The sequence below is a fragment of the Rufibacter sp. JT20002 genome (assembly GCF_056491185.1).
Genome location: NZ_JBSZJY010000001.1, coordinates 1,038,086 through 1,095,756 on the forward strand (window position 1 = coordinate 1,038,086; position 57,671 = coordinate 1,095,756).

Here is a 57,671-nt window from a genome sequence, read left to right on the forward strand (position 1 = left end):
CTACTCAAGGCTGGTGGTCTGGGCCGACTGGGCTCCCTCATTAAGGTAACCCGCACCCTCTTTCCCCAGAAAGAAGAAGTTTTCCCCGCCTGGCAGGGCATGCAATACATGCAGAACATGTTCAGCGGGACTCCAAAACTGGAGCCTCTTGACAATAACCGCTACCCGGAAATTAAGTGGACGAAAGTAGCCGATGTCCTTCGCCAACATTTGCACCAGGGCAATGGGGCACAAAAATAAGCCTGTGCTACTTTTGAGTGTAGGTCCAGTTCCAGGCCCCCTTTTGCTTCTCTACTCTCCCTAATCCCGGGAAATCGAAATGGAAGGCATTCACCAGCATGTTATCCTGATAGGCCAGATCTAGCAGTTTGGCTCTGGTTTGCTTTGCCTTTTGGTGATCCAGGTCATAATTGGTCTGCCAGTCTAGCCGCTCTATATGCAACGGGTGCAAAAAGGCATCTGAGATGTAAAGCAGATGTTGCTTCTGGAACCGGAGCACCAAAGCAATCTGCCCCGGCGTATGCCCCTCGGCTATTACGGCGGTTACCCCTGGCAACAGGTCTACAAAATCGCCTTTAATCAAGTTTAAGTTAAGGTCCTTCAGTTTGGTGATGTTGTTTTCAATAAAATACTTAAACAGGGCAGGTTGGGAATCTGAGGAAGAAGAATGCCAGTACTTCCATTCATCTTCATGCAGGTGAAACCGGGCATTAGGAAAGTTCAGCCTGCCCTCTACAGAATAGATGCCTCCTATATGGTCTGGGTGGAGATGCGTGATGATCACGTCGGTGATGGCTTCTCTGGCAATATTCTCCTGTTGCAGCAGGTGGTGTAATCTGCCTTTGAATTCTAGCGTGCTGCCCCTGAACACCACTGGCTCTTTTGAAAACCCGATGCCGGTGTCAATGAGGATTTTTCTATCACCTTGTTGCAGCAGCAAGGCAATAAATGGTGACGGAATGTTGTCTGGCGTGATGTTGAATTTACGCAGTGATTGGGTTAACTCCTCTTGCCCGGCGTTTATGAAGAAGTCTTTGGCTAAGTACTTAAAGGTCAAATCCCTAAATACGGTGCACTTGATTTTTCCTACGGTAAACGTCACAACTTCCGCATCAGCTATAGTTCCTGTAGCAAGGTGTTGGAAGTAGTTTGCCTGAAGAAGAGGGAAGATACCTAGCAGGGCCGAGCTGCTTTTAAGAAACTGTCGTCTTTCCATACCCAGAGGAGGTTAAGGTTCTTCTATGGCACTTTGTTAATCCATTTGAAGGACGGGCGAGACCGTCAGCCGGGGCGTGGCTTGGGCACAGTCAGATTGCTCCTGTTTACGAGGGCAGGGCGTCCCGTAAATCAGTTTTTGAATATACTCTAATTCTTCTACTTAACCACTTATTTACCAGCAGTTTTACTAAAAACACCTTAAAATCATAGCGCCTCCGTTTCTTGCCTAGACTTGGCAATTGGGGCAGAAGTAGGTAGCCCGGCCGCCCACATATTTCTTCTGGATCAGGGTTTGGCAGCGGGGACAATGGAGGTGGGCGTCGGTGTTGGCGGAAGTTGGGGCCTCATCCCACTCACGGGCATGGATAAGGTAATGAGAGGGAAAATCACGGTAAATGGCCTCGGCGGCGATGGCGGTTTCCAGCACCTCTCGGATGGAGGACGCTAGACGGTCAACCTCGGCGGGCAGCAACGAATCGGCGGGACGTTCTGGTTCCAGTTGGGCCTGGAAAAGTACTTCATCGGCAATCCAGTTGCCTACACCTGGGGCAATGCGCTGATCCAACAACAGGGGTTTAATGGCCGATTTCTTTTTGCCCAGCCCCTGGATGAGTTCCTCGGTGGAAAGGGTAAGGGCATCGGGGCCCAGTTTCTTTTGTGCCCGGAACGCATCCACATTTTGGGTAAGCCCGATTCTGCCAAACTTACGTGAATCTATAAACGCGAACCTAAACCCGCTCTCAAAATGAAACACGGCCCGGGCAAAGCGGGGCGTATCTGCCTCATCGCGGTAAAAGCCCACATCGCCCGTCATCCCGAAGTGCATGGTCACAATGGGTCCCTGCGCCGTCAGCAGGAAGAGCTGTTTGCCAATGCGCTGGGTGCCGGTAAACTGATTTCCCAGCAACGCTTTCCTGAAGTCATCCAGATCCAGGAGAAGCTGCCGCTTGGGGTCTTGCACTTCCACCTCGGTGATGGGCTGGTACAAACTGGTTTCGTCAATAAAGCGGCGGTAGGTTTCTACCTCGGGTAACTCGGGCATACTCTGTATTTTGCGCTTAAAGCCTGTTTTCAGGAAAATGAGCCCTAAACTGTTTCTTCTTGTCAACCGCCGGGGCCTGTACATTGTTGCGCAAAAAGTGTATTTTCGTTCTGCACCATCCTTGCCAGCTGTATGTCTACGTTCTTAAAGGCACCCGCTTCCCGCATTGCCATTCCGTCCTATTTCTCGCAGTTGCCTGAGCGGGTGGCATGGCCTGCCCAAGAGGCCACTTACGTGGAGTACCGCCGGTTCGAAGACTCGGTCCAGACGCAGGTACGCTTAGACAACCACCTGTTCATGCTGGTGCTGCACGGCCAGAAAGAGGTACACACCCCGCAGGAAGATTTGGTGATGCCCGCCGGAACGGGCGGCGTGATCAAAAAAGGGTCTTACCTGATGTCTTCCCGCCGGTGCCAGGAAGACCGGTATGAAAGCGTCCTCTTCTTTCTGCCTACTTCTGTTTTGCAGGCATTTGCCCAAGAACAGGCTCAAAACCTTCCCAAGGAAGTCACCACCTCCCCGGTGCAGGCTGGTTTTACTTTCCAGGTGACACCGGCGTTGGAGGTGTACGCGCAGTCATTGGTGCCTTTGTTCAAAAACCCATCGGCTACCCCAGCACCCCTGCTGCAGATAAAGTTGCAGGAATTGCTGTGGCAGCTTTGGTTACACGAAACAGCAGGGCCTTCATTTAGAACCTTTCTGGCGCAGTTGCAAGCCGTTAACAAACCTTCACTTACCGAGTTGCTGGAAAAGAATTTCCTCCGGCAGGTCACCTTGGAAGAGTTGGCGTTTATGGGTGGTTTTAGCTTATCGGCCTTCAAAAGGGCCTGTACGCAAACGTACGGCGTGGCTCCTGGCCATTGGTTGCGGAAACGCCGGTTAGAGCATGCGCATTTCCTACTGCGACATACGCCCGCCAACGTAAGCGAAGTCGCGGATGCCGTGGGCTACGAAAGCCTTTCCCATTTTGTGCAGGCCTTTAAAAACCAATACGGCTACACCCCCGGGAAACTCTCTGCTGAACCGTTGGCAACATAATCTGGCCTTCGACCGATACCTGCCTGCCGCTCACCGGCCATAGCTTTGCAGAAACTAATCTCTGCTGTGTATGAAGCCGTTTGTAGCCTGTCTCGTTTTCCTGTTCTTCGCCCTTTCAGTGGCAAAGGCCCAACCCAAAGCCACTCCTCGCCCCCTTTTGCTGGCCACTTACACCTATGACCAGAACACCCGCGTAGCAAATCTCCAGCCGCTGGCGCACCATCTCGAGCAAACCTTGGGGCAACCGGTACAGGTGAAAAGCTATGCAAGCGTAACCACTCTCTTAACCGCCATCAGGGCCCGGGAGGTAGACATAGCCTTGCTGAATACGTATGGGTTCCTGCTCCTTTCCGCAGATTCGGTTCCGGTGGCCAAGCCTTTAGTGACACTGGCGGGTGAGGTTGGGAAAAGCAGTGGGTACGGCGCCTGCCTGTTTGCGAGCAGGTTGTCAAGCATCCAGAGCCTGGCGGATCTGAAAGCCCGCAGGGGCGAGGTGAAACTTCTGCTGGCAGGGGAAAGCTCTACCTCGGGCAATTTTGTTCAGCGGCAGTATTTGCAACAGGCCGGATTGGGTACTCCAGAAAAAACCTTCCAACAGGTACGGTACGCGCAAAGCCATGCGCAGGTGATACAGGAGGTAAAAGCCGGCCTGGCCGATGTGGGCGCCTGTGGCTTGGATGAACTGCAGAAGCAACTCCAGAACTGGCAGGTCACCCCTGAAGATATCACAGTCATCTGGACGGCAGACCAGATTCCGTTGGGACCCGTGGTGGTAAACAACTCCCTGTCCCAAGAAACCCAACAAAGGCTAGAGGCCGCTTTCCTGCAGTTGCATGCGCAGAACCCAAGCGCCTTCCTGGCCCTGCAACAAGGCTGGACCGAGGCAAAATCAGCTTCTTATTTCCAGGCCACTAACGCATTGTCTTATACACAGGTCCTGAAAAAGCTCTTCAAGTAAATTTGTTTAGGGTCAGGTTCAAAATTAGAGGCCGAAAACGCAGCTAAGAAAAGTCTATTTCGTTAGATTTGTTTGAGACTAGTTCTTTATCTGCATGGAAACATCAACTCTACCCCTTGAACTGCTGCGCTATCCTGTAGGAAGGTATGAAGCCCCACCTTTGTACCGCTCTGCTTTTGTAAAACAGTCGCTGGCGTCTATTGAGGCGTTGCCGGCTAACCTGCGTGCCGCCATCCGTGATTTGTCTGATGAGCAACTGGACACGCCCTACCGCCCCGGCGGCTGGAGCCTGCGCCAGGTAGTACACCATCTGGCCGATAGTCATATCAACAGCTATACCCGTTTTAGGCTAGCATTGACTGAGGATTGCCCGGTCATCAAACCTTACGAGGAGTCCTCCTGGGCGTACCTGCACGATGCCCACTGGGCGAATCCTGAGCTTTCTTTGAAGATGCTGGAAGCCCTGCACCAACGCTGGGTGATTCTGCTACGCTCCCTTTGCATGGAAGAATGGCACCGGTCTTACTTTCACCCGCAGAGCGGCGAGACCTATCTATTTCAAGTGGCGGGCTTATACGCCTGGCACGGCGAGCACCACGTGGGGCATATTTTATCTCTTAAGGAAAGAATGGGGTGGTAATTTCGTTTTCTGCTTCTTTTTTGACAAATAGCTAAAAACAAGGGCGGCAGGAAAACTAAAATGTGAGAAATTTTAGTTTAATTTAGTCAGAAGTTATGATTTCTGACCATGTTCCTGCCTGTTCCCCTTTATATTTTTTCGGCTTTCTGGACACTGCTGCAAGTCTTCCTGGAGGCACCCGCACCCGTGGCCGCACCGGCCCCCGCAAAACCAGGCATTTCCCTCAATAGAAATATTAATGACTCCCGCTCTCTGGAGTTTGTGGAGAACAAAGGCCAATGGCCAAAACAGGTTTCCTACGCCGCCGACATCCCAGGTGGTAAGATGTTCCTGCAGCCCACCGGGTTTGTGTACGTCCTGCATGATCCGGCGGCACCCCGGAGCCACGGACACTCTCCGCAGGAGAGCACCGCAAACCAACGCAGTGTTTCTCCCTCAGAAACTTCTAAAAGCCACGCCTACTCGGTCACTTTTGAAAACGCCAACACTGCCCCGGCACTGCAACCCCAAGAAGCTACTGAAGGCGTCAAAAATTACTATTTAGGAAAGGACCCCAAGAAGTGGGGAACCGGGGCCAAAGGCTTCAGGCAGGTCAATTACAAAAATCTGTATAACGGGGTAGACATGGTCTTGTACGAGCAGGGCGGCCACCTGAAATACGACCTACAGGTAGCGGCAGGTACTTCCCCAGACCAAATCAAGCTTGCCTACAAGGGGGTAACCCGTTTGTCTTTACAGGAGGGGAACCTGCGCGTAGAGACCTCGGTAGGGCACGTAACGGAGCACAAACCCGTGGCTTACCAGTTAGTACAAGACAGACGCGTACAGGTAACCTGCGTTTACCAACTCCAAGGCCAGACGCTCTCCTTTCAGTTCCCTCAAGGGTATGACCAGCAATATCCGCTGGTGATTGACCCCGTGGTGGAATTCTCTTCGTTTACAGGGTCCAATGCTGATAACTGGGGCTTTACGGCCACTTATGACAGCCAAGGCAATATGTATTCCGGGGGTATTGCCTCCAGCACCGGATACCCGGTGACCGTGGGCGCTTTTACCACGGCGTTCAGTGGAGCCTGGGACATGGCCATCATCAAGTACAATACCCAAGCTACCGGCCCCGCTGCCCGTTTGTACGCCACGTACATTGGCGGCGTCAACACAGATATTCCGCACAGCTTAGTAGTAAATGGCGCTGATGAACTCTTGGTGTTGGGCACCACCAGTTCTCCAGACTACCCTACCTCTTCCTCGGCACTGAACCGCAGATTCCAGGGAGGTCCTCCTACTGCTCCTCTGGGCGGCGGCGGAAACCCTATCTATGTTCTTGGATCGGATTTGGTCATTACTCGCCTCAGCACTGATGGGACCAACTTACTGGCTTCCACCTTTTTGGGTGGTAGCAATAACGATGGCCTCTTACCGCGCACTGGAGGCACCCCCGCGTTGGTTCAGAACTACGGCGACCAGTTCCGGGGGGATATTGGCACGGATGCCGATGGCAATGTGTACATCGCTTCCAACACGTCTTCCAGTGATTTCCCGGCGCAGAAGGGGTTCCGCTCTGAGCTGCATGGAGGTTCTAATGATGCCGTCATCTGTAAGCTTTCCCCAAACCTGAGCCAGGTACTTTGGGGCAACTATTATGGCGGCGCGGGCATTGACGCCGCTTACTCCATCCAACTAGACCAGAACCGGCAGGTATACGTCTGCGGCGGAACCACCAGCACCTCCTTACCCGGTACTGCCAATGGAGTAAATTCTTCCTCGGGCGGCAACACAGATGGTTTCGTGTTGAAAATAAACGCGGCGGGAGACTCTCTCAAGGCGGCAACTTTCCTGGGCACCTCTGCTTATGACCAAACCTATTTTCTGCAGTTAGATGCCGCCAACAATGTGTACCTGTTTGGCCAGACTTTGGGCAATTACCCGGTTACCGGCGGCACCTACCGGAACAGCAACGGACGGCAGTTCCTGCATAAGCTCAGCAACGACCTGCGCACCACCGCCTGGTCAACAGTGTTTGGGTCGGGCAGGGCAACCATTGACATCTCGCCTACTGCTTTTCTGGTAGATGAGTGCGAGCGGATCTATGTTTCTGGGTGGGGCGGTAATTCCAATAGCGGGGTATATGGGAACGGAACCACTACTGGGTTGCCCACCACGCGGGGAGCGGCCCAAACTACAACCGACGGCGGCGACTTCTACCTCATGCAATTGGGCACCGATGCCAGCGAACTCCTCTATGCTACCTTTTACGGCGGCGACCAGACGGTTTCGGGCGGCAGCTACGAGCACGTAGACGGAGGCACCAGCCGGTTTGATAAAAAAGGATATGTGTACCAGGCCGTGTGTGGCGGATGCCAAGGACGGTCTAACTTCCCTATTCCGCCGGGCGCCAATTTCTATTCCAGAACTAACAGCAGCGTCAACTGTAACAACGCTTCTTTCAAATTTGATTTTGCCGAGGAACTCCGGGCCGATGCCGGGCCTGATCAAGAAATCTGCGTGGAAGCGAATTCGCTGGTGCTGAAGGGCTCGCCAGCCGGTGGCGTTTGGACGGGCGAAGGAGTTGCCTCCACCAATGGCATTTACCGGTTCACTCCCACCCCAGACCTGGTTGGGCAGCGTACGCTTACCTACACCGTAACAGGCACCGGTTCCTGCGCCATTGCCAATACCATGGTCATCAACGTAATTCCGCCAGCCCCACATACCATTACCATGCCTACAGAGTTTTGCGCTAACCTCAACGCTCCCGTGCAGATGGTGGGGTCACCCGCCGGTGGGGTTTTCTCGGGGCCCGGGGTTTCCGGCTCTAACTTCAACCCGGCCACCGCCGGCGTGGGCAAACACACCATCACCTACAAAAACGATGGCACTAATGGGTTCTGTGGCTCTGTCACGCAGGTGGTTAATGTGATTCTCCCTAATGTAGAAATTGGGCCAGACACAACCCTATGCCCCGGCAGTGTCACGCCTTTTCAGATACGGGCAAACGTGGCGGGCGGTACCTGGAGCGGCACCAACGTTTCTCCCAACGGAGTTTTCACGCCGCCGGCCGACTTTACCGGCACCATCCAGGTGAGCTATTCTATCAACGAGCCGTGCCCTGTAACGGTCACCAAAAAGATAAACATGCCGCCCCGGCCTACTATGACGGCTCAACTGGCCAATGCCTGTCCAGATAATCCGGACATCGCAGGGTATGCTCCTTTTAACGCCGCTTTCACAAACGGCACTCTAAACGCAGATAGCTACACCTGGTCCTTTGGCGACGGCTATCAATCCACGGACAAAGAACCCCGGCACAAGTACCAAACTCCTGGCCGGTACAAAGTCACCTTGACTGCCCGGTACGGTAATGGCTGCGTAGAAATCCTGGAAGTGGGCGATGTAGTGGTGGCGCCGCCGTTTATCCCCAACATTTTCACGCCAAACAAAGACGGCAAAAACGACACCTTTGTGCAGCATTTCAGTTGTTTCCCTACCGAGATCACCGTCTACAACTTGTGGGGAAAACAGGTGTACCAACAGAAAATCTACAACCAGCAATGGGATGGCGGCGACCTCTCTGAGGGTTCTTATTTTTATATCCTCAAAGACACGGAAGGCAACAGCGCCAAGGGATGGGTGGAAATCCTGAAGTAACCTTCACCGGAAATGTACAATGGCAAGCCTTTCTGCAAAGGAATCTACCCTCCGCGGGGTGATTGCTGACCTCCTTTCACGTACTGCCCTCCCTACAATTGAGCTGGAATCAACTCGTTGCCTCATGGCCCCACTTGAGGCAACGAGTTGGCTACTTACCTCTGGGATTACCCCTAAAGAAGCGCGCCTGAAACGAACTCTTCTATTCCCGCCATAGTTTTAATACTTTTAGGACTTTATCTTATTTCTGACCATACCATTATGTCAAAACGCGGTAGACGCACCTTAGGCGTTCCTACTTTCCCTTTGCCCATTTCGGGGCAGTTTATGCCAGCCATTCTCTTGATTATTCTAGGATTAGGACTCTTGATTTTCAAAAGCCTTACCCAGGAGGTAAAGCGGGAGCAGGATCTGGTGGTGAAAGAAGGAACCTTCATCAATTATTCATTCAAGAAAACCCCCGAAGGGGAAAGAGATTACGGCATCTGGCTTAAAGAATTTGCCGAACGCTTTGAACTCTCTACCCAGGAAGAAGCCAATTTTGATACTACTTCTTTCAAATCAGCTATAAAACCCGGCGATCGCCTGCGGGTGGAGTACAGTGACCGGGAAGACGTTCTGGAAAATGGCGGCGTTCGGCGGCTTTATGGGTTAACTGCTCCGGCCAAGAAGATCACCTTTTTCAGAGGAAAAGACATTGTGGAGAAGGAAAACAGCGGTCCGCTCACGTATGCCATCTATGCCTCCCTGGCCTTAGGAATTATGCTGTACATCTGGCAGATTTTTAAAGCGCAACGCCAGCGGAATGCGTACGAAGAGTAGCATCTAGAACAATCCTGCATCTGCTTTGGAGCCGGTTTTCAGAAAAAGGCTTTAAAGGGGATGCAGGAGATTCAAGGGTTGAGATTGCAGGTTTCGCAGCAGCAAGGCAGCCATTATGGCCACAGCCCGTACAACAGACCAGAAGCACGTTAGCAGTTATGAGTAAATACCCAACTACCCCACGCCAGGTCATCTATGCCTGCGGCAGCGGGAAATGCCAGAAACGCGGCGGCAAGGAGATCCGCAAGAACATGCGCGACCAAATAAAGATGGCGGGCCTGAAAGAAGAAGTGGAAATCATTAAAACCGACTGCACCGACCGCTGCAAGCACGGCCCTATCTTTAGCATACAGCCGCAGAACATCTGGCTGCATGACATGACCGAGCCTCAGATTATGCAGGTGTTCAGGGAACAGATTCTAGGCACTTAAAAGCAAAGGCAAACAAAAAACCCCTCAGGCTTACGGGCTTGAGGGGTTTTTCTTTTACACGGAAAGCCCGTGAAGAAGGCTATTCGCCGTCGTTGTCATATTTGATTTTACGCACGTTTTTGTCAATCTCCCAACGGCCGGTACCTTCCTCGCCAATCACGTCAAATAGCTCCAGGGCGCGACGGGCCACATATTCCTCTTCTACCTGCTCTTTCAGGAACCACTGCAGAAACTGGAACGTCATGTAGTCCCTTGATTTCATACACTGGTCGGCCAGGCGGTTGAACTGCTGGGTCACGAAGATCTCCTGCTGCAGCGCCTTCTCAAATACATCACGGAACGAGTCAAACTCCTGCGGAACATTAACCACCTCCGGTGAAATGGAATGCCCACCTAAATCGCTCACGAAGTTGAACAGCTTGAGCATGTGCTCGCGCTCCTCGTGTGATTGTTTCATGAAGTAATCTGCGCTGTAGTCAAAGCCCTGACGGTTGCACCAGGAGGACATAGCCAAATACGTCGCCGATGAATGGGCCTCTACTTTTATCTGTTCGTTCAAGAGCGTTTCTATTTCTTCTGAAAGAGAGGTACGCAGTCTCAATAAATCTTTCATGGTAAGTGTCTCTGTTAACAGGCTTGCTTAGGACAAGCGCTTAAACTCAAATATACCGGCAAAAGCGATTATTGGTTCTTCAGAAACACCCATTTCAGGTAATACAGATTCAGTCTAAATTCAGGAAACCAGACTTTAAACGGGATAGGAGAAAACGGAAGGCTTTTGAAAAAGGAAAGCCGAAAACGCGAAGGAAGATTAGTACACCGCCGGTGCGTACAGGCACTCGTATAGGATGCTGTTCAACGCCATCATAGCCCGGGCACCTTGCAGCAACTCCTGGAAATGCAGCACATCGGTGAGGGTCAGTACAAAGCAGCGCTCAGAGCGGTAAGGCATGAGCACATGCACATCAGAAGCGCGGGAAGGGTCTTTCACCATTTCCTCCACGTTGATGGCGTCTACGTGCTGCTTCAGGTCCAGAAAGTCTTTCACCTTGAACGCCGACATGCCACCGGCAAACTCCACAAAAAAACAGTTGTAGCGGTTACACTGGTAAACAGCGCCGTAAATGGTCCGGAATAGCTCTTGTAGGTTCTGGGGGGTTGGCATAAAGCAATGCTAGTGATCTGCTCAAAAGGAACATTACAAATTTAGCTTCAGTTTAGAATTAGTCCAAATAAATAAGGATGATATTTCTCACTTTTTATTCACCGCAAAAGAAAACCCCGTTTCTGGGCTGTTTTCAAACAAACAGCCCAGAAACGGGGCGGCAAAGGTTAAACCTAAATGGTTTATTTCTCCCGATTGATAAGCTTTGAGAAGCGGCTGTCTTTCTCATCCTGGTACAGGAAGGCAAGTTTCTTCTCCTCAAATTTCTCAAAGAACTCCTCCCAACTGATATCTTCCAGGTTATCTTCGGCGTAGCCCGGGAAGTTAATGCGCAGCAAGCCTGCTTCCTCTCCCTTGCCGGTTCCTTTCACGGTGGCCGGTTTTCCTTTGTGGCTTTCTACCCATTTCCGGATGGTATCGTGGTCGGTGGTGGTTTTCGCTGATTCTGACATAGTTTTAGAAATGGTTGGTTTACCTCTCTTTGTACCGGGCATGCCCTAAAAAGTTACCTTCGCCTCGCCTCCCTCCTCTCCCGAAACTTATGCCCTACCTTTACGGTTTTACATTCATGCATCTACCCGTTCGTTTGACTTCTATGAGACTTTCTCTCTTTGCCCTCCTCTTTTTACTGGGGTTTACTTCCTGCGCCCAAAGCCGGAAAGAGAAACCAGCCGCTACCTCTGCTAAAGCCACCTCGCAGCAGGTTGAAGCCACCCCAGACAGCCTTGCCCTGGCCACGTTTGCGGGCGGATGTTTCTGGTGCACCGAGGAGGCCGCCGAAAAACTGAAGGGCGTATACGCCGTGGTGTCTGGCTATACCGGGGGCGCGACCAAGAACCCTACGTATGAACAGGTAAGCACCGGACTTACCGGCCACGCCGAGGCGGTTCAAATCTCCTATGACCCTACCGTAATCTCGTACCAGACTCTGTTGGAAGCTTTCTTTGCCGCCCATGACCCTACCACCCTCAACCGTCAAGGCCCTGATGTGGGAACCCAGTACCGTTCCGCTATCTTCTACCGTACCCCTGAGGAAAAGGCGCAGATAGACGCGTACATCAAGAAACTGAATGGCGCCCGCGCGTTCCAGGCTCCTATTGTGACCGAAGTAGCCCCTCTGAAAGAATTCTACCCCGCTGAGGCAGAGCACCAGGACTTCTACCGCAACAACCCCAACAACCCGTACATGCGCGCGGTCTCTACGCCAAAGGTGGAGAAATTCAAAAAGAAGATGGAAGGGAAGCTGAAGGAGGAAGAATAACCCTTGTCAAACCAAACAATTTCAGGACGCCTATTTCTATAAAAGCAAAGAGCGCTGTACCACCCGGTACAGCGCTCTTTGCTTTTATATCTAATGGTATCGTCTACGCCGCTAGTTTACCCTCTAATCTGGAAAGTAGTTCCAGGAATTGGCCAGACAATTTCTCAATCTTGACAAGCCCGTTCTGTGCCTCGTCTATTTTTCCGCGCTCATAGAGGCTAAACAAAGAATCGGCGGCGGAGCTTAGGTCTTGTTGCACTTGTTTCAGTTCCAGCATTTCTGAAACGTTTCTGTATCTGGAGAACCCCACAGAGTTAAACCAGATGTTGATGGGTCCATTACGCGAAAAAAAGTCAGCATCATGCGTGCCGCCGTAAAGCACAGAACGCACTTTTGACTTAAACAGAATATGCTTAATCCGTAATTGTTGGAAATCTACCTGCGCTTGATTCATTTGCAGCAAAACTACTTTTATAGATAGTTCTAAACCTCAATTAAGGGATTACCCTTTTCTGAGTGTTTCCAACTCTTGTCTTAACTTTACTTTATCAGTGACATTATACCCGAATACAATGATACCGGTTACCTGGTCTGCTTCAATAAGGGGCTGGTAGGTAGTGGTAAAGAAGCGTTTCTCAGTTTGCCCGTTGCTGTCCCAGTCCAGTTCCACCCCAATCTCTTCGGCCACAAAAGGAGTACCCGTATTAAAGACATTGTCCAGGATCTGAAGGAATCCTTGCTCTACTACCTCAGGCACTGCCTCCTTCACCGTTTTTCCGGTAAGTTCTCTGCCAGGCATCAGTTGCTGATATTGCGGGTTCACCAGTTCAAACCGGTGCTCTTCTCCTTTCAGGATGGCGAAAATGGCGGGGGCCTGCATAATGAGGCGCTCCAAGGTCAAACGCTGGTCCTCGGCTTTCTGGAACGCTTGCTGCACCTGGTCAGACAAGGCCGACATTTGCTCATTGGATTCCAGGATCTCCTGCACCATCAGTTTAGTGCTGTGGATGTCATTGGCGCTACCCACGCGCATGATCACGTTGCCTTGCTCATCTTTCATGGGCAGGCTTCTTACCAGATACCAGCGGTAGCTTCCGTCTTTGCCCCTGATGCGCAACTCGGCCTGGAACTCGGTTTCAGCGTAGATGGCTTCTTTCTGGCGGTTGGTAACCCGGTAAATATCCTCTGGATGGATCACCTTCTGCCAGCTGTTGCCCATGAACTCCTCAAACGGTTGGCCGGTATAGTCCAGCCAACGCTGGTTCACGTACGTGCAGGCGCCGTTCGGTTCAGCGGTATGGATCAACTGCGGCACAGCATCGGTCAGGAACTTAAACTTCTCCTCGCTGGCTTTGCGGGCTTGCTTGGCCAGTTCGCGCTCCGTAACGTCAGAAGTGTTCTGGATCACGAACCGTACGTCGCCAGCCTCATCCAGCACCGGGGTGTGCGAGGCCTCCCAGTAGCGGGTATCGTAGCCACCGCCTTCCTCTACCGGCTTTTCCAGATCGTATCTGAGCACATCCAGGTAATCCACTTTCTTGGTTTCCAAGGCTTTCCGGATGGAGATGATTACCGGGTTTTCTTCAAAAGAGACTGCAGGGTCTTGGTACACCTCCTTCAAAAAGACTTTCCCTATTATTTCTTCCCTTCTGCGCATAGTGGTTTTCAGGTACCGGTCTGTGGCAGCCAGAATCTTGAATTCAGGAGAAACAATCACAATGTTCTCAGGGATGTTGACGAAATAATCAAAGAATTCCATATACAGAGGTTAGGCTTCGGGTGGAATGCGGTGCCAAAAGTAAGGCATTTAGAGTATATATTTTGCAGCGAACACAAATTACCTTCGGTTTAAACGAGGCCACTTTTATCTCCTTTTTTGCCCGTTTTGGAGAAAATACGCCTAAAATGTTGTTGATAGATAGGCCTGTACCTTCAGGCTGGGAGGCAACTAAGCACTCTTGCTCTTCGTTTCCTTAACCGGCAAGAATAGCTAGCTTTGCCCCTGATTTTCTAGAAAAGATTTACCCTTGAAAGCAACTCAATTTTTGGAGCTGTACCGGCAGGACCCCGTGGTGCAAACTGTGGCCCAACGTCTGCAGACTCCTGAACCTCAACATATACAATTGAAAGGGCTGGTGGGCAGCCTGGATGCCGTAGTGGCGTCTGCTTTGCAAACCATGCAGCCCAACACGCACCTGTTCATCCTGCATGACCGCGAGGAGGCCGCGTACTTTTACAGCGACCTTTCTAACCTGCTGGAAGAAGGTCAGGAAGTGCTGCTCTTCCCCAGCTCGTACAAGCGCGCCTACCAGTTTGACGCCACCGAGAACGCCAACATCCTGCTGCGCGCCGAGGTGCTCAACCGCCTGAACAACCGGGCGGGTGCGGGAGCTTTGATCGTGACTTACCCCGAGGCCCTCACCGAGAAGGTGATCAACAAGAAGTCATTGGTGGCGAACACGCTGGGCGCGAAGGTGGGTGAGAAACTGGACGTAAATTTCCTGACGGAGATGCTGGCCAGTTATGACTTTGAGCGCACCGATTTCGTATACGAGGCCGGTCAATTTGCCGTGCGCGGGGGCATCGTGGACGTGTTCTCGTACGCCAATGAATTACCGTTCCGTCTGGAGCTGTTCGGTGACGAGATCGAGAGTATCCGGACGTTTGACCCTAACACCCAGCTTTCGGTAGAGCAGAAAAAGCAGATCTCCATCATTCCTAACGTGCAGACCAAACTCCTGCAGGAAACCCGCGAGTCGTTTCTGGACTTTATTCCCGAAAACAGCATCATTTGGGTCAAAGACTACCGCCATTCCGTGGAGGTGGTCACCGAGTCTTATGAGAAAGCCGAGCAGGCGTTCAAAGAAATGCTGGAGCACAGCGCGGGGGTCCAGATCGTTTCCAACCCCGAGGATTTGTTTGAATCAGGCAAGTCTTTCAAAAAGACCCTGGAAACGTTCACCCTGGTGGAGTTTGGCAAACGGTTCAATTTCCGGAACGCCGAGGTGGTGCAGTTCCAGGCGCATCCGCAGCCGTCGTTCAACAAAGACTTCCAACGGCTGGTGGCCAATCTGCACGAGAACCAAAGCAACGGGTACGTGAACGTTATCGCTGCCGAGTCGCCGCGCCAGGCTGACCGCCTCACCACCATCTTTGATGAACTGGACCATGACGTGCGCTTCCATCACCTAATGCTGGCCTTGCGCGAGGGCTTTGTGGACGATTTAGTCAAACTGGTGTGCTACACAGACCACCAGCTGTTTGAACGTTTCTACAAGCACAAAACCCGCGAAGGCTATTCCAAATCCAAGGCGCTTACCCTCAAAGAACTCCGCACGCTCAAGCCCGGCGATTACGTGACCCACATGGACTACGGTATCGGGCGGTTTGCGGGGCTGGAGAAAGTAGAGGTGGGCGGCCGCATGCAGGAAGCCATCCGGTTGGTGTACCGCGACGATGATTTGCTGTACGTGAGCATTCACTCGCTGCATAAAATCTCTAAGTACACCGGCAAGGAAGGCACGCCGCCTACCATGAGCAAACTGGGCTCGCAGGAGTGGGAAAACAAGAAGAAGCGGGTCAAAAGCAAAGTCAAAGACATTGCCGCCGAGCTCATCTCTTTGTACGCCAAACGCAAAAAAGCCCCGGGTTACGCCTTCTCCCGCGACGGTTTCCTGCAGGCCGAGCTGGAATCTTCGTTTATTTACGAAGACACCCCAGACCAGGGCAAGGCCACCGAAGATGTAAAAAATGATATGGAACTGCCCCACCCCATGGACCGGCTAGTCTGCGGCGACGTGGGCTTCGGGAAGACGGAGGTGGCTATTCGGGCGGCGTTCAAAGCCGCCTGTGACGGGAAGCAAGTGGCGGTGTTGGTGCCTACCACCATCCTGGCCATGCAGCACTACAAAACCTTTAGAGACCGTCTGGAAGCCTTTCCGGTGAACGTGGAGTACATTAACCGGTTTAAGACCACGAAACAGATAAAAGAAACCCTGGCCCGCGTGGCAGACGGCAAAACTGATATTTTGATTGGCACGCACCGCCTCGCCAGCAAAGACGTTAAGTTCAAGAACCTGGGCCTCCTGATTATTGACGAGGAACAGAAATTCGGTGTTAAAACAAAGGACCGGCTCAAGGAAATCAAGGTGAATGTGGATACGCTCACGCTTACGGCCACGCCAATCCCGCGCACGCTGCACTTCTCGTTGATGGGCGCCCGTGACCTCTCCGTGATTGCCACGCCGCCGCCTAACCGGCAACCGGTGCAAACGGAACTGCACGTCTTTGACGATGCCCTTATCAGAGACGCGGTGTCTTATGAGCTGAAACGCAAAGGCCAGGTATTCTTTGTGCACAACCGTATCTCAGACATCGAGGAAATGGCCAATCTCATTTTGCGCCAGGTACCGGATGCCAAGGTAACGTACGCCCACGGCCAGATGGACCCCGAGGAACTGGAGAAACGCATGATGCGCTTCGTGGAAGGCCACTATGATGTGCTGGTGAGTACCAACATCATTGAAAGCGGGCTGGACATTCCTAACGCCAACACCATCATCATCAACCGGGCACATATGTTTGGCTTGAGTGACCTGCACCAGATGCGCGGCCGCGTGGGCCGGTCTAATAAGAAAGCGTATTGCTACCTGTTGACCCCGCCGGTATCCGGACTACCGTCTGATGCCCGCAAGCGCCTCAGCACCCTGGAGGAATTCTCTGATCTGGGCGAAGGCTTCAAGATTGCCATGCGCGACCTGGACATCCGCGGTGCGGGGAACATGCTGGGCGGCGAGCAGAGCGGCTTCATTAATGACCTGGGATTTGAGGCCTACCACCAGATCCTAGATGAGGCGGTGCAGGAACTAAAGGAAACCGAGTTCCGTGACCTGTTCTTCAAAGACCTGGAACTGGAAAACCTGGTAGAACCGGTGCGCGAATGCTCCGTGGAAACCGACCTGGAAATCCTCATCCCAGACACCTATATCAGCAATATCTCTGAGCGTCTGCAGATGTACAGCAAGCTGGACAGCGTGAAAGACCTGGAGAGCCTGGAGAAATTGGTAGAGGGCATGGTAGACCGTTTTGGGCCTATGCCGCCCGAAGTACAGCAGTTGGTGTCCATTGTAAAAATGCGCTGGGAAGCCTGCCACTTAGGTTTTGAGAAACTTACGCTCAAGAAAGACACCCTCAAAGGCTACATCCCCAGCCAGAACAATGAGACCTTTTTTCACTCTGAAACATTTAGCCGTATTTTGCAGTACGTGCAGCAACACTCCCGCCGGTCCAGACTGAAAGAAGCCAAAGACAAGCTGATTGTGATTGTAGAGGATGTGTCTACGCTGGACGAAGCCAAGGGCATTTTTGAGCAACTGCAGGCATAAGGCTGCTTGGGGGCTGTTTTAAGGAAAACAGCCCCCAAGCAGCTTAAAAAGGCAGAACAATTTTGTTTTGCCGCTGTTTGGTATCTATTTAGTTTTCGGCTACCCGCCATAGTAGCACACCGTATGATGTCTTCTCCTGATTCTGTGGCTCCCCTGGAGCTATTGCCTATATTGCGTGCCTTACCAGGGTTATACCTTATTCTGTCACCTGATCTCACCATCTTAGAAGCCAGCGACGCTTACCTCACCTCCACCTTCAAAGACCGATCTATCATTGGCCGGCACGTCTTTGAGGTATTCCCAGACAACCCCAATGCCCCCGAGGTTAACGGAGTCTTGAACCTTCGTCAGTCTCTGGAGTACGCCCGCGACCATAAGCAGCTGCACAAAATGGACGTGCAACGGTACGATGTCACGGTGTCTGCTGACGGGGTCGACGGGTTTGAGGAAAAGTACTGGCAACCTCTCAATACACCCGTGCTGGATTCCTCTGGCGAGGTCCTCTACCTCATCCACAACGTAGTGGATGTTACCCACGAGCAGCGAGAGAAAAACACCTCTGAGAGCGCCCACAACAGTTTATTGGCCCTTGCCGAAGTCTCGGGCGGAGTTTCCTGGGACTATGATGTGGAGAGCAAGAAATTCTACTGGAGCAAAAACTTTGAACAGGCTTTCGGCTACCCTACCTCAGAAGAAGGTGAAACCCCTAATTCCTGGGACCTGAAAGTCCACCCCGAGGATTACGAGATCATTAAGCTGAGTCTAAAAAAAATCATCCAGCGGAAGGAAAAGGTCTGGACGGGCACCTACCGGTTCAGGAAAGCAGACGGCACGTACACCCGCGTCATTGACCATGGTTTCATCCTGTATGACCAAGCCGGCGAGCCGTACCGCATGATGGGCACCATGGTAGACGCCGATTTCCAGGAAAGCCGCACCCGCCTGGCCAAAGAGAACCTTGAGCGGTTTGAGCTCATCGCCAAAGCCACCAACGACGTGATCTGGGACTGGGATTTGACCAATGACCATATCTGGTGGAATGACGGGTTCAAAATCACCTTTGGGTACAAACAGGAAGACATTGAGCATGACATCAACTCCTGGTACGGGCGTATCCATCCGGAAGACGCCCAACGCGTGGTAGACGGCATCCATGACGTTATTGACAACGGCGGCACCACCTGGCAGGACGAATACCGGTTCAGGAAAGCTGATGGCACCTATGCCGAGATCCTAGACCGCGGCCTCATTTCCCGGGATACCGATGGCAAGCCCTTGCGCATGATTGGGGCCATGCTGGACCTGACCGAGAAAAACAAATACGCCTCCCAACTGAAGGCGAGCGAACAGCACGTGCGTGCGCTATTGGAGGGCATCCCGGAGATCGCCTGGGTGGCTCGTGCTGATGGGTACATCTACTATTTCAACAAAGCTTGGTACCAGTACACCGGCAACACCGGCCCTGACGAGGGTTGGGACAACATTGTGCATCCAGAAGACCTGGCCTCCACCTTTTACAAATGGAGCCAGGCTTTAAGCACAGGTCAAGAGTACGTGAACGAGGCCAGACTGAAGAGAGCCTCAGACGGAAAGTACCATTGGTTTACCATGCGGGCCACGCCCCTAAAACATGAAGACGGCACCATAAGCGCCTGGATTGGGGTAGACACCAACATTCAGGACCAGAAAGATATCCAGTCTAAGCTGAAAGAGCGCGATGAGTACGTGCAGCGCATGTTGTCTCAGTCACCGGTTCAGTTCGCCGTCCTGAAAGGCCCAGAATGGATCGTGGACTTCGTCACTCCGCAGTTTAAGCAACTGATAGGAGGCCGTGATACGGTGGGTAAGCCGTTCCGGCAAGCTCTTCCCGAACTGGAGGAACAGGGCTTCTTTGATATTGTGGAGAGAGTGTACGTCACCAAAGAACCCCATCTAGGCACTGAAACCCCTGCTTACCTGGACCGCAAAGGAAACGGGGAGTTGGAGTTGGGCTACTTCAACTTCATGTACCAGCCTCTTTTAGATGAGCATGAAGCCGTAGAAGGCATCATTATCTTGATAGTGGAGGTAACTGAGCAGGTGCGTATTCAGGAAAAAGCCCTTAAACTGGCCCAGGAACTGAAAGTCTCGCATGAGCGCACCCTCAAGATTTTAGACGCCCTGCCTCACATGACCTTCACGGCCAGGCCAGACGGGTATGTGGAATATTACAGCCAGCAGTGGTACGATTACCTGGGCACCACGCAGGAAGAACTGAATGAGCTGGGTTGGGAATACTTTATCCACCCAGATGACCTTTCCATGACCCATACCCAGTGGAACCAATCCCTTAGAACCGGCGAAACGTTCATGGTGGAAAACCGCTGGCGCACCAAAGAGACCAAAGAGTACCGCTGGTTTCTGGTACGCGGCGTACCCATGCGCGATGAGGAAGGCACCATCACCATGTGGGTAGGTTCTCACACCGACATCCAGGACCAGAAACAAATGCTGCTGGACCTGCAGGAAAGCACACAGAACTTCCAGTTCCTGGCCGACAGCATGCCCCAATTGGTCTGGACTACTGATCCCGAAGGTTTCCACGACTATTTCAACAAACAATGGATTGAATACACCGGCTATGATCTGGAGGCCAGCAAAGGCACCCACATGTGGAATAACCTGCTGCACCCAGATGACCAGGAACGGTCCTTCGCCCGTTGGCGTCATTCTTTGCGCACCGGTGAACCCTACGAGGTAGAGTACCGGTTCAAGCGAGCCTCCGACGGCGAGTGGCGCTGGTTTTTGGGCCGCGCTCTTCCGCTCCGCGACCAGGAAGGCACCATTGTGAAATGGTTTGGCACCTGTACCGAGATAGAAGACCAAAAACGCAATGAAGAACTGATGGAGCAAACCAACCGCGAGCTCCGCAGCATCAACGAGGACCTGGACAGCTTTGTCTACACCGCCTCCCATGACCTGAAGCTGCCCATCATCAACATGGCCAGCATCTTCCAAGAGTTGATCAAGACCGCCACCTTCCAGGACCCCGATGCCCAATTGCTCATCAACATGTTCAACCGGTCTCTGAAGCAAATCAACGCCACCATTTCAGACTTGTCTGAGATTGTGAAGGTGCAGAAGGAGATTGATGCCCACCAGGAGGAAATAAAGCTGACAGAACTGGTAGACGAGGTAAAACTCAGCATTCAAGACTTGATCCAGAGCACGGGGGCGCGTATCACCTGTGACTTTGAGCAGGCTCCCTCGCTCCTGTACTCCCGCGTGAACCTGAAAAGCATCTTCTACAACCTTATCAGCAACGCCGCGAAATACCGTGCGCCAGACCGTGTACCTCAAGTGCACCTGCAAACGTACAAGCAGCAAGACTTCACCGTGCTTACCATTCAGGACAACGGCCTGGGCATGGACCTGGAGAAATATGGCACCAAGATGTTCCAGATGTTTAAGCGGTTCCATAACCACGTAGAAGGCTCAGGATTGGGCCTTTACATTCTTAACCGTATCGTGCAGAAAAACGGGGGTCGCATTGAGGTAGAAAGCCATCTAAACCAGGGCACCACCTTTACAATTTATTTTAAAAACCACGCTTAACTAAAAGAAGCGCTTCTATATTTGTCCTATGAAAAGGTTAAACCTGATTTTGTTAGTAGACGATGACGAAACCACCAATTTCCTGAACAAACGGCTGCTCACCCGCATGCAGATTGCAGAGCGCATTGAAGTGGCCACCAACGGGGAAGAGGCGCTTAGATTTCTGAAGGGAGCTATTGCCAATAATCAGGCTCTGCCAGACCTCATGTTCCTGGACATTAAGATGCCCGTGATGGATGGTTTTGAGTTCCTGGACCAGTACCACCAACTGCCTGAGGCCACCCAGAAATGCATTCTGGTGATGATGCTAACCTCTTCCGCCAGTTTCTATGATTTAGAGAAATTAAAGAAATACAGCGCAGTGGAGCAGCATATCTCCAAACCGTTGGAAGAAGCGCATGTGCGCGAGATCCTAAGCCAGCATTTCCAATAAGAAACAGCATCCGTGCAAAGCATAAAAGGGCGGCCTTGTCATGAACAAGGCCGCCCTTTACATATAGCTTGGTGCTTCAGGAGTATTTTACCAAAAGTAGGATGAAAGCCGAAGAAGCCCTTTTATCGCATGTTCACGCCGGTATTGGTAGTGAGCGTGACAGCTGCCGGTTGCCCCGCAGAATCAGCCTTCATTTGCTTAGGCTGGCCATACGCAAACCCAGAGATCACCAGGAAGAACAACAAGAAAACACCCAAAAGAGGTAAGTATTGTTTCATAGAAAGTACGCTAAAAATTGATCATCCCCACTTACTCGTTTCCTCTGCAAAGGTTATCCACAGGGTTGCTTTCCCGTAGAGGCCACCGTAAAAATACGGCTCAAGCAATCCCTTTGACTTAACCCTCTGCTAACGCTATCGTACACATACCTACAAACTCCTCGCTGCAAGAGGGGCATTACTTGTGACATTTAACCGATAGCATCATGAACGATAATCAAAGGAACCGTTTCAATCCGGCAGGTCAGGAAGGAGACGCAGAAAACCACAGAATTGGTCGTGAATTGTATAACCGCGATCAACAGCGTAACCAACCTACTCACCGCTCACATGACAACCACTGGGACAACGGAAACAACTTCCACACTGGCCCAAGCAACCAGCAGAGAAGTCACTTCCCCGAAGACTCTCACCAGCGCAACTCCAACGCTGACCGCGGTGCCAGCATAAGCAAGCACTACGGCGACCGCGAGTACAGCGCGTACCGCAACCCCAACAGCCTAAACTACGGCGATGGCCGCGGCAACAGCACGCACCATGAAGAAAGACGCCAGGATGGCCCTGCCTTCCGGAACGACCGTTCTCAGCAGAATCAGCAGAATTCCCAGTACTCAAACCACGGAGATGGCCGGGGTAACTACTCTGCCCGCCAGGACTCCTATGGACATGCCCAGAACCGGGTGCACTCAGATGACAGAATCTCTGCCCAGCGCCGCATGGATGACTCCAACGAGAACTACTACCGCGGTGGCTACATGGACTCACGGGGCGTGCGCGAAGAACTGCCTCGCCCAGACAGCAATCCGTACCATGAATACCCAGGTTCCCGCAGCCGCTACAAAGACGATGACTACCGCTATGGCAGTGGAAACCACGCCTGGTACGAGGAGCAGCGCTACACAGACAACAGCGGCCGCCGCGTAGACCGTGACAAAGGTGATATCACCGGCGAGATGGGCGAAGGCGTACGTGATGCCTGGAACACCATGAAACATGGCGTGCAGAACCTGTTTAACCGCAACTCTGACCGCCATGACGACGACCACAACCGTCACGACCATGACAGCAACCGCCATGACTATGAGTACCGCTCCCGCCACGACCGCGGCACCGAGAGAGGACCGCGTTGGTCAGATGAAACCGACTCTGGGGACGATGACAACTCACGTTACAACCGGGGCAACAATCCGCGGCATTACTAATCAAGGGTTCCTTTAAAAGCTGAACCCATGAGAGCCCTCTTGATTGCCATTGCCGTTACCAGCGTAGTGGCCTCCTATTTACTTCTCCAGGCATTTCCGGAGGATGAGGTCTCTGCCGATGGTTACCCAGAAGCGTAGAAACATTTCTATTTAGATTTATGAAGCCGGTGCCCAAAAGGAACCGGCTTCTTTTTTACCGCCACTTTTGCGCTGTTTTTCAGAAATTTGCCGCTAAACAGATTGGCTTACTTATGTTAGAAGAATTACTGCCCCAGATCAGAGCTTGCCAGCTATGCGCCGCCCACCTGCCGCATGGCCCCAGACCCGTGCTGCGGGCAGCTACTTCGGCACGGCTCATGATTGTGGGGCAGGCACCCGGCACCAAAGTTCACGCCTCCGGCATTCCCTGGGATGACCAGAGCGGCAAACGGCTGCGCAGTTGGTTGGGGCTCACGCCCGATGAGTTCTACAACGAGGCGAATGTGGCCATTGTGCCCACCGCCTTCTGCTATCCGGGCACCGGCCCTTCCGGCGACCTTCCGCCCCGCCCCGAGTGCTTCCAACACTGGCATCCGCAGTTGTTGCCTTTGCTACCCAACATCCAACTCACCCTGCTCATTGGCACCTACGCTCAACGCGCGTTCCTGGGCAACGCCGCCAAAGCCACTCTCACCCAGACCGTGGAAGCCTGGCAGGACTACTTGCCTACGTACCTGCCGCTGCCCCACCCCTCGCCCCGAAACATTGCCTGGTTTAAACGCCACCCGTGGTTTGAGCGAGAGGTAATTCCTACGCTACAGGAAATTGTGCAGGCAACATTGCATGTGTAAAAGGACGAATGTGTTTTTTGCCTATTTTCACCAAAACAGGTTTAGAACGCATGCACATTCAGATACAAAGCAAACTGCCCAGCGTAGGTACCACCATTTTCTCTACCATGAGTCAACTGGCGCTGCAACACGGGGCCATCAACCTATCCCAAGGGTTTCCTGATTTTGACTGCCCCCCGGAGTTGGTGGATCTTGTTTCTGAGGCCATGCGTTCCGGATTAAACCAATACGCACCAAGCCCCGGCCTGCCTTTGCTGCGGCAAAAGATCAGCCAGAAGACGCAGCAGCTTTACGGCCATTTTCCCAATCCAGACACCGAAGTAACCGTCACCTCAGGCGCCACCGAAGCCTTGTTTGCCGCCATCGCCGCCGTGGTACAACCCGGCGATGAAGTGATCGTGCTGGAGCCCTGCTATGATTCCTACGTGCCCGCCATTGAGCTCAGTGGCGGCGTGCCGGTGTTCGTGCCCCTGCGCTTCCCGGACTTCAGCGTGGATTGGCAGCAGGTGGAAGATCACCTGACGGAGAAAACACGGTTGCTCATCATCAACTCGCCGCACAACCCCAGCGGTGCCGTTTGGAGGCAGACAGACCTGGAGGAACTAACCCGTCTCACCCAGAAACACCCGTTCCTCATCCTCAGCGATGAGGTCTACGAGCACATGGTGTTTGACAATCAGCCCCACCACAGCGTACTCACTGTTCCGGCCTTGGCCGAGAGAGCCTTTGTGGTCTCCTCCTTCGGGAAAACATACCACACCACTGGCTGGAAAGTAGGCTACTGCATCGCGCCCGCCGCGTTGACCACCGAGTTCCGGAAAGTACACCAGTACCTCACCTTTAGCACGGCCACCCCGCTGCAGCACGCCATTGCCGCCTACTTAGACAACCAGGAGCATTACCTCACACTGCCTACTTTCTATCAGCAGAAACGAGACCTGTTCTCATCTTTGCTGCAGCCCTCCAAGTTTGAGCTACTGCCTTGCGCCGGCACCTACTTCCAATTAGCGCGCTACAGCCAAATCTCTGACCTACCAGACGTGGAGTTCTCCCAATGGCTCACCAAAGAAGCCGGCGTAGCGGTCATTCCCATCTCCGTATTCTACCATAAGGCCGTAGACAATGGCGTCATCCGGTTCTGCTTCGCGAAGAAAGAAGAAACCCTACGTGCAGCGGCAGAAAGGCTGTGCAAACTATAGTCCTGAGTTCTGGGTCTAGAGTCCTGAGTTGTAGGGGCAATCCCTTGTGGTTGCCCTTGCGCATTCCACCTAAATCTTGATTGCTATAAATAAAACAGGTGCAGACATAGCGAGTGTCTGCACCTGTTTTATTTATAGTATCTAAAGCCTTCTTTAAGAAAACGAGCTTGAAACAAAACGCTTTTACAACAGCTTTTCCGCCACTTCTTTCCAGGTGCTCACGCGCTCAAACTCGTGGATGTTCACGTTGTGGGGCGAAGTAAAGAGCAGTTTTCGGTCACCAGTGAAGGTACGCAGGTTTCGGGGACGGTCGTCAATCATGATGTCGGCGCCAATAATGCTTTTGTCTCCGCAGAGCACATAATTGCGCCAGCTGATAAACGGGAAATGGTCCTGCAGCCAGTCAAATTTATCAATAAGTGAGTTTCGGAACTCCATGCCCGCGCTCACAATAAACACCTCGTATTTTTCGCACAGCGCCTTGATGACTTCCTGGCTGTCCGGAATCACGTTTAGGTCACGAAAGAAGCCCTCGGCGTTGATGTATTCCCAGGTCTTGCTGGAGTGCTCGGGCGGCACCACCTCATGGATGTCTTTTCCGTGCAGGGCTTCCAACGACAGCTCTAAGGCACAGTCGCGGTTGTACAGTCTGATGAATTTCTCAATGGGGTCGGCCATGACCTCGTCCATGTCAATGGCAATCTTTTTCTTTTGAATCTCCATGGGGGATTGTTTGGTGTAAACAGAAGTGAGTACTTTTATCGTGTTAGGCGCTGAGAAGTTCTCCTGCACGCTAAAAAGCAGGGCCTCCTGCCTCAATTTCTACTTTCTAACTCGTAATTTCTACTTTTACAGATGTCTGATCTGCGCGTTTCCCTTCTTCAGTTAGATCTTGTCTGGCACGATGCCGCCGCCAACCGGGCGAAGTTCCAGGAGAAAATTCAACAGCTTCCCGAGACTGATCTGATTGTTTTGCCCGAGATGTTCACCACCGGTTTCAGCATGGACGCTCCCACCTTGGCCGAGGAAATGGCCGGCGAATCTGTGGCCTGGATGCGGCAAATGGCCCAGGAGCGGAACGCCGTGGTGATGGGCAGTTTGATCATCCACGAGAACGGCCACTATTACAACCGTATCATCTGGATGCGCCCCGATGGCACCTACGCGCACTATGACAAACGACACCTTTTCCGGATGGCCGGCGAGTGCGAAGCTTATACACCAGGCAACCAGAAACTGATTGTAGACCTGAACGGCTGGAACATCTGCCCGCTGGTGTGCTATGATTTAAGGTTCCCAGTGTGGTCCCGTAACACGCCCATTTCCTATGACGTGCTCATCTACATCGCCAGTTGGCCTGATCGCCGCCGCCTGGCTTGGAGAACGTTGCTCAGAGCCCGTGCCATTGAGAACCTAGCCTACTGTATTGGAGTGAACCGCGTAGGCACTGATGCCAAAGGCCACGCCTATTCCGGCGACTCAGCGGCTTACAACCTTCTGGGCGAGGAACTGGTGCACCATGAACACGAAGAAGCGGTTTCCACCATTACCCTATCACGCCAGCACCTGGAAGAAACCCGCCACAAGCTGCCTTGGGATATTGATGCTGATGCGTTTACAATTGAAGTTTGATTGAATGATTGAGAGCATGAGTTGCAAACGGCAGATCATGCTCTCATGCATGGAGATAGAAAAGCGGAGGTTTATAGGCTGGTTTTGAGAAAACAGCCTATAAACCTCCGCTGCTTTTAATGCCGTACCACCAGCTTGTGGGTCACAAAATTTCCCTCTGCAGTTTGTACCTTGAGCAGATACATCCCGGAAGGAAGAGCGGCGGTGGAGATGGTTTTCTTTTCCCCTGCCACTGTTTTTCCTTGGCTTAGTAACTTACCGGCCACATTGTGCAACTGGTAAGTAGCCGCTTTCTTGGTCAACAACTGAACTACTTTATCAGCAGGGTTAGGGAAAAGTTTGACTTCAGAAAGTTCTTCTGCAGGATTCTCCACACCAAGCGGCTCAGAGATGGTTTTCAGGAAGCGTACTCCCCCGGCATGCGTTCCCACTAAAATCTCAGGCATCGCATTCCCGTTCAGGTTGGCAATGGAGAGCACCATTCCTGCCCCAAAGTTTGCGGGGCCATATTGCTGGGTGAAAGGTTGCCACAGGAGGTTTTCTTCCTCTACCGGGAACGTGCCGGAAAGATGGGCCTGAAAACCAGAAAACACCCGTAGCTTGCCGCTGTCATCTGTCGCCAGTAAGTCAGGTTGCTGGTCTTGGTTTACATCAGCGACGGTGACCTGCAGCCGGCGGCGCTCTACGTTCGCGGCCAGTCCGCCAAAAGCCTCCGACACCAGGTTCCAGGTGGGGTTGGTACTGGTGCCAGTGTTGCGGTAATACGTTAGCCCACCCGAGGAACGGCCAATCAGCACATCTATGCTGCCGTCTTTGTCTACATCGTAGAGGTACGGCGTGTCTCCCCTGAACAGCAGAATACCCGGCACCGTGACGGCATTGGCCAAGGTAAAGGAGGCTGGCTGCCCCGCTGCGGCTTCATTCAACACATACTTGAACTCAACGGTATTGCCCGTGGCCCGGTAGGCACTCCAGGCAAGGTCTGTTTTGCCATCGGCGTTGACATCCAAAAGCTGCGGTTTTAAGGAAAGCAGGCCTGAAGCGGCAAGCCCAAGATAGTCTGTATCTACGGCTTCAAAACGTGCCTCAGCGGAGGTGCCGATGTTTTGGAACAACGCGAGGGAGGCGGTATAGCGGCCGTTTTCCAGCACGGCGGCGTTTCCCACCAGCAGATCCAGCGCTTCGTTTCCGGTGAGATTTCCCAAAGCCGGAGCGGCCCCTTCACCCACGTCCAGCATCAGATTTTGCAGGAAAGGCTGCTTCTGACCCGCAAAAACGGGTTGGGCCGCAGTACCGGTATTGGCATACACCCACACCGAGTTCTTTAAATTCACGTTCTGGTGCGAGTTGGAGGTCATATTAGGGGCCACCACTAAATCGGGGACTCCGTCAAAAGTGACATCCAGGTAGTAGGCGGCTGGGAAAACACTGAACTGCGGGCCCGAGATGTTGGGCGGCCAGTTATACTCAGCGCGGGTGATTTTGGGCTGCAGGTTAGTACCGGTGTTGTACAAGCTGGCCAAATCAGGGCAATCGTCGTGGCCGGCAAGCAGATCAAGCACTCCATCGGCATTCAAATCTAAGGGCAGCACACTAGACCCGCCAATGTGGTGGGTAGAGGGGCAGTTTTCATTGAACTTGTAGCTGTTACAAGTGCCTACGCAGCGGGTTACCTGGCCCCAGAAGGTAGAGGCGCGGGTAAACGTAAGCGTGTTGCAGGCGAGGCCCCGTTCTACCCGCTCGTTCCGGAAATATTCCAGCGTGGTGCCGTTAGACCATTCCCAGGAGAGGATGTCCAGGTCGCCGTCGTTGTCCATGTCTACAATGGCAGGCATGTCTTCTGAGCCCACCAGCAAATTGGCATCGGTGTTGAAATATAGGGTTGGGTGTGTGAGATTGAACCGGATGCCGCTGCTCGCCGAGGAAGTATTGGTGTACACCACCATTCCCTGGTTAGAGGCGGTGAACAAATCGGGGGCGCCGTCACAGTTGAAATCTCGCAACAAGGCGAAGAACCGTATCTCTTTGGGGAAGGAGTTCTCATACTGCGGCGCATGCTGGTAGCCCCAGACGCCGTTGGTTTGCACCGCCAGAAACGTGGCAATGCGCTGTGAGCTTCGATCAAAGACAAACAAATCCTGCTGCCCGTCCTGGTTCAGGTCAATGGCCGAGAACTGCGGACTGTTGAACCCTCCGGCCCAGGCCAGTCCCAGCGATTGGCCAGTTGCGTTCTGCACCGGTGGACCGGTAACCTCCTGCATCCGGACGGGGTTCTGCGCCCCGGCAGTTTGCGCCCCGCCAATGAGCCAACTTAAGAAAAAGGCTAGTACCTTTAATGCTCTGTTCATTTATTCGTATCCTAGACGTAAAAACAACTCTTTTCTATGGCGGAGCTAGTGGAGCACCTGTATCAGAAATACCTGGAATGCCGGAAAGTAAGCACCGATTCCCGGGCAGAACAAGATAATACCCTCTTTTTTGCGTTAGACGGCCCCAATTTCAAAGGAAGCCAGTTTGCCCAAACTGCCCTGGAAAAAGGCGCCCGCTATGCCGTGGTGCAAGACCCCAGCGTCACCGGCCCCAACATCATCCAGGTAGAAGACACCTTGAAGGCCCTGCAGACATTGGCGCTTCACCACCGCTTGCAGCTGAACATTCCGTTCATCGGCATTACGGGCAGTAACGGCAAAACCACTACCAAAGAGCTTATCAACGCGGTGCTCAGCCAGAAATTCAACGTGCTCTGCACCAAAGGCAACCTGAACAACCACATTGGAGTGCCGCTCACCTTGCTCAGCATCCAGCCGGAACACGAACTAGCCATCATTGAGATGGGTGCCAACCACCCCGGCGACATCGCCGAGCTTTGCTCTTACGCGCTGCCTACCCACGGCATCATCACCAACATTGGCAAAGCGCACTTAGAAGGCTTTGGCAGCCTGGAAGGCGTGGCCCGCACCAAGAGCGAACTGTACCTGCACCTGGACAAAGCCAACGGCACCGTCTTCGTGAATACTTCTAACGAACACCTCATGCGCATGGTACGCAGAATTGGAAACAAAGTCACCTACTACGGACCACAAGACGATTATACCGCCGAGCTGCTGCAAGCCGCCCCGCAGGTCATCTACCGCGCCGCCAACGGCGAGGAAGTGCACACGCACCTGATGGGCTCTTACAACTTTGAGAACATGGCCGCCGCCGCGTGCATTGGGCAGTTTTTTGGGGTGCAACACGAAAACATTAACGCCGCCATTGCCGGGTACGTGCCTACCAACAACCGGTCGCAGATAGTGCAGAAAGACACCAACACCATTCTGCTGGATGCCTACAACGCCAACCCCAGTTCTATGGGCTTATCGGTTTCCAATTTCGGGCAAATGGCCGGTGGGTCCAAAGTGGTGATTTTAGGCGACATGCTGGAATTGGGGCAGGAATCAGAGTCCGAGCACCGTGCCTTGGGTGAGCAACTGAACCAACAGAACTTTGAGCAGGTGTTTCTCTGCGGAAAGGAAATGCGCTACGCCGCCGAAGTAAACCCTGACTTCCGCTATTTCGCCGAGAAGAGCGCCCTGGTGCAGTGGCTCACCGATCACCCCATCCGCAACAGCCATGTATTAATCAAAGGATCCCGTGGCATCGGCTTGGAGACGGTGGTAGATTTACTGTAACTGCGTTCCGGGGCTGTTTTCCTAAAATCCCGCTTAAAACAAGAGTCCGCATTCACTAGCCATCAGGTAATAAAAAGGGAGACCATTTTCATGGTCTCCCTTTTTATTTGCAATCACCTCAGGTTAGTTATTGCCTGATCACCTTGTTATAGAAGATCTGGTCTTTGTCAATCAAGCGCATGAAGTAGGCCCCGTGAGAGAGGTGACTCAGATCAAGTTCGGTCCTGAACACCCCGCCCTGCACCTTCACTTCTTTCTCCAGAATAGGTGTTCCTAAGGCATTGTACAGAATGATAGTGATCTTCTGCGATCCTTTCTCAGAAACGTACTCCACCTGCGCCTTGTCACGGGTTGGGTTAGGGTACAGCTTCACGTAGGAGTTGTTCAGGCCGTACGGAGAGTCGGTGATGTCATTTTTGGTGGTGGCGCTGGCCACGGCACTGTAGTCTGACTGCGCGTTGGTGGCGTTGATGGCCTTCACGCGGTAGTAGTAGGTGGTCTTGGAGGCAAGCCCCTGGTCTGTGTAGGCGATGGTGTTCGCCGGCAGAGTGGCCACCACCAAAAACGGACCAGTTGCGGTCGCCGCTCTTTCAACCAGTACCGCCGTTTCAGATGTGGTATTATCGGCCCAAGTCAACCCAATTTTACTACCCGAAATAGCCTCTGCCGCCAGCGTGGTAGGTGCCAGGATAACCGGATTCACCGCGATGACCTTGGAAACCGATGCGCCACAATCCCCGCCTACGCTATAGGTGATGGTAAACGTACCCGTGCCTACCTGCGCCGGGTTGAAGGTGCCGTTCACCACGCCCATACCGGTATAGGTACCTCCGGCCGGCGACCCGCCGGTCAAGGCAAAGGGAGCAGCGGTTTCCGCCACCGGAGCCAGATTGGCCAGCGTCACCGCTGAGGCCGAGGTAACGGTCACCTTCTTCGTGACGGTGGTGGTACAACCGTTCACTTGCACGGTGTAGGTGAGCGTGTGGGTGCCTACGCCTGCCGTAGCCGGGCTGAAGGTTCCGTTGGCACTTACGCCGGTTCCGCTCCAGGTACCGCCCGCAGGACTTGCCCCACTCAGGGCAAACGGAGCCACGTTCTGGCAAACCGTCTGGTCAGCACCCCCATTCACCGGAGTTGTGATACCGATGGTGAATGCTTTGTCGCTTACGTCTTTCACGCTGGTGCTGGTAGCGTCTTCCACCTTGATCACGAAGTTATCCGAAGCTGTCAAGGTTGCCGGCACCGTCCAGTTGAGCGAACCGGTTGCCGTTTGTCCTGTAACGATGCTCTGGAACGTTTGTCCGCCGTTAGAGGAGTAAGAAACGTTCACGTTCTGCACACCCTGGCTTCCCCAAGCAATTTTCACCGGACTTCCCGGGCAATACTGCTCTCCGCCGTTGGGTTGCAGCACCGCTACTTTTCTGGCGTTATCGGTTCCTTTCACCAGCAAACAAGCTTCTCCGGTCAGCTTCATGGCTTCCAGGTTGCCTACATTGTCGCGCCCGATGGAGAAGAAGCAGTAGGTTCTGCCTGGCTCTCCCTTGAACGTGTACGCCGCCCCAGGATTGACTTTTGAAGCCAGCACCTTGAACGCGCCTCCGTTCTCAGATACATACAGGTCAAACGACTGCACCCCGCTTCCCTTCGCCTCATCCTGAATGGTGATGGCAACCGGATTAGTGGCCTCAATCAACGCAGGCAATGGCGACACTTTAGATTCCGGTGCTTTAGCATCCAGTATGTTTTGGGCCCGGTTTGTGATAATTGGGTCATTTGTATCAAACACAATGGAACCTCTGGCGTGGATGGTGTCACCGGTTACGGCAGTGTTTTTCGCCAGCACCGTATAGGTCACATACCCTTCCCCAGCCCCGCTGCTGTTGTTTTTAGGCAGGAAGCCTTTTAACGGATCGGCGGGTGGTAAGCCTGTGATGGGGTCAATGGTCTGCAGCACCCAAAAGGCCTCATTCTCCAGCACGTCTACCCCGGCCAGTACTTCCACGTTGTAGCCAAGTGTATCTGCTAGTTGCAACGTGGTCTGGTAGCTGGCCATATCTGCCGGTACGTTGAAGTTGAACGACCCAAACCCGAAGGAACCTAACCTGAAGCTCAGCGGATCCAACTCGGTATCCAGCGGCACGGTTACCCGCACCCGTTGCGCCGGGGCCGAGGCCCGCGTGGAGTCATTTTCATACGTCACCTTGTACCCCATCGGCAAGGTGGCCGCTACCATGCGATTCGGCCCAAAGCCCACCGGTCCAATGATCTCGTTCGGGTCACAGGACGAGACAATGTCGGTACAGAAATACTTGCCGGCACAGGTAGCCAGGTTGATGGCCAGTTCTATGGCTGAGGTGGAGTTCACGCAGCTGATCAGGTCAATGATAAACTGCACTTTCTCTTTCTGCACAGGGTCTGTAATGGAACAGTTGTAGATAGACAACCCAAACTTGCCTGCATTGAAGACGGCGCTGGTGATGGCCAGTGGCGTTGGTCCTCCGGTCGCAATCCCGATGGCGGCATTCACTCCGTCACCCACCAGGCCAATGGCGGCACTGGCGTAGCAGTCTGAGGTAGCCGTAGACACAGAACCAATCACCGCAGAATACGGATCGCTGGCTCCGGTGCGCACTTTGGCCATCTGGTTCAGGAAGTCCAAGCCTTTTTTACAATCATCGGCCGAGAACAACGTTTCATTGCACTCTTTAGGCGAAGTTGGAGGCTCGTTCTCATCCGGATTCTGGGGCTGTTGTGGCCAATCCGGAACATACGACTTGCTGTACCGGTAGGAACCTGGTCCTTTGGGTCTGGAGGTTGGCCTTTTGTGCGGAGGCGTGCCCGGCGGAGTTCCCGGAGGCGGGCCTGGCTGCTCAGGGCCCACCGGACCTGTAGGGCCTGTTGGACCTTCGGGACCCGGGCCTTGCGGACCTGGACCACCTTGTCCGCCTTCACCACCAGAGCCACCGCCCGGTCCGCCCGGACCTCCTGGTCCACCGGGTCCGCCCGGACCAGTAGGACCTGCCGGACCACCTTTCCCGCCTGGGCCACCTGCGCCGCCACCCGGCCCACCAGCCCCACCAGGGCCACCCGGACCTGGGCTGATTGTACCTGAACCAGCACCCCCTTGTCCACCCGGGCTACCCGGCTCTCCGTATCCGCCGGGTGCGCCTGGCACTCCTGGCTCGCCTGGTTTGGGCACGTATGCGGTAAAACACAGGTAAAGCGTGTTGCCGGTCACTTTCAAAGAGAACCTTCCTTTGTACGTATAGTTGTGGGCCACAAACCGGGAAGTATCAATGGCAAACTTATTCTCCGCAAACCCCGTGATGCCTCCTTCGGCAACGGCAATAGGCCAGCATTTGTCTACCGCTGGGTGCCAACCGGCCAGGTAGCTAGGGTAGTTGTCATAATCCAGCGAGGAAACCCTGATCACGAAGGGGTTTTGCGGGGTAGCGGTGATGTTTAACCTGCCGGTAATTTTCACCATATCCCAGCCTGGGTCGGCCCCTGGATTACCGTTGTACTTGTTTATCTCCCACAGGTAATCCTGGCCCGGGGCAAAAGTGGCAGTGGGCACAATCACAGAGCCTGGGCTGGCTCCCGGGTCATAGTCAAACGCGACTATCTCGGGGTTCTGGTCTTCTGACTGCGGCTGCTGCGGGTTGGTCGGGATCTCGCCGCAGGCAGGGCACGTGAAGTCCAGGCCTGTCGTGTCGGCGGAGGTCAGCAAGCCGTTGGCAAACAGAGGCGCCATGGCGGCTTCGGCGTATTTCCGCTGGTTTCCGGCAAGTGAGACTAATCCATCTACCTTGTCTGCCTTCATCAACTGCGGGTTAATGAGGATAGCTCGTCTGGTGATCTCAATCTGCTGCACCAGGTTCTCCATGAAATAATCTTGCGGGTACGCCAGCAATTTCACCGTTAAAGGGAAGCGGTTCAGTTTGAAATCTTTCAACCCTACGTTGATGGCAATGGTCATCTGCTCGCCCGGCGCCACATTCCGCTTGATAAACGGAATCTCTTTTGCTCCGCCCACCACAATGTAGTCTGTGTTAGGCACGCCTGGGGCAATGGGCCAGTCAGAACCAGTCAGAAAATGGCCTTCTACTTTCTCCACCGTCACATCGGCCTCCCCCAGCACCATAAAGTTTCCGTGTAGTACCGGGATGTCCACGTTGGAGGTATTCCGGAAAGAGAAGGTGTACAACCCACCTTTGCCGCGGCGCAGCACGTTGGGTGCCTGCGGAATGTAGTCTACCGCGTATTTACTGGCTGCTTCCACGGTTACTCCTTTCGCTAGCACCTGCTGTTGGTTGTTAGGGTTAGTGGCTACTACATCGTAAATACCTTGGGGCGTATTGGTCAGATTCCAGCGCAGTTGCAGTTCCATGCTATTCACCATCTTCATTACTTGAGCGGTTGCCGCGGTAGTTCCGGTGCTTCCCTTCAGGGTAACCGTAATCCCCTGCCTGAAACCGGCGCCCTGCAACGTACTGCTGACTACCCCCTGCCCCATGCGGTTAGGCGTGATGCTCATAATGGAGAACGGCAGCGCTTTGGCCAGCAAGGTCACATTCTGCGTACCGCCAAAACCCGAGGTGGCTTTCACCAGCACGTAGTAGTTTCCGGCCTTAGTTTGTGGGACAAGAACCTTCTGGTTGGGTTGGTTGACAGCGGTGTACTTGTAATCAAAGTTGGCGGCCGTAGGAATGCGGTTGTAGGCCACGTAAACTTCGTTCAGTCCGTAGGTCTGGTCGCTATTTAGGGTCACCAATAAGTCCTGATCTGCGGTCACAGCTACCTGGTAGAACAACTGGCCATTGGCTTTGAGGGAAGCAAGCTCAGGAGTATTCAGGAAGAGCGACTTGATCTTCACATTCACCGGGCTATCGCCTACCTTCTGGTTGTTGTTCAGGTTATTTTCATGAACCGCGTTGTTGGGGTTGGTGAGCAGAATGCCTTGGTAATTGGCCGGCGTCATGCCAGGCACAGGAGCCATCAACGTGCCGGACACGGTTTTACCCGGCTCCAGGCTGATGCGGGTTTCATTGAAATTAAGCAACAGGTCTGTTGCCGCGTTCAAGGTAGCATCGGTGGAAAGGAAAGCACTGTTGCGTAAGTTGCCTACCGCAGCCACGGTGCCTACGTTTTTCACGGTGTACGCCGCCTGCAGGTTCTCTCCCAGGTACACGCTAGGCGTGAGGTTCACTTTCTCCACAATCAGGTCGGCAGGTGGGGCGGTTGTAACCCTAATCTGGGCAGCCACCGACAGATTGTTTTCTTCTTTGTCATGCTCAAACACCATGTCCTGGTTGTCTGTGCGCACAAAGAGGTAATAGTCGCCGTTCAGGTAGGTGGGCAGATGCACTTCCACACTATCGGTGTAGCTGGCGCCTTTGGCTAAGGTCACCTCCCGTACTTTGCTTCCCAGACTCTGGCTGGTAGAGGCCGAAGCCAAAGCAGGATCCAACCCTAACCAGATAGCATCATGCCAATAAGCACGGTCTGGCATTTTACTAATGGCAGTTCCCTGTCCTTGGTTGGTTACGGTGAACTTCACCTTCAGGTATTGGCCGGCAAACGCCTGGGTTGGGGCTTCTATCCTGGATACCACCAAGTCTGACGCCGGGTTTGCCGATAACGTAATCTGGTTTATCCGCAGGTTGTTGGTGCGGTTCACCTCATTGGCCACCAGTTTATCAGGGTCGGTGAGGAAAATTAGGTAATACGTTCCAGACAATCCCAGAGGAATTTCTGCATGGTAGGTGGCATCATAGGAGCCGGTTGGCATTAATCCGCCGTTTCTGAAAAACTTAGAGAAAAGTACCTTATCTCCGGCATCCAGCTCCCGGTCCTGAGAGAGGTAGACTGCATCTGACCAGGTAGAAACCACCGGGCTGCCGTTGCCTCTATTGTATACTCTCCAATCCAGCTTAACAGAAGTTCCGGCCTGTGCCACCTGCGGCGAGGTGAAAGAAGAGGGCTCAAAATCTGGCTCCAGGGGAGCCAGCTTGATGGCCACTTTCGTTCCGAATCCTTTGAGGTTGTTGGTCTCGTTGTTCTCGTATATCTGGTTGCGGGAGTCGGTCTGCACAAAGAAGTAAGCATCCCCTACTGAGTTTGGTGCCCGGACGGTCAATTCACGGTTTATAGTCTGTGAGGGCTCCGGTTGACCGGAGAACCGCTGGCCACCTATCCCGCGGGTGGCGTCCCAGGTGGCGGTGGTGGAGTAAGAAACCGCGTCAAGGTAGTCAGTTCCTGGCTTGCCGGTGCCGCTGTTTTTAACCTGGTATTTGATTTTGAACTCTCTTCCGGCAAAGACCTCGGTGGGCATCTCCACGTTTAGAACTACCAGCTCAGGGTAATTTCCGGCGGTGATATTGATCGGGTTGGTGCTGCGTTTTAGGTTATCGTTGGTGAAAGTGTGCTCAAAAACCTTGTCGTCTTCATCGGTCACCAAATAGGCATAGTAACTACCCGCAATCCCTTCTGGCAAGCGGATGCTTTTGGTTTCGGTGTACGTGCCTTTCGCTCCTACAAAGCCGGCTTCTACGTTCTGGTAGAATTTGCCCAGGCTGATGCTGGTTTCTTTGTTGAAGGTGGCTTCTTTGGAGATGTACAAATGGTCGTGCCATACGTTCTCGGTGGCCCGCGGCGCAGAAGCCCCTATGTTTTTCACGGTCCAGGAGAAATTAGCCTCGGCGCCCGCCGCGGCGGTGGCAGGTACCGTCAGGGCATTCACCTCCAGGTTAGGTGGTGGCGTGAGTTTGATGTTGATCTCGGCACTGGCCTTGATGTTGTTGCTGAGGCGCGACCCTTCGTCCACTCCGTCTTTATCGGCTACGACTACAAAGACATAGAACTTTCCAACCTTGTTGATGGGCAAGGTAACGGGCGTGACTTTGTTGTAGGTTTCCCCTTTGGGCAGCGGAATGCCCGTGAAATTGCCGCAGACATCTTTCTGGGTAGTGCTTTTTAAACTCACGAACGTGGCGCCCAGGTACACATCGGTATCAGGGTTGAACTGGTTATCAGCAGAAAGATAGATACCGTCCATCCAGAAGTGATCATAACAGCTTGCCGCAGCCCCTGGCCTGGCGCCGCGGCCTCCTAATACTACCTGGGTTTGCGGCATTACGCCGCTGGCGTAGGTTTTCTTACCCAAGGCACTGGCCTGACCGTCATTCAAGACAGAATACGTCACGTTGATGGTGCTGCCGTTGAACACATCAGTAGGAGTGCCCACGGAGACAAGCTTCAGGTCAGCAGTTGGCCCGGCCTGGATGTTGAGTAGTTGATAAACAAAGTTGTTCTGTTCGTTTCCTTCGTGCAGCGTCTCCCTGCCAGTAGACCGTCCTTGGGGGCATTGGTCTCCATTGAGGGTTCCGGAGCAGTTGGCGTGTTCATTATCGGTGATCACGAACAGGTAATAGGTACCCGGGGTGGCCGGCAGCGTTACCTCCTGCTCTTGCTTGTATGACTGGTTGGGTTGCAAATACGTCACTTGCGGGAACGTGCCCAACAACTGGTCTTCGTCGCGGCGCAAGTCAAGGTCTCTGGACAAGTACACCCTGTCTACCCACTGCGTGTTGCCGGTACCCGTTTTCCCGGTGTTTTTCACTTCCCAGGTAATCGGGATGGTGCCGCCGCTAGTGGCCGTGGCCTGTATAGATTTGCTGACGATGGTAAGGTCTGGCAGCGGGTACGTGCGGAACGTTTGCACCGGGCCATCGGTCTGACGGCAGTTATTTTTAGCTACGACCTGCCACTTGTACCCGGCGTCTGACACCAGATCGCCTTTGAAGGTGTAAGCAGGCCCCACGATATTGGAGGCAGTAGGAACCTGCGGACGAGCCGTAGCAGCTTCTGGCCAGATGTAAAAGTCATACGTGGTTGCGTTTTCGGCGGCATTCCAGGAAAACGTAGTGGAAAGGACATTCTGGGCACCATTGGCAGGTTTTAGGTTAGTGACCACCGCCGGGTTCACCGGGTTACCTACCACCACGGTCAAGGTCTGGGAAGGACCGGAAGCCCCACAAGTGGAAACCGGGGTCACGGTGATGGTATGAGTTCCCAGGGTGGTCCAGTTCACGGTCAGTTCCGTTGCGGTTTCTGTTTTGGTGCCTCCTCCTGAAATCTGCCAGGTATGCGTAGGTGCATTTGAGTTCTTTACCTGATACTTCCAGGTACCGGGGCAGACACTGGTGAGCCCTGCGATTCCCTCTGGCCGAGGCGGCGGCAAACAGGAGGCTTTAAACGTCTGGATAGGTCCATCTTTGACGCCGCAGCTGTTTTTGGAAACCACCTGCCACTTGTATTCCACCCCAAGTTCCAGTCCGCTGGTAATCCGGCGCGTTACGGTTGTCAGGTTACTTTCAAACGGCGTTTGGGGCCGGGAAGAACCGTTGTTTGGCCAGATGTAAAGGTCATAGGCGGTGGTGTTGGGGGCCGCACTCCAACTTAAATCCAGCGGGATAAGGGCATTCAGGGTACCATTATCGGGCTTCATGTTGCTCACCACTCCCGGCGTAGCAAGGTTCTGTACTGTTACTTGCAGGGTACGGGCTGGGCCAGTCAGGCCGCAACCCACCTTGGGGGTAACGGTAAGCGTATGGGTCCCGGGTTTGGTCCAGGTCACTTGCACCAGATTGCCACTGCCCGAGACAATGCCCGCGTCTGAGGAGGTAGTCCAGGTATAATTGACGCCATTCACATTGGCTACTGAGTATTGTTGCTGCTCCATGCAAACCGTGGTTCTACCGGCAATGGTGCTTGGCTGGGCCGGTGTCACGCAGTTGATGATGAACGTTTGCACCGGGCCATCGGTGGCCTGGCAGGCATTCTTGGAAACCACCTGCCACTTGTAGGTGATACCGTTGCTTAACCCACTGGTGAGAGTATGGGATAACGTTGTGAGGTCTTCTCCCCTTGGCGAGAAAGGCCGGGAGGTGCCATCACGCCAGACATACACATCGTAGGAGGTGGCATTAGCCGCTGCGGCCCAAGACAGATTCAGCGGAAGCGACAGATCCCCGATCCCGTTGGCAGGTTGCATGTTACTTACCTGCCCCGGGGCTTGCATCTGCGTCACAGTAATCTGGGCGGTACGGGCCGGGCCAGTTGCCCCGCAAGCAAGCGATGGGGTTACGGTTAGGGTATAAGTACCCTGCGTGGCCCACGTGATCATAGCCATATTACTCACCGGCGTTAGGGTGCCTCCCCCAGACAACGTCCAGGTATAGGTTACTCCAGGCGCTGCAGCCACCGAGTAGAACTCTGCCTCTGTACTGACACAAACGGTGGTTTTACCGGTAATGGCGACAGGTTGCACCGGGGTGGCACAACCTAGCGCAAAGGTCTGTTCCGCACTCTCCGTGGATTGACACTCCGACTTAGCTACTACCTTCCACTTATAGGTTACCCCGTTGACCAGCCCTGATGCCACCGAAAAAGAAGTGGTGGTAAGATCACTTCTCCAAGGCCGGGTGGGCGGAACCGGGGAGTTAGCCGCCCAGATGTACAGATCATAGGCAGTTGCATTGGTAGAGGCTCCCCAGGAGAAAGTAAGCGGCAACGACAAATTTCCGGCATTCTGCGCCGGCACCAGATTGGTTACCGCCCCCGGCTTAGGGGTAGTGACCACATCCACCTCAAAGGAAGTGGTTTTTCCGGCGGGCTCGCAGTTGCTGGTGACCTTCAGTGTAAGGGTATGCTTACCGGTAGAAGCCCAGTTCACGGTGACCTCTGCCCCTGCGGAAGAGACGATAGTCCCCCCGGCTGAAACTGACCATTGGTAGGTAGCGCCGTCTACCTCATTGACCGAATACTTACGGGTGCCCACACAGTTATTATCATCTTCTTCAGAAAGAAAATCTGGCACCACAATCTTGGCACAGAAGCTTCTTTCCACCGACGGGGCCGGCGCGTACACCCCGTTCCCGCTTTGGGCGGCTGTCACGGTTACTCTCCCAAAGCCATCTACCCACAGCAGGTTTCCGTTAAGAATCCGCGCTGGACCTGTCACACTATACGAAACCGGCAGGCCTGAACTGGCTTTGGCGTTCAGCGTAAGGGTTGTCTGGCCATCCCCATCCTGGTCCTCAATAGTAGCAAACTCAATGGTTTGGGCAGTCTGCCCGGTAGACAACCTCCCATTTCCGGAGAGCTGAACAATAATTACTTTCTCAGACCCGAAGGTCACATTACCCTGGCTGTACCCGCCCTGGTTGGTGACCACCGGGATGTCAGCACTACTGGAGGAACCCACGGCGACTACATTGCCCTCAGCATCCGTAGCAACGCCGGTTAGATTATCTTCCTCGGTAGAGCCGTAATAGGTGGCCCACTGCCGGGTACCGGAGGCGTTGAATTTGAGTAAGAAACCGTCTGTATAATCTTCAGAAGAACCCTGCAGTTTGTTAAGCCCCCCGGCAATGGCTTGAGTAGGCAATCCGAACCCTTCAGATGACCCTACCACAAAGATGTTGTTGTTGCGGTCGGCCACGATGCTTTTGCCCTGGTCTTCCTGAGGTCCTCCGTAATAAGTGGCCCAGGTACAAGCCCCGCTGTTGGTGAACTTCAGGATGAAGGCATCTTCCTCCCCACCAAACTGGCTTTGGTTGTAGGCACCCGCCAGGGTTTGCAAAGGGAAAGACATGCCTGAGGTGGTACCGGTCACCAACACGTTATTGGCTGCATCCACGGCTATCCTTCTCCCATAGTCCTCCCCGGTGCCGCCGTAATAAGTGGCCCACTGCCGAACGCCACCCCCTGAAAACTTCAGGATGAAGGCATCTGTTTCGCTGGAAGAGGCCACGCTGGGTTGGTTATAGGCGCCTCCCAGGTTCTGCACGGGCATTCCAGCTTCAGCTTCGCCAGTTACCCAGATGCTTCCATTCTGGTCCGTGGCTACCCCTATGGCCATCTCCTCGTTTCTGCCCCCGTACAAGGTGGCCCATTGCCGAACCCCATTTTGGTTAAACTTCAGGATAAAGGCATCATCATCGCCCCCGAAGGTGGCTTGGTTATACCCGCCGGCAGCCGATTGCACCGGGAAATTGCTACTGTTCGTGCTGCCCACCACTACAATGTTGCCCGCGCCGTCCACCGCGACATCGGTTCCCTCCTCGCCGGCATCGCCTCCGTAATACGTACTCCACAGTCTTGCGCCATTGGTGCTCAGCTTCAGAATAAAGGCATCCTGAAAACCCTTCAAAGCTGTTTGCTCATAACCGCCACCTGCCTGCCTTGGCAAGTTGGTACTGGAGGTATACCCCGTGACAATGACGTTCCCGCTGCCATCCACGGCCAGTCCAAGCGCCTCCTCGTTGCTGCCGCCCCCAAAAAACGTAGCCCATTGCTGCACCCCGTTCTTGTCAAATTTCACCACGAAGGCATCGTAGCTTCCGCCGTGCTGTGTCTGGTTATGGCCACCGTTGATGTTTTTGGTTGGAAAATCCTCGCTTAAGGTATTCCCGATGAAATAGATGTTGCCTTGTGCATCTGTCGCCACATCTGTGGCCTGCTCATACACCGAGCCTCCGTAATAAGTGGCAAACGGATCTATGATCAGGTCTTTGGTGGCATCATATGCCCCTACTTGGAATCCAAGGTTGTTTTTGCCTTTGAGTTTGAATGCCGAAGAAACTATTGCCTCTGATTTCCCTGCTTTTCTGTTCTGATAGGTATAAGGGGCTTCTTCTTTAATGCTTCCCAGCGGATGCTGAATCTGCAACTGGCCCTTGGCGTCAATGCTGATGTCAGTAGTTCCCTCATACTGCATCTGGATATCAGCGGGGTCACCGCCGGGGTGCACCACAAAGTCATATTTCACGCCTTCTGGGTTGGCGTGAAAAACCAAGTCTATCTTAGGATACACCTCCTGGTACACCAACTTCTGATACGCCGGCACCCCTGTGATTCCCTGCGGACAATGCGGTAAGTAGTAGTTATAGAATTCCGCAGCTTTCTGGTCGCTGAGGATGTTGACCTGGGGATTGGCATTGGCCAGGCGCATCACTACCTGCTGCTCCTTGCTCACCTCAGAGGCTTGACCCTTGTTTTTACCAGCACTCTCTTTCTGCTGAAAGGTATACACCACCCGGTCTGGCATGAAGTACAGTTGTGCCCCAGGAACCGTAGCCGTGTACGCTATCTTCTGGCCTGCACTTGCCTTTTCCAGTTGAACCTGTCCTTTGTTCTGGATGAAATGAACCGGCTTAGAGGGTTTAGGCGAACTTGCCTGTACCCGCAACACGGCTTGCAGCAAAAAAAATAACGCAAAAGAGAGCCTGATAGAAGAGTTTTTCATCGACGAATAGGTGAAAGAAGGGTGGTAAGGAAATTCCAGGGATAACAAGACAGAGAAACTGCCCAAGCGACAGGCAGCTACAAAGAAGCTTAAAAAGAGGTACTACGTTTGGGCTTGTCTTTATCCGGATAGCATAGGGTTGATTCTTGTAGTGGCAGAAGCCTTTCTGAAAGTATTAGACAGGCAACTGCACTTTATCCCCTATAAGCCATATAAAAGATTAGAAATATTAAATCCTAAGAGCTTACTTGTAAGATTACCAACAGCTTCCAACCTGATTACAAGTCAAGTATCTTTGAAAAATACAGTGCCCGCCTTATCTGATTTAAGGCTATTTTTTAGAAAAGAAGCTTAGAACGGAAAGGCTCAAGTACTGCGCTAGAGCAGTTATGGGCTTTTATCCTGTACCACCTCTGGAAGAAAGGATTTGATTTCAAATCTGAAGTTCTGCGTTTCAGACTTGTTTTTCCGTAAACAGGATGCAAACAGCGCAAAGGGACTTATAAGCCTCCCCATCTGGGTGACTACCTTTGTAAAAACAAGAAAGCCCCTGCAGTTCTGCAGAGGCTTTCTTGTTTTTAGTGGGCTGTTCTTAAAAGGGAGACTCAAAGGTCTCCAGCGTTGGAAGAATCTCGTCTTTCTCAGAAACCAGTGGAGCGTCAATTCCCCAGTCAATTCCCAAGGCAGGATCATTCCAGAGCAATCCTCCCTCAGATTCCTTGTTGTAGTAATTGCTGCATTTGTACTGGAAGATGGTGCCTTCCTCTAGCGCGACAAACCCATGGGCAAACCCGATGGGAATGAAAAAGGTGTTATGTTTCTCGGCATCAAGCAAGCAGGTTACGTGCTGCCCATAGGTAGGAGAATCTCTGCGAATGTCCACGGCTACATCTAAGGCTCTTCCGGCTACTACGCTTACCAATTTTGCTTGCGCGTAGGGCGCCTTCTGGAAATGAAGTCCGCGTAAAACTCCTTTTTTGGAAATGGATTTATTATCCTGGACAAAAGTTTCGGTGATACCGGCTTCAGCGAACAATCTGGCGCTGAAAGTCTCCAGGAACGCACCTCGTTCATCAGCAAAAACTCTAGGGGTGATTTCTACCACTCCCGCTATCGGGTAGCTCTTTACTTGCATAGTTTCTGGTTAGTTTATCTTTCTGGCTACTTTACCGGTAGCAGCTTCAATGGCTCTAAAATAACGGTCAATTACAAACTTCTCATCAAATTTTTCCTCGGCTAACCGACGGCTGTTCTGGCCCATGGTTTGAAGGGCGCTATCGGAAAGCAAGTATAACTGCTCCATTTTAGAGGCCAGATCAGCACCGTTCCGCACCTCGCAGAGATAGCCGTTGTATCCATCTACTACCGTTTCTTTGCAGCCGGGCACGTTGGTGGTGACAATTGGTTTAGCCATGGCGGCGGCTTCCAGCAAGGTTCTGGGGGTACCTTCGCGGTAAGAAGGCAAGACCACGCAGTCGGCGCCATGTACCACGCTGGCCACGTCATCAGAAGTGCCCAGGTATTCGAGCCAGCCTTCTTGAGCCCATTGCTCCACCAGCACCCGCTTGATCCCGATGTTGCCTTCCTCGTCAATTCCGCCTAAAAGTTGGATGCGCAGGTCGGGGTATTTTGCTTTCAGGAGCTTGCTGGCCTCCACGTACTCTACTAACCCTTTTTCATACAGCGCCCGGGAAACCATCAGGAAGACGAAGGGTGTCTGACGCTTGAAGGTGGCCGCAGGCTTGTACCTGTTGGTGTTGATTCCCGACCCGGGAATAACCTCGGTGATGGACTCGCGCACCAGTTTACGCTCCAAAAACAAGGCCTTGTCATCTGAGTTCTGGAAAAATACCTTGGCCGGAAACTGGAACGAGAACCGGTACAAGGCCATGGCTACCTTTGACACCAGGTTCTGCACAATGAACACGGTGCCCAATCCGGACACGTTGTTCACGGTTGGGATGCCCGCCAGGCGTGCCGCAATGGAGCCGTAAATATTGGGTTTGATGGTGTACTGCAGAATTACATCGGGCTCCACGGCTTTGTAGGCCTTCAGGAATTTGCGCACCAACAGCATGTCTTTGAACGGGTTGGTGCCTTTGCTTTCCATGGGCAGGTGTACAAACTGGCAACCCTCGGCCACCAGTTTGGCAGAGTAAGCGTCTTCCGGGGCAATGGCTACTACTTCATGCCCTGCCGCCAGCAAGGCCTTTACTAAGCTAAGTCTAAAGTTGAAGATGTTCCAGGACTTGTTGATGACAATGGCAATGCGCATGGGGTAGAATAAAGCAAAAGACAAAGATAGCAGCAGATTTGGCAGCAACCCGCTCCTACGGATAGAATCTGCCCGGGTTTATCGGTTTTAAGCCTCTTTGTGTTTACTTTGTGTTAAACCATTGCTCCTTGCAAGTACGTGCCTATGACTACTGCCTTCTTACACATCCATGTTCTGGTGGTCATCCTTTTTCTGATTCTGTTTCTGATCAAGGCATTCATGCTCTTTTTCAACAAGCATAAAAACCTGGACAAGACCCGATCTTCCACCAAAATGCTGGACATTGTGTTGGGTACGCTTATCCTGGTGTCTGGTGGCTATCTGGCCTTTAGCTACAACGGTCCTCTGCCCGGTTGGCTTCTGGTAAAAGTAGTCCTGGTGTTGGCCGCTATTCCGCTTTCCATTGTGGGACTCAAGCGGTACAGCAAGAGTATTACGGCTGCCGGGGTGCTTATTTTCCTGTACGTGTATGGCGTGGCCGAAACTAAAAGCCTGAAAATGCGTGATGATAAAGGCGATGCTGTTGCGGTTTCCCCGAACGGAGACGTAGGAACTGCCTCCCCTGACCCGGATAAGGCCAGCCATCCTATTTTAACCCAATTGGAAGGCACGCAACTGGAAAACACCAAGGCCGTCTACACCGCTTTGTGCGCTAATTGCCACGGCGAGGACGGCCAAAAAGGGGCCAGTGGTGCCGTGAACCTGCAGCAGAGCACCTTAAACGTGGAAGGCCGCCGCGAAGTAATTGCCAATGGCTGCGGATTAATGCCGGGCTACAGCTCCCAGCTCTCTGAGCAGGAGATTGAATTGCTGGCGCTCTATTCCACTTTGCTAAAAAAGTAACCAAACTACATGAAGAATCAACTCCATATAACTGCCAAAGAACAGGAAACCGCCGTGCTGGTGTCTGTTCCTGAATACCGGCAACCCGATGAAAAAACCAAAGAGTACCTGGATGAACTTGCGTTCCTGACCGAGACCGTAGGTGCCAAGACCCTGAAACGTTTTGTGCAGAAACTGGACAAACCAGACTCCAAAACCTACGTGGGCAAAGGCAAACTGGAAGAAATCATCGCCTACGTGAAAGAGCACAAAGTAGACATGGTCATTTTTGACGATGACCTTTCCCCGTCGCAGGTGCGCAACCTGGAGCGTGAGTTGGAAGTGAAGATCATTGACCGCAGCTTGTTAATCCTGGACATTTTCGCGCTACGCGCCCAAACGGCGACCGCCCGCGCCCAAGTAGAATTGGCCCAGTACCGGTACCTTTTGCCTCGCCTGACCAACATGTGGACCCACTTAAGCCGCCAGAAAGGTGGGGGCGTGGCCATGCGCGGACCGGGTGAGACGGAGATCGAGACCGATAGACGGATTGTGCGCGATAAGATCACGTTACTCAAAGAAAAGCTGGAGAAATTTGAAAAGCAGAACTTTGAGCAGCGCAAGTCCCGCTCGGGCATTGTGCGCGTTTCTTTGGTAGGATACACCAACGTGGGCAAATCCACCATCATGAACCTGCTCACCAAAGCCGATGTCTTCGCCGAGAACAAACTGTTTGCCACGGTAGACGCCACGGTGCGCAAGATGGTGATTGAGAACATTCCGCTGTTGCTTTCAGACACGGTTGGGTTCATCCGGAAGCTGCCTACCAAGCTGATTGAAAGCTTCAAGTCCACCCTGGATGAGATCCGGGAATCTGATTTGTTGCTGCACGTGGTAGATGTTTCGCACCCTTCGTTTGAAGAGCATATTGCCGTGGTAAACGACACGTTGAAGGACATCCAGTCTGCGGAGAAACCGGTGATCCTGGTCTTCAACAAAACCGACCTGTACCTACAGCAGCGCGAACAGGAACTAAGAGAGGAAAACCCCGAGGCTCTGCCAGACATCAACGAACTGCGATCCTCTTACATGGCCAAACAGCACACTCCAGCCATCTTTATCTCCGCCACTAACCGGGCCAACATTGATGAGCTGCGCCAGGTGTTGCTGGAACAGGTTTCCAAAATCCATTATGAGCGCTACCCTAACAACGCGCCACAGGTAGAGCAATAGTCGTTTAGGACCTGTTTTTCAGAAAGCAGGCCTTAAACTATAATTCAGGCTCAAAACAGAAGAAAAACATCTTCCATTGGACTCCTGATTTGATTAGAACAAGCCAAGTGCCGAAGCCTTTTGACTTTGTTCCGGGAGGCGGAAGAAGACCATTTCTCAGCACAACCATTTTCAGGCGCATTCAGTAAACATGAAAGCCACAGCTGCAAGACAGTTGTGGCTTTCATGTTATGAATGCCAAATGAAGACACTATATCTGTTACGCCACGCCAAATCCAGCTGGAAATACGAGGAGCTAAGTGACCATGACCGGCCGCTGAATAAAAGAGGCCGCACAGATGCTCCGCTCATGGGTCAGGAACTGGTTGAAAGGGAAATAAAACTGGACCTGGTCATTTCCAGCTCAGCGGTGAGAGCCATCACCACTGCCTCATTGGTCACCAAGGAGTTGAATTTAGCGCCCGAAAAAATTGGGGTGCAGGAAGAGCTTTACCTGATCACGGCAGATGACTTGCTGCTTTTCATTCAGTCTTTGCCAGATGAGTACAACCACGTGATGCTGGTGGGCCATAACCCAGCGTTCTCTGAAGTAGCCAACCGGCTTAGCACTGAGAAAAGCCTGGGCGACATTCCCACAGCCGGCATTGTGGGCTTCAGCTTTGATTGCGGCTACTGGGGAGAGATCTCGCCAGACAACGCCCGACTTCTCTTCTTTGACTTTCCTAAAAACTATCGCTAACGCGTGCCTGCCCTGCCACGCATAAACCAACCTGAATGGCGGCTAAAGATTCTATTGACGTAACAACACCTTCTTCGGCCAATCCTCCAAGCCAGGAAACCCCACTTATCAGTAGGGAGCTGAGCTGGCTTGCTTTCAATTACCGGGTTCTGCAAGAAGCCAAAGACCCGCGGGTGCCCCTGTTGGAGCGCCTCAACTTTATGGCCATCTTCTCCTCTAATTTGGACGAGTACTTCAAGGTACGGGTGGCCACCATGCGCCGCCTGGTCAAGCTGAAAAAGAAAACCCGCGAGAAACTAGAAGACGACCCTTCGCCGGAACTGGAAGCCATCATTGCCGAGGTTTCCAAGCAGCAGCAGGAGTTTGGCCAGATTTTCCGGAACGAGATACTACCGGAACTCCGCAGACAGCACATCCACCTGATTGACGAAACCGAGTGTACTGACGGGCAGCATAAAATGGCCCTGGATTATTTCCGGCGACAGATAAAGCCCTTGCTGGTGCCCATCATTTTCAGCACCAACCCCAGCCCGCTTTTCCTCAAAGACCAGACCGTGTACCTGATGATCCGCCTGAAACCAGGCCCTAAACAGGAAAATCAGCAAGAGCAGTACGCCATTCTGGAGATTCCAACCCAGAAACACGGAAGCCGCTTTGTGCAGCTTCCTGTTGAGCAGGGCGAGCACTATGTGATGTTGCTGGACGATGTGATCAGGGTAGGGTTGCCGGAGCTTTTCCCCGGCTTTGCCGAGGTGGAAGCTTATGCCGTTAAACTTTCCCGCGATGCCGAATTGGATATAGAGGAAGAGGTATCGGGTAATTTAATGGCCAAAATCAAGAAAAGCCTTAAAAAACGCGAGAAAGGCCGCCCCAGCCGATTGCTCTACGATCCTGAGACTCCAGAGCCCCTGCTGCACGCCTTGCTGGACCGCATCGGCATCACCACCGATGAGTTAGTGGTAGGCAGCCGGTTCCACAATTTCCGGGATTTCTTCGGCTTCCCTAAGTTCAAGATGCCGAACCTCTACTACGAACCTCAGCCGCCCCTGCCCCACCCGGTGCTGGAAAACGCCCCCAGCATTCTGGCTGCCATGAAAGAGCAGGAGTTTATGGTGCACTACCCATACCAGAAGTTTGACTACGTGCTTCGGTTTTTTGAAGAGGCCGCCAACGACCCCGCGGTCACCAGCATCAGTGTCACCCTGTACCGCGTAGCTGATAAATCAAAAGTAGCCAAAGCTTTGATCAGGGCCGCCGAACACGGCAAACTGGTGACGGTCGTGGTAGAACTGAAAGCTCGCTTTGACGAGGAATCTAACATCTACTGGGGCAGCAAACTGGAACAGGCCGGCGCCAACGTAATCTACGGCTCAGAGGACCTGAAAGTCCATAGCAAGATTGGCCTGGTAACCCGCCAGGAAGACGGACAGGCGGTACAATATGCCTACCTGAGCACCGGCAATTACAATGAGAAGACCTCGCTTATCTACACCGACCACGCCCTGTTCACCACCGACACCCGGCTTACCAATGAACTCAGCAAGGTGTTCAACTTTCTGGTAGACGGCGGCCGAGACCAAACATTTGAGCACCTAATGGTGGCGCCCATTAACCTGCGGGAGAGTCTGGTGAAACTGATCAGGCACGAGATGCAACTGGCACAGGAAGGCAAGCCGGCGTACATTGTGGCTAAGATGAATGCCCTACAAGATACCCGCATGATACAGCAGTTGTATGATGCAAGTAAGGCTGGGGTGAAGATTGAATTACTGATACGCGGCATCTGTAGCCTTATCCCGGGAGTGCCGGACTTAAGCGAGAACATCTCGGTGCGCAGTATTGTGGACCGGTACCTGGAGCATGGCCGCATCTACGTGTTTGGCAACGGCGGCGAGGAGAAAATCTACGTTGCCTCCGCTGACTGGATGAACCGTAACCTGAGCCGCCGGGTAGAGGTCGCCTTCCCGATCTACAACCCTACCCTTCGTCAGGAGATCAGGCATATGCTGGATATCCATATGAGAGACAACCAGAAAGCCCGCCTTTCAGATAACCAGTACTGGAGTTCTGAGGATGCAGGGGCTTCCATGCACGCGCAACAAGCGGCCTACCTTTACCTGAAAGAGAAAGCCACCCAAGCTGGGCTGCTTACCACCTCAGACGCGTAAGTACCCAATTTCTAGCAGCATAAAAAGTTGAAGCCCGCTATACAATCATAGCGGGCTTCAACTTTTTATTGGGTTCCTGTTTAGAAGCCATTTTCAGGAAAACAGCCTCTAAACAGGTAAGTAAAACTACTGCTTCAGGAATCGGCGCGGAGGCACCAGGAACAACTCTACGTTGAAGTAAACGGCGTCTTTAATGTGCGTCTCAATCAGAGGATTGGCCGTGCGTTGGCGTCCGTCATACACGTTAAACCGGTGGTTGTAGCGGTATCCAGACTCCAGGGCAAACCACAGGAAGTCATAGATTTCCCTATCCCAGCGGAGGCGGCCTTTGATCTCTGATTTCCGTAGCTCCACGGTCTCGTACTGATTGAAAGGCTCTGTGTTGATGTTGATGTTGTAGGTGGCGCCCTCAATGCGGTACCCCATATAGAGAAGCGATTTCTCTGAGAAATTACGCCGGAAAGTCACGTTTGCCGGGAAGATGGCTTCCACGCCCCATCTGTCGTTGAAGGTGCGGTTGTACAGCAAGGCAGGGTAAATGGTTTGCCGACCAAAAGCGTAGCCCAATTGAACCCCTACCCCATACGACAAGTAAGGACTTTTCTTCCAGCCGTAGATGGCCTCCATGGAGGTTCTCAGATAGCGCGTCAGGCTGATATCCCGATACTTGCCGTAATCTCCGTTTAGCTCGCCCTTCACCCTGAAGATGATGTAGTTTTTCTCATTGATGGGTCGCAGCATTACTAATTGTCCATCCAGAGACCGCAGGTTTTTATCCTCCAACCGTTGGTACAAAGGGTATTGCTGGTTCTCGGGCTCTTTGAAGTTGAACTCCTCCAGAAAGTACCCGGCCCCCAACACCAGTTTGAAATGAGGATTATTGACAAGCGGCGCATAAGCTTTAAACTCAAAGCGGTTACTTCTGAGCACATTAGCCCGGGCATCCTCCACATCGCTTTGCTGCCCCCTTGAATGCATGCCAAACCGGGGCAGCCGCTCATACCGGATAATGACTCCCTTGCTCTTGCCCATGCCTATAACAGACGGATTGGCGAGTTCCTGCGGATCGGTGGCGTGCTGCGCCGCCCGAATAGAATCAGTGAAAAAGCCTTGCGCCTGCGCTTGGTTTGCTGCGCTTTGCAGCATCAAGGCCCCCATTAAAGTCAGGCCCCAACTTCTGTAGCGAGACGCATTAATACAAAATAAAGTTGATGCCATGTTAAAACAGGAAGCCAAAGTTCAGGTTGAATAGTTTATCGTCTTCGCCTACAGAGTACGTGGCATTGATTACCGCCTGCTTGAGCACGTCAATCCAGATACCGCCACCCACACCTCGGTGAATCTTATTTGAGTTCTCGTTATCGGCCCAGACGCGACCGTGGTCTACCAGACCCATCACCCCAAACTTACCCGGGAACAGGTACACGTTAAATTTGAAGACCTCTACCCGCACCTCGGTGTTTTGGTAAAGGGAGCTGCGCCCGGCAAAACGGGTACGCCGGTAGCCGCGCAGGTTGGTAAGCCCACCCAAGGTGTTAGCCTGATAGAATGGAAAGTCCCCGAAGTTATGAGCGCCGCCAAACCGAGCCGCCAGGGTAAGCTGGAACGGCAGACGCGGCCCAATGTAGAACATAAACTCAGACCCAATGCGGCCGAAGTTCCTGCCTTCTCCGCCCAACTGGCGGGTGTAAGAAAACTCATTCAACCACTTCAGCCCGATACGGGGGTTGATAGGGGTACTTACCGCCTGCAGGTTCAGGTACCCTCTTAAACCGGTGAACTGCTCCATCCCGAAGACTTCCTCAGAGAAGATTTCATCCACGTACCGGCCAGGGTAATGCTGCAATTCATACCGATCATAAAAAGGCCCTATGCCCATTCTCACGAAATGAGTAAAGCTAGTGTTGATGGTAGGAGACACCATCATGCGAGCCAACCGCACACGGTAGTACTCAATATCATCCCGCTCCTGTTCTGTCTCGTTCCCCAACCCAAAGAAGTTGATCTGGTACTGGGGCCCGTAAATGGCGGCTTTTACCCCCAGGTCTAAGTTGTCATTGAAGACCTGCTTAAACTCTGAGTCATACCTGATGTTGTAGGCACGGGTGGCAAAGGCGTAATTTCCGCGCAGGTAATGTTCAGACGCGTACGGCTTTTTCCTGAATTTATGGTTGCGGTAAAGTAACCCACCACCCAGGAACAAGCCATCGTCTACGTTATACTCAATAGACAACCGAGGGCCTAGGTACGCTAATTTATAGTTATCGCGGTCATAGAGGTTGACGTCTTCGAAGGCTTCGGTTTTGTCTTCGGCTTCCTGGCTGAGGGTCAGTACATTTTTCTCGCCCGTGAAATCATAGACCTTGGTTTTACGCACCGCCCCCTTCACAAAGGACCTGTCTGCGATGGAGTCGTTGCCTTCGCCACCAATGATGCGCACCATAGGGCTGTTTCTCACGTTTCCGGTTACTTCAAACACGTCATCGCCGCCCAACCCATACAACCTGATCTCTTCCGTCTCTTTGTTGAAAAACAGCCTGCGGTAAAGCTCTTTGCTTACTTGTCCTTCTTTGTTGATTTTGCGCACCACCACCTCGGTCTGGTCATCTGAGATACGGTTTACTTCAAACCGCTCGCGCTTGTCTGACCCGGCAATGTCTACGTCCTCGGCTAAATGCACATAGTACTTCTCGGCCACCTGCGGCAACAGCTCCCTTCTTGACTTTAGTTTGGAGATAAGCTCAGGCCCAGAGATGGGGTACACCTCAGGAGGCATCTGCCGTACGGCTTCCTCAATAGCGGCGTCGGTCATGGAGGCTTTCACTTCATTGGCCAGCGCAATCCACTGCTCGCGGGTGACACTGGACAGGAAGGTGCGGTCTATGGTTAGAGCAGTCAAGTTAAGGCCTTTGTAATCGCCGTAGTCTTTGCCAAAATGCTGAAAGTTACGCACCGCCCACCGCCGGCTCACGAGCCACGGAATGATGCCATCGGCTTTGAAGAACGCAATGTCCCGGTCTTCAGGCACCGGCCGGTAGGTTCTGTTGTCTTCGCCTGACCTGGTTTCTACCCAACGCCACTGGCCTTCGTGCCGGTCCCAGTCCCCAATGAGCATGTCCAGTAGACGGGCACGGGCAAACTCCTGCTCGTTGACCCGGTTGTCATGGTCATTCTGCTTCCGCTCCAGTAGTTTCTCGGTTCCAATAATATTGGTGGCATTGCCCAAACTGGCTACGTCTGCGTGGTCTTCGTCGGCGTCTTCCTCTAAAAAGGCTACGGTGTTGTTGAACTCGTCCAGGTACTGGCGCAGGCGTGGGTCACTGGGCACATACACCAGCTTGGGGTTGGTGTGGTAAACCCCTGCGGCATCGGCTAACTTGGCGGCAATCAAGGCTCCGTACGGGTGCTGGGCCGAGATCTGGTCCTGCAACAAATCACGGGCGAAGGTTTCCTGCAAGGCCACCGGCAGCACGTTGGTGGGGTCTTTGTTCACTGAACGCAAGGTGTACTCCCGCCCCTCCTCATTGCGTAGTTTCAAGGAAGAAGTCTGTTTTCCGCCTCCTTTTTGGTAAGGCACCAAACCGCCGCGTTCCCGCTTCAAGTCCAGCAAAGGAAGCGTTACCGGGGTTTGCCATTCTCTGCGGTAGTGGTTTCCTAACAGCCCTTTCTTGAATGCGCCCGCCCCATAGGTGCTGTTGGCAGGCATGGTGATGGTGCTGTCTTTGTAGTCTTCTGTTGACACCGCAATCTGTTCTGCCTCCGGTTTGGTTTTGGCGTACATAGGCATCCGGAAAGACAGCTTGGCGGGTTCATCGTCATCGTTCTTGGCCCAGAACTCTACCCACGCCTCACCATTCTTATAGTAGTTGACGCGGGCATATCCCTGTGATTTCTCGGCGTAAAGGGCATCACCGCCGTTCTTCACGTGCTGCGTCTTACAACCCGCGCCACTCACAATGTGCGACAGTTTCCCTTGCTTGAAATACTGCAGGTTGTGCTCATGTCCGGCAGCGTAGACAATGTTGTCATACTTGTTGAATACGCCCATAAGCCCATTGATATAGGCCTGATAGCTAGGATGCGGAATATCTTGGGCAATACCACCGTACTTACGGGCCAACGGATAGATAGACCCAATGATAGGCAGGGGCAACACCCAAGCCTTTCTCAAAATGGTCAAAGGAAACAAGTGGTCGGTTAAGGTAAAGTACCCGCCGTGGATACCGTTACTGAACAGCGGATGATGGCCCACTACCACAATATTCTTGTCTTTGTTTTTCTGGATGATGTCCTCTAATTGCACCAACACATCTACCTCACTTACGGCTCCGCAGGGCGTATCATCGCCGTAGGGTTTATCATAGGGGTGCAGCCACCAGTGGGAGTCCAGCGCAATCAAGACGATCTCTTCTTCTATCAGCACCTCGAAAGGACCAGGGCAGCCGTTACCGGGCACAAAAAAGTCGGTACCGGCCACTATGTTACTATCGGCTAGGTATTCTTCTACGAAACGCTCTTCCCGCACCACGGCATTCCAACCGTCGGGGGTACCGCTACCACCACCCCAATCGTGGTTCCCGGGGATCATGTACTTCTCGCCCGGGTATCCTTTCAGAATGTCCAACTGTGCCTTCATGCGCTCCTCGGCAGTTTTGCGGTCGTAGGCGTCTGGCTCTGGCAAGCCGTTGTGGTAGATGTTGTCTCCCAGGTACACCACGGCACTTTTTGCCCCGGCCCGGTCAATCTGGGATTTCAGGTGCATCAGGGTTGGGTCGGGTTTATCGGTGAGCGGGGCTCCAGCGTCGCCAATCAGGAAAACACTGTAGATAATCTCAGAGGTGTCTTTAGGCGTTTGAGACTGCCAATCAAGTACATTGCGGGCATAATAAGGTTTAGAGACGGTACAGGCTTGCACCAGCCAGAAAACGGCAAACGGTAAGAAGAGGAGAATGTATTTTTTCTTCATGAACAATAAAAACAAGACTTTCCAATCTGCGGGCCCAGGTTCCAGGGAAATAGAAGCAGAAAGTACTCAAGGACGTAAAAGCTGCTCTTTATACGGAGAGCGGGCGTCCGAGATTATCCAGAACCTTCTAAATAGCTTGAGCAGAATATTTGCCTCTATGACGTAGGCACGAAGCCTAGGGTTAGAAGAATTTTTAGGATGCCACTTCTTACAGTTCTCTGGGGCTTTCTTGAAATACAAATTCCTATTTCTTCCCTTTTAGAGTCTTTTTCATGAAAACGGCTTCAAAGCTTGCACTATCAATTAAAATCTGTTGTGGACGAGTCACCTTCATTAAAATGGGTTTTCTGAAGGCAAATCCCTTAACTACAAGACCAATCCGGGGAAGTTGCTTCTGCCGAGGACCTTAGTTAAAAGTGCAACCTTTGTTTTAGGGGTATCTTGGCAAAAACAGGCCTAAAACGAAGCTTAGCTTAACTAGTAGACCTTACCTCCTTCTTACTGCCCAAAACGTTTTCAGCTAACCTTCAAAGCTGGTTTTGCGTTGTAGACCTGTTGGATTCACCTATAACCTAAACGGCCATCACGCTGTTTTAGACAAGTGCTACAGGCAATACCGCCCTCACCTATTCTATGGAAAACGAAGATCTCATCCGGAAAGCTGGCAACTATGTGTTCACGCTTTTCAAAGAGAAACTATCTAAAAAGTTAGTTTACCACAACTACAAACATACGTTTGAGGTGGTAAAGGAAGCCAGGGAACTGGCCGAGGGGTACACGTTGCCCCCAGAAGAAATGGAGATACTCATGTTGGCGGCTTGGTTTCATGACACCGGCTATATCACCACCTATGAGAACCACGAAGACGAGAGCGTAGAAATTGCCACTGCTTTTCTTAGGGAACACAAGTACCCCGAGGATAAAATTATGCAGGTGAACCAATGCATCATGGCCACCAAGCAAAGCCAGATCACGCACCATCTGCTGGAAGACCTTCTGGTAGACGCAGACATGGCTAACATAGGAAAGGACACCTTCTTTGCCACCGCCGAGTTGCTGCGCGTGGAATGGGAGATTTTCTTAAACCGCACCTTCTCTGACCTGGAGTGGGCGCAGTACCAATTAGACTTCCTGCTTTCGGTCTCTTTCCGGACCCAGCCTGCCCAAGCCAAGTACTCTAAGCAGCTCAGCAAAAACATACAGGACCAACGGGCACACCAACAGGAACTGGCCAAAAAGAAAAAGAAGAAGGAGAAGAAAAACCGCGAGGACCTGGCCCAGCCCAAACGGGGGATTGAGACCATGTTCAAGAGCACCTATGACAATCACATCAGTCTAAGTGCCATTGCAGACAACAAGGCCAACATGATGATCAGCTTGAACGCTATTATCATGTCCATCATTATCACGTACCTGGGTACCAAGTCTTCTATCATTGGGGCAGAGTTTACCAGAAACCCTATTTTGATGATCCCGGTGGGAATCTTGCTGGCCACTACCCTGGCCTCGGTGATTTCGGCTATTATCTCAGCGCAGCCGGAGGTAACCAGCTTCAGGTTACGGCCCAACAAGCTTACCAGCCGCCGTATCAACCTGCTGTTCTTCGGGAACTTCACCAAGATCCCGCTGGAGGATTTCCAGAACGGCATGCACGAGATCATGCGTGACAAGAACGCCCTCTACAACAACATGATCACCGATATCTATTACCTGGGTGACGTACTTAAAAACAAGTACCGCCTGTTGCGCATCTCGTACACCATTTTCATGATCGGGATTATCTTGACCGTGGTTTCCTTTGTAATTGCCATAGCTCGGTAACGAAACAAAGAAATCATAAAACAGAAGGGGCTGCCGTTTGATTACGGCAGCCCCTTCTGTTTTATAAGGTGTATAAGCGATTACTTCAGCCTATTGGCATACAGCTGCTCACACAGGTGCTTGAGCTGATGCAGCGAGGCTTTCATGAAGCCTTTTATTTGTTTGCGGCCAAAGTTGTCATAAAAATAATCTCCCACCGATACCCTGCTGTAATGGAACTCCAGCGTAATGAGGGTTCCCTCCTGCTCTTGGTACAGATGGTAAAAGATCAAAGAGTTAGGAAACATCTTGAAATTGGCCATCTTCTCAATCACCTCAATTTTATCAGCTGTCACCCGATTTTGGAGGGTTTGCATTTCTATAGACCCGCCTTTCTCCATGTCGCAGAAATAATTAGTGCCAATGCGGTTCACCTTTCTGGTATCAAAGCGCGCACTTTTCACTCGGTGCATCCATTTAGGCTTTAGCCGGTAATTCTGGACCACCCGCAACACCAACTCTACCGGGGCCTTGATATGATCCCGCAAGGAGAAGGTATTGGGGTACTGCTTATGAGTATGCTCTGCCTCTGGATCAGTGACCAGCAGACGCAACGGGGTCAGAAAGGCATATTTATACCGTACATCGCCCAGATGCTCGTAATTGTTGACTCCGTCTTTCAGTTGAGACCACTCAAAATTCTGAGAAACCACCTCTGGGTCTTGGGTCTTCAGGTACCCCTCGGTCATGAGCACGTATTCAGAGCCTACTATGCTGTTTTTAAGCAATCGGTGGGCCAAGATGACATCCGTGCCCATCAGTTTGATATGGTCTCGTATTTGGGTCACACTAATGCGCCCATAGTGCACCACTATTTTAAGGGTAAGCTGATTTTCTGATAGTTTTGAGCTG

General features: G+C 52.7%; 37 protein-coding genes (2 of these 37 running past the window's edge). 21 read left to right on the forward strand and 16 right to left on the reverse strand.

What is annotated here, in order from left to right; genetic code table 11:
- Nucleotides 1-240, forward strand: the 3' end of a protein-coding gene (locus ACW9SV_RS04055) for an NmrA family NAD(P)-binding protein (protein WP_479555456.1). The gene continues 705 nt to the left of window position 1, outside the view; only the last 240 of its 945 coding nucleotides appear in the window; its start codon lies beyond the left edge, outside the window; its stop codon occupies nucleotides 238-240.
- A gap of 7 nt (nucleotides 241-247) precedes the next feature.
- Here ACW9SV_RS04055 and ACW9SV_RS04060 read toward each other — a convergent pair whose 3' ends face one another.
- Both ACW9SV_RS04060 and mutM read right to left on the reverse strand, forming a co-directional pair.
- The gene (locus tag ACW9SV_RS04060; protein ID WP_479555457.1) at nucleotides 248-1,216 is read right to left on the reverse strand and encodes an MBL fold metallo-hydrolase; all 969 of its coding nucleotides are present in this window, start codon (nucleotides 1,214-1,216) and stop codon (nucleotides 248-250) included.
- A gap of 228 nt (nucleotides 1,217-1,444) precedes the next feature.
- Nucleotides 1,445-2,260 carry a DNA-formamidopyrimidine glycosylase gene (mutM, locus tag ACW9SV_RS04065; protein ID WP_479555458.1) on the reverse strand — a complete coding sequence of 272 codons (816 nt, stop codon included), beginning with the start codon at nucleotides 2,258-2,260 and terminating at the stop codon, nucleotides 1,445-1,447.
- A gap of 132 nt (nucleotides 2,261-2,392) precedes the next feature.
- Between mutM and ACW9SV_RS04070 the strand changes: the two genes are divergently transcribed.
- The 6 genes from ACW9SV_RS04070 to ACW9SV_RS04095 all read left to right on the forward strand — a co-directional run bounded on the left by ACW9SV_RS04070 (nucleotide 2,393) and on the right by ACW9SV_RS04095 (nucleotide 9,797).
- Complete coding sequence (locus tag ACW9SV_RS04070; protein ID WP_479555459.1) at nucleotides 2,393-3,298, forward strand: helix-turn-helix transcriptional regulator; 906 nt, start codon at nucleotides 2,393-2,395, stop codon at nucleotides 3,296-3,298.
- Nucleotides 3,299-3,368: 70 nt separating this feature from the next.
- A complete protein-coding gene (locus ACW9SV_RS04075; RefSeq protein ID WP_479555460.1) occupies nucleotides 3,369-4,256 on the forward strand; it encodes a phosphate/phosphite/phosphonate ABC transporter substrate-binding protein in 888 nt (295 codons plus the stop codon).
- 94 nt (nucleotides 4,257-4,350) lie between these two features.
- Nucleotides 4,351-4,896 (forward strand): YfiT family bacillithiol transferase, encoded by a 546-nt coding sequence (locus tag ACW9SV_RS04080; RefSeq protein ID WP_479555461.1) that lies wholly within the window; start codon nucleotides 4,351-4,353, stop codon nucleotides 4,894-4,896.
- 108 nt (nucleotides 4,897-5,004) lie between these two features.
- Nucleotides 5,005-8,544, forward strand: coding sequence for a DUF7948 domain-containing protein (locus ACW9SV_RS04085; protein WP_479555462.1), 3,540 nt, complete (start codon nucleotides 5,005-5,007; stop codon nucleotides 8,542-8,544).
- A 261-nt stretch (nucleotides 8,545-8,805) separates the two neighbouring features.
- Nucleotides 8,806-9,366: a hypothetical protein gene (locus ACW9SV_RS04090; protein ID WP_479555463.1), complete on the forward strand. Its 561-nt coding sequence runs from the start codon at nucleotides 8,806-8,808 to the stop codon at nucleotides 9,364-9,366.
- Nucleotides 9,367-9,524: 158 nt separating this feature from the next.
- On the forward strand, nucleotides 9,525-9,797 hold the full coding sequence (locus tag ACW9SV_RS04095; RefSeq protein ID WP_479555464.1) for a (2Fe-2S) ferredoxin domain-containing protein: 273 nt from the start codon (nucleotides 9,525-9,527) through the stop codon (nucleotides 9,795-9,797).
- A 79-nt stretch (nucleotides 9,798-9,876) separates the two neighbouring features.
- Here ACW9SV_RS04095 and ACW9SV_RS04100 read toward each other — a convergent pair whose 3' ends face one another.
- The 3 genes from ACW9SV_RS04100 to ACW9SV_RS04110 all read right to left on the reverse strand — a co-directional run bounded on the left by ACW9SV_RS04100 (nucleotide 9,877) and on the right by ACW9SV_RS04110 (nucleotide 11,414).
- A complete protein-coding gene (locus ACW9SV_RS04100; RefSeq protein ID WP_479555465.1) occupies nucleotides 9,877-10,410 on the reverse strand; it encodes a ferritin in 534 nt (177 codons plus the stop codon).
- A 198-nt stretch (nucleotides 10,411-10,608) separates the two neighbouring features.
- Entirely contained in the window at nucleotides 10,609-10,962 is a 354-nt protein-coding gene (locus ACW9SV_RS04105; protein ID WP_479555466.1) for a hypothetical protein, read from the reverse strand.
- A 182-nt stretch (nucleotides 10,963-11,144) separates the two neighbouring features.
- On the reverse strand, nucleotides 11,145-11,414 hold the full coding sequence (locus tag ACW9SV_RS04110; protein WP_479555467.1) for a hypothetical protein: 270 nt from the start codon (nucleotides 11,412-11,414) through the stop codon (nucleotides 11,145-11,147).
- 143 nt (nucleotides 11,415-11,557) lie between these two features.
- Between ACW9SV_RS04110 and msrA the strand changes: the two genes are divergently transcribed.
- Nucleotides 11,558-12,223: a peptide-methionine (S)-S-oxide reductase MsrA gene (msrA, locus tag ACW9SV_RS04115; protein ID WP_479555468.1), complete on the forward strand. Its 666-nt coding sequence runs from the start codon at nucleotides 11,558-11,560 to the stop codon at nucleotides 12,221-12,223.
- Nucleotides 12,224-12,326: 103 nt separating this feature from the next.
- Here msrA and ACW9SV_RS04120 read toward each other — a convergent pair whose 3' ends face one another.
- Nucleotides 12,327-12,677, reverse strand: coding sequence for a histidine kinase (locus ACW9SV_RS04120; protein ID WP_479555469.1), 351 nt, complete (start codon nucleotides 12,675-12,677; stop codon nucleotides 12,327-12,329).
- A gap of 48 nt (nucleotides 12,678-12,725) precedes the next feature.
- Entirely contained in the window at nucleotides 12,726-13,982 is a 1,257-nt protein-coding gene (locus tag ACW9SV_RS04125) for a PAS domain-containing protein (protein ID WP_479555470.1), read from the reverse strand.
- A gap of 268 nt (nucleotides 13,983-14,250) precedes the next feature.
- On the opposite strand from ACW9SV_RS04125, the gene mfd reads away from it, so the two are divergent.
- From mfd to ACW9SV_RS04140, 3 genes are all read left to right on the forward strand, one after another.
- Entirely contained in the window at nucleotides 14,251-17,607 is a 3,357-nt protein-coding gene (mfd, locus tag ACW9SV_RS04130) for a transcription-repair coupling factor (protein WP_479555471.1), read from the forward strand.
- Nucleotides 17,608-17,730: 123 nt separating this feature from the next.
- A complete protein-coding gene (locus ACW9SV_RS04135; RefSeq protein WP_479555472.1) occupies nucleotides 17,731-21,201 on the forward strand; it encodes a PAS domain-containing protein in 3,471 nt (1,156 codons plus the stop codon).
- Nucleotides 21,202-21,229: 28 nt separating this feature from the next.
- On the forward strand, nucleotides 21,230-21,634 hold the full coding sequence (locus ACW9SV_RS04140) for a response regulator (protein ID WP_479555473.1): 405 nt from the start codon (nucleotides 21,230-21,232) through the stop codon (nucleotides 21,632-21,634).
- A gap of 122 nt (nucleotides 21,635-21,756) precedes the next feature.
- On the opposite strand, the gene ACW9SV_RS04145 is transcribed toward ACW9SV_RS04140, so the two are convergent.
- Nucleotides 21,757-21,912, reverse strand: a complete 156-nt coding sequence (locus ACW9SV_RS04145) for a hypothetical protein (RefSeq protein WP_479555474.1) — start codon at nucleotides 21,910-21,912, stop codon at nucleotides 21,757-21,759.
- Between the two features lie 206 nt (nucleotides 21,913-22,118).
- Here ACW9SV_RS04145 and ACW9SV_RS04150 point away from each other — a divergent pair, with 206 nt between their 5' ends.
- The 3 genes from ACW9SV_RS04150 (at nucleotide 22,119) to ACW9SV_RS04160 (ending at nucleotide 25,143) form a co-directional block, all read left to right on the forward strand.
- Nucleotides 22,119-23,114 carry a hypothetical protein gene (locus ACW9SV_RS04150; RefSeq protein ID WP_479555475.1) on the forward strand — a complete coding sequence of 332 codons (996 nt, stop codon included), beginning with the start codon at nucleotides 22,119-22,121 and terminating at the stop codon, nucleotides 23,112-23,114.
- A 251-nt stretch (nucleotides 23,115-23,365) separates the two neighbouring features.
- Complete coding sequence (locus tag ACW9SV_RS04155; RefSeq protein ID WP_479555476.1) at nucleotides 23,366-23,944, forward strand: uracil-DNA glycosylase family protein; 579 nt, start codon at nucleotides 23,366-23,368, stop codon at nucleotides 23,942-23,944.
- 50 nt (nucleotides 23,945-23,994) lie between these two features.
- Nucleotides 23,995-25,143, forward strand: coding sequence for a pyridoxal phosphate-dependent aminotransferase (locus ACW9SV_RS04160; protein WP_479555477.1), 1,149 nt, complete (start codon nucleotides 23,995-23,997; stop codon nucleotides 25,141-25,143).
- A gap of 183 nt (nucleotides 25,144-25,326) precedes the next feature.
- Here the strand turns inward: ACW9SV_RS04160 and ACW9SV_RS04165 are convergent, their stop codons facing one another.
- Nucleotides 25,327-25,866 (reverse strand): 5' nucleotidase, NT5C type, encoded by a 540-nt coding sequence (locus ACW9SV_RS04165; protein ID WP_479555478.1) that lies wholly within the window; start codon nucleotides 25,864-25,866, stop codon nucleotides 25,327-25,329.
- 132 nt (nucleotides 25,867-25,998) lie between these two features.
- Here ACW9SV_RS04165 and ACW9SV_RS04170 point away from each other — a divergent pair, with 132 nt between their 5' ends.
- Nucleotides 25,999-26,775: an amidohydrolase gene (locus tag ACW9SV_RS04170; protein WP_479555479.1), complete on the forward strand. Its 777-nt coding sequence runs from the start codon at nucleotides 25,999-26,001 to the stop codon at nucleotides 26,773-26,775.
- Between the two features lie 116 nt (nucleotides 26,776-26,891).
- Here the strand turns inward: ACW9SV_RS04170 and ACW9SV_RS04175 are convergent, their stop codons facing one another.
- Nucleotides 26,892-29,123, reverse strand: a complete 2,232-nt coding sequence (locus ACW9SV_RS04175) for a T9SS type A sorting domain-containing protein (protein WP_479555480.1) — start codon at nucleotides 29,121-29,123, stop codon at nucleotides 26,892-26,894.
- 36 nt (nucleotides 29,124-29,159) lie between these two features.
- On the opposite strand from ACW9SV_RS04175, the gene ACW9SV_RS04180 reads away from it, so the two are divergent.
- Nucleotides 29,160-30,446 (forward strand): UDP-N-acetylmuramoyl-tripeptide--D-alanyl-D-alanine ligase, encoded by a 1,287-nt coding sequence (locus tag ACW9SV_RS04180; protein ID WP_479555481.1) that lies wholly within the window; start codon nucleotides 29,160-29,162, stop codon nucleotides 30,444-30,446.
- Nucleotides 30,447-30,573: 127 nt separating this feature from the next.
- Here the strand turns inward: ACW9SV_RS04180 and ACW9SV_RS04185 are convergent, their stop codons facing one another.
- The 3 genes from ACW9SV_RS04185 to ACW9SV_RS04195 form a co-directional block, all read right to left on the reverse strand.
- Nucleotides 30,574-42,756 carry a DUF7948 domain-containing protein gene (locus tag ACW9SV_RS04185; protein ID WP_479555482.1) on the reverse strand — a complete coding sequence of 4,061 codons (12,183 nt, stop codon included), beginning with the start codon at nucleotides 42,754-42,756 and terminating at the stop codon, nucleotides 30,574-30,576.
- Between the two features lie 592 nt (nucleotides 42,757-43,348).
- Nucleotides 43,349-43,891 carry a dTDP-4-dehydrorhamnose 3,5-epimerase gene (gene rfbC, locus ACW9SV_RS04190; RefSeq protein ID WP_479555483.1) on the reverse strand — a complete coding sequence of 181 codons (543 nt, stop codon included), beginning with the start codon at nucleotides 43,889-43,891 and terminating at the stop codon, nucleotides 43,349-43,351.
- Nucleotides 43,892-43,900: 9 nt separating this feature from the next.
- Nucleotides 43,901-45,031 carry a glycosyltransferase family 4 protein gene (locus ACW9SV_RS04195; RefSeq protein ID WP_479555484.1) on the reverse strand — a complete coding sequence of 377 codons (1,131 nt, stop codon included), beginning with the start codon at nucleotides 45,029-45,031 and terminating at the stop codon, nucleotides 43,901-43,903.
- 144 nt (nucleotides 45,032-45,175) lie between these two features.
- On the opposite strand from ACW9SV_RS04195, the gene ACW9SV_RS04200 reads away from it, so the two are divergent.
- From ACW9SV_RS04200 to ppk1, 4 genes are all read left to right on the forward strand, one after another.
- Nucleotides 45,176-45,874, forward strand: a complete 699-nt coding sequence (locus ACW9SV_RS04200; RefSeq protein WP_479555485.1) for a SirB2 family protein — start codon at nucleotides 45,176-45,178, stop codon at nucleotides 45,872-45,874.
- A gap of 9 nt (nucleotides 45,875-45,883) precedes the next feature.
- A complete protein-coding gene (gene hflX, locus ACW9SV_RS04205; RefSeq protein ID WP_479555486.1) occupies nucleotides 45,884-47,086 on the forward strand; it encodes a GTPase HflX in 1,203 nt (400 codons plus the stop codon).
- A gap of 241 nt (nucleotides 47,087-47,327) precedes the next feature.
- Entirely contained in the window at nucleotides 47,328-47,825 is a 498-nt protein-coding gene (locus ACW9SV_RS04210; RefSeq protein ID WP_479555487.1) for a SixA phosphatase family protein, read from the forward strand.
- A gap of 35 nt (nucleotides 47,826-47,860) precedes the next feature.
- Entirely contained in the window at nucleotides 47,861-49,993 is a 2,133-nt protein-coding gene (gene ppk1, locus ACW9SV_RS04215; protein WP_479555488.1) for a polyphosphate kinase 1, read from the forward strand.
- 126 nt (nucleotides 49,994-50,119) lie between these two features.
- Here the strand turns inward: ppk1 and ACW9SV_RS04220 are convergent, their stop codons facing one another.
- Both ACW9SV_RS04220 and ACW9SV_RS04225 read right to left on the reverse strand, forming a co-directional pair.
- Complete coding sequence (locus tag ACW9SV_RS04220; RefSeq protein ID WP_479555489.1) at nucleotides 50,120-51,211, reverse strand: DUF6268 family outer membrane beta-barrel protein; 1,092 nt, start codon at nucleotides 51,209-51,211, stop codon at nucleotides 50,120-50,122.
- Between the two features lies 1 nt (nucleotide 51,212).
- Entirely contained in the window at nucleotides 51,213-54,959 is a 3,747-nt protein-coding gene (locus ACW9SV_RS04225) for a metallophosphoesterase (RefSeq protein ID WP_479555490.1), read from the reverse strand.
- 633 nt (nucleotides 54,960-55,592) lie between these two features.
- Here ACW9SV_RS04225 and ACW9SV_RS04230 point away from each other — a divergent pair.
- Nucleotides 55,593-56,780, forward strand: coding sequence for a Pycsar system effector family protein (locus ACW9SV_RS04230; RefSeq protein WP_479555491.1), 1,188 nt, complete (start codon nucleotides 55,593-55,595; stop codon nucleotides 56,778-56,780).
- A gap of 80 nt (nucleotides 56,781-56,860) precedes the next feature.
- On the opposite strand, the gene ACW9SV_RS04235 is transcribed toward ACW9SV_RS04230, so the two are convergent.
- A protein-coding gene (locus tag ACW9SV_RS04235) for a DUF2652 domain-containing protein (protein ID WP_479555492.1) crosses the window boundary here: on the reverse strand, nucleotides 56,861-57,671 show its 3' portion. Its footprint extends 332 nt past the window's final position; the window shows 811 of its 1,143 coding nt (coding positions 333-1,143); its start codon lies beyond the right edge, outside the window; its stop codon occupies nucleotides 56,861-56,863.

Bases quoted from the DNA above. Each gene is read 5' to 3' on its own strand.
- ACW9SV_RS04060 (WP_479555457.1), bottom strand. From the start codon at position 1,216: ATGGAAAGACGACAGTTTCTTAAAAGCAGCTCGGCCCTGCTAGGTATC.
- mutM (WP_479555458.1), bottom strand. From the start codon at position 2,260: ATGCCCGAGTTACCCGAGGTAGAAACCTACCGCCGCTTTATTGACGAA.
- ACW9SV_RS04070 (WP_479555459.1), top strand. From the start codon at position 2,393: ATGTCTACGTTCTTAAAGGCACCCGCTTCCCGCATTGCCATTCCGTCC.
- ACW9SV_RS04075 (WP_479555460.1), top strand. From the start codon at position 3,369: ATGAAGCCGTTTGTAGCCTGTCTCGTTTTCCTGTTCTTCGCCCTTTCA.
- ACW9SV_RS04080 (WP_479555461.1), top strand. From the start codon at position 4,351: ATGGAAACATCAACTCTACCCCTTGAACTGCTGCGCTATCCTGTAGGA.
- ACW9SV_RS04085 (WP_479555462.1), top strand. From the start codon at position 5,005: ATGTTCCTGCCTGTTCCCCTTTATATTTTTTCGGCTTTCTGGACACTG.
- ACW9SV_RS04090 (WP_479555463.1), top strand. From the start codon at position 8,806: ATGTCAAAACGCGGTAGACGCACCTTAGGCGTTCCTACTTTCCCTTTG.
- ACW9SV_RS04095 (WP_479555464.1), top strand. From the start codon at position 9,525: ATGAGTAAATACCCAACTACCCCACGCCAGGTCATCTATGCCTGCGGC.
- ACW9SV_RS04100 (WP_479555465.1), bottom strand. From the start codon at position 10,410: ATGAAAGATTTATTGAGACTGCGTACCTCTCTTTCAGAAGAAATAGAA.
- ACW9SV_RS04105 (WP_479555466.1), bottom strand. From the start codon at position 10,962: ATGCCAACCCCCCAGAACCTACAAGAGCTATTCCGGACCATTTACGGC.
- ACW9SV_RS04110 (WP_479555467.1), bottom strand. From the start codon at position 11,414: ATGTCAGAATCAGCGAAAACCACCACCGACCACGATACCATCCGGAAA.
- msrA (WP_479555468.1), top strand. From the start codon at position 11,558: ATGAGACTTTCTCTCTTTGCCCTCCTCTTTTTACTGGGGTTTACTTCC.
- ACW9SV_RS04120 (WP_479555469.1), bottom strand. From the start codon at position 12,677: ATGAATCAAGCGCAGGTAGATTTCCAACAATTACGGATTAAGCATATT.
- ACW9SV_RS04125 (WP_479555470.1), bottom strand. From the start codon at position 13,982: ATGGAATTCTTTGATTATTTCGTCAACATCCCTGAGAACATTGTGATT.
- ACW9SV_RS04135 (WP_479555472.1), top strand. From the start codon at position 17,731: ATGATGTCTTCTCCTGATTCTGTGGCTCCCCTGGAGCTATTGCCTATA.
- ACW9SV_RS04140 (WP_479555473.1), top strand. From the start codon at position 21,230: ATGAAAAGGTTAAACCTGATTTTGTTAGTAGACGATGACGAAACCACC.
- ACW9SV_RS04145 (WP_479555474.1), bottom strand. From the start codon at position 21,912: ATGAAACAATACTTACCTCTTTTGGGTGTTTTCTTGTTGTTCTTCCTG.
- ACW9SV_RS04150 (WP_479555475.1), top strand. From the start codon at position 22,119: ATGAACGATAATCAAAGGAACCGTTTCAATCCGGCAGGTCAGGAAGGA.
- ACW9SV_RS04155 (WP_479555476.1), top strand. From the start codon at position 23,366: ATGTTAGAAGAATTACTGCCCCAGATCAGAGCTTGCCAGCTATGCGCC.
- ACW9SV_RS04160 (WP_479555477.1), top strand. From the start codon at position 23,995: ATGCACATTCAGATACAAAGCAAACTGCCCAGCGTAGGTACCACCATT.
- ACW9SV_RS04165 (WP_479555478.1), bottom strand. From the start codon at position 25,866: ATGGAGATTCAAAAGAAAAAGATTGCCATTGACATGGACGAGGTCATG.
- ACW9SV_RS04170 (WP_479555479.1), top strand. From the start codon at position 25,999: ATGTCTGATCTGCGCGTTTCCCTTCTTCAGTTAGATCTTGTCTGGCAC.
- ACW9SV_RS04175 (WP_479555480.1), bottom strand. From the start codon at position 29,123: ATGAACAGAGCATTAAAGGTACTAGCCTTTTTCTTAAGTTGGCTCATT.
- ACW9SV_RS04180 (WP_479555481.1), top strand. From the start codon at position 29,160: ATGGCGGAGCTAGTGGAGCACCTGTATCAGAAATACCTGGAATGCCGG.
- ACW9SV_RS04185 (WP_479555482.1), bottom strand. From the start codon at position 42,756: ATGAAAAACTCTTCTATCAGGCTCTCTTTTGCGTTATTTTTTTTGCTG.
- rfbC (WP_479555483.1), bottom strand. From the start codon at position 43,891: ATGCAAGTAAAGAGCTACCCGATAGCGGGAGTGGTAGAAATCACCCCT.
- ACW9SV_RS04195 (WP_479555484.1), bottom strand. From the start codon at position 45,031: ATGCGCATTGCCATTGTCATCAACAAGTCCTGGAACATCTTCAACTTT.
- ACW9SV_RS04200 (WP_479555485.1), top strand. From the start codon at position 45,176: ATGACTACTGCCTTCTTACACATCCATGTTCTGGTGGTCATCCTTTTT.
- hflX (WP_479555486.1), top strand. From the start codon at position 45,884: ATGAAGAATCAACTCCATATAACTGCCAAAGAACAGGAAACCGCCGTG.
- ACW9SV_RS04210 (WP_479555487.1), top strand. From the start codon at position 47,328: ATGAAGACACTATATCTGTTACGCCACGCCAAATCCAGCTGGAAATAC.
- ppk1 (WP_479555488.1), top strand. From the start codon at position 47,861: ATGGCGGCTAAAGATTCTATTGACGTAACAACACCTTCTTCGGCCAAT.
- ACW9SV_RS04220 (WP_479555489.1), bottom strand. From the start codon at position 51,211: ATGGCATCAACTTTATTTTGTATTAATGCGTCTCGCTACAGAAGTTGG.
- ACW9SV_RS04225 (WP_479555490.1), bottom strand. From the start codon at position 54,959: ATGAAGAAAAAATACATTCTCCTCTTCTTACCGTTTGCCGTTTTCTGG.
- ACW9SV_RS04230 (WP_479555491.1), top strand. From the start codon at position 55,593: ATGGAAAACGAAGATCTCATCCGGAAAGCTGGCAACTATGTGTTCACG.